This window comes from Longispora sp. NPDC051575 (assembly GCF_040681875.1).
Lineage (GTDB): Bacteria > Actinomycetota > Actinomycetes > Mycobacteriales > Micromonosporaceae > Longispora.
In genome coordinates this window covers 1-46,745 of sequence record NZ_JBFAZP010000021.1, presented here as the reverse complement: position 1 = coordinate 46,745, position 46,745 = coordinate 1, and the positions used below count along the sequence as shown (strand labels likewise).

General features: G+C 70.3%; 52 protein-coding genes and 1 pseudogene. 22 read left to right on the top strand and 31 right to left on the bottom strand.

Annotated elements, in window-relative coordinates:
* Positions 1-136 precede the first annotated feature (136 nt).
* The 6 genes from AB0M43_RS37840 to AB0M43_RS37815 all read left to right on the top strand — a co-directional run bounded on the left by AB0M43_RS37840 (position 137) and on the right by AB0M43_RS37815 (position 3,504).
* Entirely contained in the window at positions 137-628 is a 492-nt protein-coding gene (locus AB0M43_RS37840; RefSeq protein WP_363732318.1) for a hypothetical protein, read from the top strand.
* Between the two features lie 19 nt (positions 629-647).
* Complete coding sequence (locus tag AB0M43_RS37835) at positions 648-1,052, top strand: hypothetical protein (RefSeq protein ID WP_363732317.1); 405 nt, start codon at positions 648-650, stop codon at positions 1,050-1,052.
* A gap of 100 nt (positions 1,053-1,152) precedes the next feature.
* On the top strand, positions 1,153-1,563 hold the full coding sequence (locus tag AB0M43_RS37830) for a hypothetical protein (protein ID WP_363732315.1): 411 nt from the start codon (positions 1,153-1,155) through the stop codon (positions 1,561-1,563).
* Positions 1,564-1,699: 136 nt separating this feature from the next.
* Positions 1,700-2,092: a hypothetical protein gene (locus AB0M43_RS37825; RefSeq protein WP_363732312.1), complete on the top strand. Its 393-nt coding sequence runs from the start codon at positions 1,700-1,702 to the stop codon at positions 2,090-2,092.
* A gap of 90 nt (positions 2,093-2,182) precedes the next feature.
* Positions 2,183-2,509 carry a hypothetical protein gene (locus tag AB0M43_RS37820; RefSeq protein ID WP_363732310.1) on the top strand — a complete coding sequence of 109 codons (327 nt, stop codon included), beginning with the start codon at positions 2,183-2,185 and terminating at the stop codon, positions 2,507-2,509.
* Between the two features lie 95 nt (positions 2,510-2,604).
* A complete protein-coding gene (locus tag AB0M43_RS37815; RefSeq protein ID WP_363732307.1) occupies positions 2,605-3,504 on the top strand; it encodes a DNA-processing protein DprA in 900 nt (299 codons plus the stop codon).
* Positions 3,505-3,866: 362 nt separating this feature from the next.
* Here the strand turns inward: AB0M43_RS37815 and AB0M43_RS37810 are convergent, their stop codons facing one another.
* Complete coding sequence (locus AB0M43_RS37810) at positions 3,867-4,181, bottom strand: hypothetical protein (RefSeq protein ID WP_363732304.1); 315 nt, start codon at positions 4,179-4,181, stop codon at positions 3,867-3,869.
* A gap of 253 nt (positions 4,182-4,434) precedes the next feature.
* On the opposite strand from AB0M43_RS37810, the gene mobF reads away from it, so the two are divergent.
* Positions 4,435-8,304 carry a MobF family relaxase gene (gene mobF / locus AB0M43_RS37805; protein ID WP_363732301.1) on the top strand — a complete coding sequence of 1,290 codons (3,870 nt, stop codon included), beginning with the start codon at positions 4,435-4,437 and terminating at the stop codon, positions 8,302-8,304.
* 53 nt (positions 8,305-8,357) lie between these two features.
* On the top strand, positions 8,358-9,374 hold the full coding sequence (locus tag AB0M43_RS37800; protein WP_363732298.1) for a hypothetical protein: 1,017 nt from the start codon (positions 8,358-8,360) through the stop codon (positions 9,372-9,374).
* A 67-nt stretch (positions 9,375-9,441) separates the two neighbouring features.
* Here AB0M43_RS37800 and AB0M43_RS37795 read toward each other — a convergent pair whose 3' ends face one another.
* The 23 genes from AB0M43_RS37795 to AB0M43_RS37685 all read right to left on the bottom strand — a co-directional run bounded on the left by AB0M43_RS37795 (position 9,442) and on the right by AB0M43_RS37685 (position 30,396).
* On the bottom strand, positions 9,442-10,410 hold the full coding sequence (locus AB0M43_RS37795; RefSeq protein ID WP_363732296.1) for a PIN domain-containing protein: 969 nt from the start codon (positions 10,408-10,410) through the stop codon (positions 9,442-9,444).
* A gap of 88 nt (positions 10,411-10,498) precedes the next feature.
* Entirely contained in the window at positions 10,499-11,299 is an 801-nt protein-coding gene (locus AB0M43_RS37790; protein ID WP_363732293.1) for a hypothetical protein, read from the bottom strand.
* Between the two features lie 149 nt (positions 11,300-11,448).
* Positions 11,449-12,321, bottom strand: a complete 873-nt coding sequence (locus AB0M43_RS37785; protein WP_363732290.1) for an endonuclease domain-containing protein — start codon at positions 12,319-12,321, stop codon at positions 11,449-11,451.
* Between the two features lie 348 nt (positions 12,322-12,669).
* A complete protein-coding gene (locus tag AB0M43_RS37780; protein ID WP_363732287.1) occupies positions 12,670-13,047 on the bottom strand; it encodes a hypothetical protein in 378 nt (125 codons plus the stop codon).
* Entirely contained in the window at positions 13,044-13,499 is a 456-nt protein-coding gene (locus AB0M43_RS37775; protein WP_363732284.1) for a hypothetical protein, read from the bottom strand. Before AB0M43_RS37775 ends, AB0M43_RS37780 begins: the two co-directional genes overlap by 4 nt.
* Before the next feature lie 90 nt (positions 13,500-13,589).
* The gene (locus AB0M43_RS37770) at positions 13,590-14,090 is read right to left on the bottom strand and encodes a hypothetical protein (RefSeq protein ID WP_363732281.1); all 501 of its coding nucleotides are present in this window, start codon (positions 14,088-14,090) and stop codon (positions 13,590-13,592) included.
* Complete coding sequence (locus AB0M43_RS37765) at positions 14,087-14,626, bottom strand: hypothetical protein (protein WP_363732279.1); 540 nt, start codon at positions 14,624-14,626, stop codon at positions 14,087-14,089. The genes AB0M43_RS37770 and AB0M43_RS37765 overlap by 4 nt, the downstream gene beginning before the upstream one ends.
* A complete protein-coding gene (locus AB0M43_RS37760; RefSeq protein WP_363732276.1) occupies positions 14,623-14,886 on the bottom strand; it encodes a hypothetical protein in 264 nt (87 codons plus the stop codon). Before AB0M43_RS37760 ends, AB0M43_RS37765 begins: the two co-directional genes overlap by 4 nt.
* Positions 14,883-16,688 carry an asparagine synthase (glutamine-hydrolyzing) gene (gene asnB / locus AB0M43_RS37755; RefSeq protein ID WP_363732274.1) on the bottom strand — a complete coding sequence of 602 codons (1,806 nt, stop codon included), beginning with the start codon at positions 16,686-16,688 and terminating at the stop codon, positions 14,883-14,885. The genes AB0M43_RS37760 and asnB overlap by 4 nt, the downstream gene beginning before the upstream one ends.
* 65 nt (positions 16,689-16,753) lie before the next feature.
* Complete coding sequence (locus AB0M43_RS37750; protein ID WP_363732272.1) at positions 16,754-17,869, bottom strand: hypothetical protein; 1,116 nt, start codon at positions 17,867-17,869, stop codon at positions 16,754-16,756.
* Positions 17,866-18,303 (bottom strand): hypothetical protein, encoded by a 438-nt coding sequence (locus AB0M43_RS37745; RefSeq protein ID WP_363732270.1) that lies wholly within the window; start codon positions 18,301-18,303, stop codon positions 17,866-17,868. The genes AB0M43_RS37750 and AB0M43_RS37745 overlap by 4 nt, the downstream gene beginning before the upstream one ends.
* Positions 18,300-18,758, bottom strand: coding sequence for a hypothetical protein (locus tag AB0M43_RS37740; RefSeq protein ID WP_363732267.1), 459 nt, complete (start codon positions 18,756-18,758; stop codon positions 18,300-18,302). The genes AB0M43_RS37745 and AB0M43_RS37740 overlap by 4 nt, the downstream gene beginning before the upstream one ends.
* Positions 18,755-19,417 (bottom strand): hypothetical protein, encoded by a 663-nt coding sequence (locus AB0M43_RS37735; RefSeq protein ID WP_363732265.1) that lies wholly within the window; start codon positions 19,415-19,417, stop codon positions 18,755-18,757. Before AB0M43_RS37735 ends, AB0M43_RS37740 begins: the two co-directional genes overlap by 4 nt.
* Positions 19,417-20,757 (bottom strand): TraM recognition domain-containing protein, encoded by a 1,341-nt coding sequence (locus tag AB0M43_RS37730; protein ID WP_363732262.1) that lies wholly within the window; start codon positions 20,755-20,757, stop codon positions 19,417-19,419. Before AB0M43_RS37730 ends, AB0M43_RS37735 begins: the two co-directional genes overlap by 1 nt.
* Positions 20,754-21,269 (bottom strand): hypothetical protein, encoded by a 516-nt coding sequence (locus tag AB0M43_RS37725; protein WP_363732260.1) that lies wholly within the window; start codon positions 21,267-21,269, stop codon positions 20,754-20,756. Before AB0M43_RS37725 ends, AB0M43_RS37730 begins: the two co-directional genes overlap by 4 nt.
* Entirely contained in the window at positions 21,266-22,849 is a 1,584-nt protein-coding gene (locus AB0M43_RS37720) for a hypothetical protein (RefSeq protein WP_363732257.1), read from the bottom strand. Before AB0M43_RS37720 ends, AB0M43_RS37725 begins: the two co-directional genes overlap by 4 nt.
* Positions 22,846-24,345: an SCO6880 family protein gene (locus AB0M43_RS37715; protein WP_363732254.1), complete on the bottom strand. Its 1,500-nt coding sequence runs from the start codon at positions 24,343-24,345 to the stop codon at positions 22,846-22,848. The genes AB0M43_RS37720 and AB0M43_RS37715 overlap by 4 nt, the downstream gene beginning before the upstream one ends.
* A gap of 20 nt (positions 24,346-24,365) precedes the next feature.
* Positions 24,366-26,480 (bottom strand): hypothetical protein, encoded by a 2,115-nt coding sequence (locus AB0M43_RS37710; protein ID WP_363732251.1) that lies wholly within the window; start codon positions 26,478-26,480, stop codon positions 24,366-24,368.
* Positions 26,477-27,163, bottom strand: coding sequence for a hypothetical protein (locus tag AB0M43_RS37705; protein WP_363732248.1), 687 nt, complete (start codon positions 27,161-27,163; stop codon positions 26,477-26,479). Before AB0M43_RS37705 ends, AB0M43_RS37710 begins: the two co-directional genes overlap by 4 nt.
* Positions 27,163-27,510: a hypothetical protein gene (locus AB0M43_RS37700; RefSeq protein WP_363732245.1), complete on the bottom strand. Its 348-nt coding sequence runs from the start codon at positions 27,508-27,510 to the stop codon at positions 27,163-27,165. Before AB0M43_RS37700 ends, AB0M43_RS37705 begins: the two co-directional genes overlap by 1 nt.
* Positions 27,507-28,547 carry a 2-keto-3-deoxygluconate permease gene (locus AB0M43_RS37695; protein WP_363732242.1) on the bottom strand — a complete coding sequence of 347 codons (1,041 nt, stop codon included), beginning with the start codon at positions 28,545-28,547 and terminating at the stop codon, positions 27,507-27,509. Before AB0M43_RS37695 ends, AB0M43_RS37700 begins: the two co-directional genes overlap by 4 nt.
* Complete coding sequence (locus AB0M43_RS37690) at positions 28,544-29,551, bottom strand: hypothetical protein (protein ID WP_363732240.1); 1,008 nt, start codon at positions 29,549-29,551, stop codon at positions 28,544-28,546. Before AB0M43_RS37690 ends, AB0M43_RS37695 begins: the two co-directional genes overlap by 4 nt.
* A 566-nt stretch (positions 29,552-30,117) precedes the next feature.
* Positions 30,118-30,396: a hypothetical protein gene (locus AB0M43_RS37685; RefSeq protein ID WP_363732237.1), complete on the bottom strand. Its 279-nt coding sequence runs from the start codon at positions 30,394-30,396 to the stop codon at positions 30,118-30,120.
* 294 nt (positions 30,397-30,690) lie between these two features.
* On the opposite strand from AB0M43_RS37685, the gene AB0M43_RS37680 reads away from it, so the two are divergent.
* Positions 30,691-31,125, top strand: coding sequence for a hypothetical protein (locus tag AB0M43_RS37680; RefSeq protein ID WP_363732234.1), 435 nt, complete (start codon positions 30,691-30,693; stop codon positions 31,123-31,125).
* Positions 31,126-31,217: 92 nt separating this feature from the next.
* Positions 31,218-32,051: a hypothetical protein gene (locus tag AB0M43_RS37675; RefSeq protein ID WP_363732231.1), complete on the top strand. Its 834-nt coding sequence runs from the start codon at positions 31,218-31,220 to the stop codon at positions 32,049-32,051.
* Between the two features lie 23 nt (positions 32,052-32,074).
* On the opposite strand, the gene AB0M43_RS37670 is transcribed toward AB0M43_RS37675, so the two are convergent.
* Positions 32,075-32,542, bottom strand: coding sequence for a helix-turn-helix transcriptional regulator (locus AB0M43_RS37670; protein ID WP_363732228.1), 468 nt, complete (start codon positions 32,540-32,542; stop codon positions 32,075-32,077).
* Positions 32,543-32,763: 221 nt separating this feature from the next.
* Here AB0M43_RS37670 and AB0M43_RS37665 point away from each other — a divergent pair, with 221 nt between their 5' ends.
* The 7 genes and pseudogenes from AB0M43_RS37665 to AB0M43_RS37635 all read left to right on the top strand — a co-directional run bounded on the left by AB0M43_RS37665 (position 32,764) and on the right by AB0M43_RS37635 (position 36,889).
* The gene (locus AB0M43_RS37665) at positions 32,764-33,129 is read left to right on the top strand and encodes a hypothetical protein (protein WP_363732225.1); all 366 of its coding nucleotides are present in this window, start codon (positions 32,764-32,766) and stop codon (positions 33,127-33,129) included.
* A 502-nt stretch (positions 33,130-33,631) separates the two neighbouring features.
* On the top strand, positions 33,632-33,886 hold the full coding sequence (locus tag AB0M43_RS37660; protein ID WP_363732223.1) for a hypothetical protein: 255 nt from the start codon (positions 33,632-33,634) through the stop codon (positions 33,884-33,886).
* On the top strand, positions 33,883-34,152 hold the full coding sequence (locus AB0M43_RS37655; protein WP_363732221.1) for a hypothetical protein: 270 nt from the start codon (positions 33,883-33,885) through the stop codon (positions 34,150-34,152). The genes AB0M43_RS37660 and AB0M43_RS37655 overlap by 4 nt, the downstream gene beginning before the upstream one ends.
* A 172-nt stretch (positions 34,153-34,324) precedes the next feature.
* Positions 34,325-35,644: a replicative DNA helicase gene (dnaB, locus tag AB0M43_RS37650; RefSeq protein ID WP_363732218.1), complete on the top strand. Its 1,320-nt coding sequence runs from the start codon at positions 34,325-34,327 to the stop codon at positions 35,642-35,644.
* A 43-nt stretch (positions 35,645-35,687) separates the two neighbouring features.
* Positions 35,688-35,894 (top strand): annotated as a pseudogene (locus AB0M43_RS37645) (helix-turn-helix domain-containing protein); the annotation flags it as partial.
* 402 nt (positions 35,895-36,296) lie between these two features.
* Entirely contained in the window at positions 36,297-36,566 is a 270-nt protein-coding gene (locus AB0M43_RS37640; RefSeq protein ID WP_363732320.1) for a hypothetical protein, read from the top strand.
* Between the two features lie 2 nt (positions 36,567-36,568).
* Positions 36,569-36,889, top strand: a complete 321-nt coding sequence (locus tag AB0M43_RS37635; protein WP_363732216.1) for a helix-turn-helix transcriptional regulator — start codon at positions 36,569-36,571, stop codon at positions 36,887-36,889.
* A gap of 311 nt (positions 36,890-37,200) precedes the next feature.
* Here the strand turns inward: AB0M43_RS37635 and AB0M43_RS37630 are convergent, their stop codons facing one another.
* From AB0M43_RS37630 to AB0M43_RS37615, 4 genes are all read right to left on the bottom strand, one after another.
* Complete coding sequence (locus AB0M43_RS37630; RefSeq protein WP_363732214.1) at positions 37,201-37,812, bottom strand: hypothetical protein; 612 nt, start codon at positions 37,810-37,812, stop codon at positions 37,201-37,203.
* A 137-nt stretch (positions 37,813-37,949) separates the two neighbouring features.
* On the bottom strand, positions 37,950-38,270 hold the full coding sequence (locus tag AB0M43_RS37625) for a hypothetical protein (protein ID WP_363732211.1): 321 nt from the start codon (positions 38,268-38,270) through the stop codon (positions 37,950-37,952).
* 174 nt (positions 38,271-38,444) lie between these two features.
* A complete protein-coding gene (locus tag AB0M43_RS37620) occupies positions 38,445-38,570 on the bottom strand; it encodes a hypothetical protein (RefSeq protein ID WP_363732208.1) in 126 nt (41 codons plus the stop codon).
* Complete coding sequence (locus AB0M43_RS37615) at positions 38,567-39,295, bottom strand: hypothetical protein (RefSeq protein WP_363732205.1); 729 nt, start codon at positions 39,293-39,295, stop codon at positions 38,567-38,569. Before AB0M43_RS37615 ends, AB0M43_RS37620 begins: the two co-directional genes overlap by 4 nt.
* Before the next feature lie 471 nt (positions 39,296-39,766).
* Here AB0M43_RS37615 and AB0M43_RS37610 point away from each other — a divergent pair, with 471 nt between their 5' ends.
* The 4 genes from AB0M43_RS37610 (at position 39,767) to AB0M43_RS37595 (ending at position 43,573) form a co-directional block, all read left to right on the top strand.
* On the top strand, positions 39,767-41,599 hold the full coding sequence (locus tag AB0M43_RS37610; protein ID WP_363732203.1) for a S53 family peptidase: 1,833 nt from the start codon (positions 39,767-39,769) through the stop codon (positions 41,597-41,599).
* A 43-nt stretch (positions 41,600-41,642) separates the two neighbouring features.
* Positions 41,643-42,488, top strand: coding sequence for a L,D-transpeptidase family protein (locus AB0M43_RS37605; protein ID WP_363732200.1), 846 nt, complete (start codon positions 41,643-41,645; stop codon positions 42,486-42,488).
* A gap of 19 nt (positions 42,489-42,507) precedes the next feature.
* On the top strand, positions 42,508-43,266 hold the full coding sequence (locus tag AB0M43_RS37600) for a hypothetical protein (protein WP_363732197.1): 759 nt from the start codon (positions 42,508-42,510) through the stop codon (positions 43,264-43,266).
* 94 nt (positions 43,267-43,360) lie between these two features.
* On the top strand, positions 43,361-43,573 hold the full coding sequence (locus AB0M43_RS37595) for a helix-turn-helix domain-containing protein (RefSeq protein ID WP_363732194.1): 213 nt from the start codon (positions 43,361-43,363) through the stop codon (positions 43,571-43,573).
* On the opposite strand, the gene AB0M43_RS37590 is transcribed toward AB0M43_RS37595, so the two are convergent.
* Entirely contained in the window at positions 43,547-43,951 is a 405-nt protein-coding gene (locus tag AB0M43_RS37590) for a hypothetical protein (protein WP_363732191.1), read from the bottom strand. The genes AB0M43_RS37595 and AB0M43_RS37590 overlap by 27 nt on opposite strands.
* 170 nt (positions 43,952-44,121) lie before the next feature.
* Here AB0M43_RS37590 and AB0M43_RS37585 point away from each other — a divergent pair, with 170 nt between their 5' ends.
* Positions 44,122-45,819 (top strand): tyrosine-type recombinase/integrase, encoded by a 1,698-nt coding sequence (locus AB0M43_RS37585; protein ID WP_363732189.1) that lies wholly within the window; start codon positions 44,122-44,124, stop codon positions 45,817-45,819.
* A 187-nt stretch (positions 45,820-46,006) separates the two neighbouring features.
* Here the strand turns inward: AB0M43_RS37585 and AB0M43_RS37580 are convergent, their stop codons facing one another.
* A complete protein-coding gene (locus AB0M43_RS37580) occupies positions 46,007-46,585 on the bottom strand; it encodes a hypothetical protein (protein ID WP_363732186.1) in 579 nt (192 codons plus the stop codon).
* Positions 46,586-46,745: the final 160 nt, after the last annotated feature.

Here is a 46,745-nt window from a genome sequence, read left to right as displayed (position 1 = left end):
GCCGGGCCGCGGGGCCCCCCGCCCCGCCCCATTTATTGCCTTTACAAAAAACCCTATGTATTTTTATAAAAAAAAATCGGGTGGGGGCCCCCCCCCCCCCCCCCCCCCGACCGCCACACCAGTCCAGGAGGCCCCCATGAGCGCACCGACCATCACCGCGGACCTCACCCTCGTCGCCTACGACGACGACGTCTACCTCTACCCCGCCAGCGACGAGCGCGCCACCATCGTCTACACCACCGCGATTGGCGCGAACCTCGACGCCGTGAAGGCGACCGTGACGGCCGCGCGCTGGGAGAGCATCCGCGACCAGCTCGGGCACGAGGTCACCATTCACGACCACCGCGAGCACCAGGCCACCATCGCGGTGCGCTGGCAGCACTGCGCCGCCGGTCTCACCATCGACGGCGACCCCTACGCCGAACAGGACGCCGACGAGGTGCGCGCATGGACCGGCGACATGTGCGCGGTCGCGGCCACCCGGACCAGCGCCGGCCGCTGGGCCATCGACACTAGCGACGTTTTCCAGGTGTCGCTCACCGACCACCGCCGCCGGTTCGCCTCGCCCGCCGAGGCCCTGGAGCACCTGGCCGCCAAGGCCGGCCACGCCGTCACCACCGACAACTAGACCCGAGCGAAGGAACACGATGGACACCACGCCCGATACCGGACAGGCCCTTACGCCGCGCCAGATCGTCGACCTGCTGCCCTACACCGAGACCCCGAGTTGGACGCTCGCGCACCGGCGCGCCCAGGACCTGCTCGGCGCGACCATCGCTCCGCACATCGAATGGGAGGCCGAGTACCGCGAGGACCTCGCGGCCCGATGGCGGTACGGCGCGATCGGCGAGGGCCCCGACCGCATCCAGTTCCGCTACGACATCGCCGAGCCCGGAAACGAGTTCTTCCAGATGCGGGTTCCCTGCCCGGCCGACCCGCAGTGCCGGCAGTGCTGGCAGGACCTGGAGCGCGGCGACGACCTGGGTGCGATCCTCGACAGCGCCGAGCCGAACCTGGAGCGCGAATGCGAGACCCACGAAATCGGATCCTAGGTCTTGACCTCCGAGACTTAGGCATGTAGAATTAAACGAGTACGGCGGGAGGGGTTGGCACCTCTCCCGCCGGCCCGCCACACCAGCCCAGGAGGCCCCCATGAGCGCACCGACCACCACCAGCACGGCCACCCAGGTCAACTCCGACGCTTGGCTTGCCAACCGGACCGGCGACCGCCTGCCACTCCTTGAAGCCCACCTCCGCGACTTCGCCCAGGAACTCGGGCGCGCCCTGCCCGTCGAGCTGGTCGAGCCGTTCGCCACCGCCCGCGCCGGGCGCACCTGGCGCACCCAGCCGCGAAGCGTCGTGAGCACCGGCGACGAGACCAACTCGGCGTTCACCACCGCATTCACGGTCCATCGACTCACCGACCCGCAGGCCGGCCCGATCGCGATCGTCGCGCGCGACACCTACGGCACCGGCGTGCTTGACCAGGTGGCCATCTACGAGGACCGCGCCGACGCGCTCGCCTGGGCGGACACGCGCTACACGGCCAGGCTGGCCGACTGAGCCGGCAAGCCCGGGACGCCATCCCCGTCGTCCCGGGCTTGCCCCTCCCCATTTAGGCATGTAGAATTAAACCAGCAAGGCGGAGGGGTTGGCACTCCTCCGCCAGGCATCCGCCACACCGACCACGGAGGACACCATGCTGTTCGTCATCACCCCCGGCCAGCCTCGCCGCACCTGGGTCGGCTACGCCGTCTTCGGCGTCTTCTACTGCCGGACCTGCGCGCCGTTCCCGCCCACCACCAACTGCCAGGCCATCTGCGCCGAGGACGCCGCTGTCCTGTGGCCGAACGCGTCCGACAACCTCACCGGCCGCTGCTGCGACATGTGCCGCCGGCCGCTGCTGACCGTCGTCGAGCTGCTGCTGATCCGCCCGCTTCAGGACTGGATCACCCTGGCCAACCGCGTCACCCCTCCGCACCGGTGCCGCACGCTCCACTGCGAGAACCTCCCCGACGACTGGGACGGCTACTGCTCGGACTGCTCGGACTGGCGGGAGCAGATGTACGACCTGATCCGCAGCCAGATGTAGGACCGGACCCGCCCGCGCCCCGGACCACCGGGGCGCGGGCCCTGATCCCCGAACACCCGCCGGCAGACCCGACACCCCGCAGGAGCCAGGATGCAACTCCCCCCGCCACTGACAACTGACGAACTCGAACTGCGCTGCCACGCCTACCGGTTCGACGGCAACACCGTCCACCGCGACGACCCCCGCTACGACAGGTCCCTGCACCTGCTGGTCACGCGCGTTGACGGAGACCGGTGGTTCGTCATCGAGCCGTCAGGCGCGGTCTACAACCACAACACCGAGTCTTACGACCGCCGCCCCGCGCGCGATCGGCTCGCGCACCACGCCACCGATCTCACCACCGCCGAGCGGACGGCCCGCGCGCTGCTCGCCGAGATGGTCGCCGAACGTGACGCCTGGGGACTGACCCCCCTGTAGCCACACCAGCCCGCGCCCTGGGCACCCCCTGGGGCGCGGGCCCTGACACCCCGAACACACCCACCAGTCGACCCGACACCCCGCAGGAGCCCGCCATGACCACCGACCGTGAAGCCCGAATCGCACTCGCCGTCCTCGGCGCGCACCCCATGCCGTACCCCGGCACCCTCCCGACCCGGCTCACCCCGGCCGAAGTCCTGGACCGGATCATCACCCACCCCGACACGTTCAGCCTTCCCGCCGGCTGGCCGACGCAGCTCACCGCCGCCCAGGCCCGCCAGAAAGGCAACGACGCCCAGGACTACGCCGACCACCTAGACGCCCTGCTGATCACCCCCGACGACGAGGGATGGCCGCAGGCAGTCGCAGACCTGCCCGACAACGCCCAGCCCTGGTGCCTGTGGACCAAGGGTGCCTACGACCTCAACTCGATCAGCGCCCGCTCCGTCGCCATCACAGGGGCCCGCGCCGCCACCGCCTACGGTCAGCACGTCGCCGAGCAGCTCGCCGCCGACGTCACCGAACAAGGCTGGACCGTCGCCGCCGGGGCCGCCTACGGCATCGACGCCGCAGCGCACCGGGGCGCGCTCGGCGCGAGCACGCAGGCCGTGCCCACCATGGCGGTACTCGCGTTCGGCATCGACCGCCACTATCCTCTGGCCCACGCGCCCCTGTTGGACGCCATCACCGCCCACGGCGTGACGGTCACTCCGTACAAGCCCGGCACCCAGCCGACGCGCGCCCTGTTCCAGGACCGCACCCAGCTACTGGCCGCACTCACCCGGGGAACCGTTCTTGTCGAGGCCGGTCAGCGCAGCACCAGCGCGCTCACCCACCACCATGCCGGCAGCCTGCGCCGGGTGCAGATGGCCGTTCCCGGTCCCGTCTCCTCCGCGCAGTCGCTCGGCACCAACCAGATCCTCAAGTCCCCGGACGTTCGCCTGATCACTGGGTATTACGACATCATCGAGGCCCTCACGCCGGCCCAGCCGTAGCACCGAACGAATCGTGCCCCGGATGCCTCGCTTCCGGGGCACAGCCACGTCCCACCACCCGAACTCCCGCCGCCACTCCCGCGCCGTTCCCGGGGGCTCGCCCCCGGACCCCGACCAGGACCTCCGGCCCTGGACCCGGAGATTGGAAGACCTTTCCTGGGGCAGCCTGCCCCAGACCCCCCAGACCCGGACGACGCAAGCGCCGCCCGGAACGAGGTCGCACCGGTCGCGCTAGTGCCGTGCCCCAGCGGGACACGCTGCGCCGCCGTCACCACCAGGCCGCCGGGCCTCACCGCCACGAACTCCCGCCCAGGTGACAGCGAATCCAAGGAGGAGTTGGCGAGTCAAGGCGCGCGCGTGGCTCAGGCCGCCGTCGGCTGTTCCCTCGGTGGTTGGCGACGAGCGCGCGCCGCGCCCTGCGGACCCGGCACCTCCTCCACCGGCAGCTCGCACAGCTCGGCGACAGTCTCCCGATCCAGGCCCAGCCTCAGCAGCGCGCCGAGACCGGTCACCCGCCGCTCTCGCGCGGCGGACAGTTCGTCGGAGAGGTTCGCGATTTCGTCGGTGGACAGGTTCACCTGTGCCACGGTCTCAGCGACCGCGCCCAGGAGCCCGGACACCTTCTCGCCCGCACGCTTGCGGGCCGCCTGCTGCTGCTCTCGTCTCGGAGTGGCCATGCTCCGACCGTAGCGAGGCGCGCGCCTTCCCTCCACGTTGCGACCCAGCGCCGTCCCCTTCACCCTCGCCCCACGCCCCGTCCCTTCCCGCATCCCCGCCCGCCTCACCTCACCTCCCAGCCCCCGCTCACCTCACCTTCTCCCCGCTCACTGCCCCTCCGCTCACCGTCTCCCCTTCCATCCCGCTCTCTCGGTCCCATTACACCTCTTGCACTCTTGTGGCATCGGCCGTGATCTTGACGCACACTGGATCATGGCCATGACGATCGCGGTGCTGCCGGCCGGCAACGGCTACCGCTATCTCACGGCCCAAGTGGCCAGGGCGGACGAGACCCGCACCACCACCGCGGCCCCTGGCGTGCGCGGCCCGGTGCAGTTGCTGGAGTCCTACTACCAGGTCTCCGGCAACCCGCCCGGCCAGTGGATGGGCGCCGGCGCCGACCACATCGGCCTGTCCGGCGAGGTGACGGAGCCCCAGCTGTTCAATCTGTTCGGGTTGGCACGCCACCCCGAGTACAACGCGCTGTTCAAGCCGACGTTCGACCAGCTGCTGGCAGAAGCCGGCGGACCGAGTGCCTACACCCCCAGGCTCGGGGCCCGCCTGCGCCGCCAGGTCGAGAAGAAGCTGGCCCTGGGCAGGCCCTATCCGGTGTACCGCACCGTCACCGAACGGGTCGCCGACCGGCTCGCCGCGCTCGAGCGGGCCGGTAACCCCGCCACCCCGGAGCAGGCCGAAGCCATCACGGCCGAGGAGAAGGAACGCGGCCAGAAGCAGGCCGCCGCCGGTTATGGCCTGGTCTTCAGCCCCGTCAAGAGCGTCAGTGTCTTGTGGGGTCTCGGGGACGACGCGACCCGGGAGGCGGTGGAGGCCGCGCACCACGAGGCCATCGCCGATGTGGTCGCCTGGATCGAGAAGGATGTCGCCGTCGCCCGGGAAGGCCGGGCCGGGATCGCCTACGTCGACGTCCACGGCGTGCTCGCTGCCAGCTTCACGCACCGCACATCTCGCGCCGGCGAGCCCGACCTGCACACCCACGTCGTGCTGGCCAACCGTGTCCAGACCCGGGAGGGCGACCGGTGGCTGGCGTTGGACGGGGCCACCCTGTACCGGGCGGTGGTCGCCGCCAGCGAACGGTACAACTCACTGCTCGAAGACAAGCTACGCGCCGCGCTAGGCGTGGAATTCGAGGCGCGCCCGAACACCGACGTAGCGCCGATCCGCGAGATCAAGGGCATTCCCCAGCGCCTCCTGGACGTGTTCTCCGCCCGCCGCCGGATCATCCAGGCCCGCTATGACCGGCTGGTGGCCGCCTACCTGGAAAAGCACGGGAGCATGCCGGACAAGGCGACCCAGCTCCAGCTCGGGCAGCAGGCGGCCACCGCGGGCCGCAAGAACAAGGACCCCGGCTCCACCGCGCAGGGAGAACGGGACCTGTGGGCGCGCACGGCCCTGGCCGTCCTGGGGGCCGAGCCTGGTCCCCTGCTGGCCAGCGTGGTCGGGGCGCCGGTCACCGCCGAGCACGCCCTGACCTCGCAGGAGACCGGCGAACTCGGCCAGGCGGTGCTCGCAGCCGTGATCGGCCGGCGTTCAAGCTGGACGATCCGCCACCTGCAAGCAGAAGCCCAGCGCGCCACCCGCGGCCTGCACACCGCCAGCGCCACCGGGCGGGAGTCGATGGTCGACGCGGTGGTCAACGCCGCCGTCGCCGGCAGCGTGCAGCTGACCCCGCCCGAGATCGTCGATCCGCCGGCCGCGCTGCTGCGCGCCGACGGCATGCCGGTGTTCCGGGCCCCGGCGTCGCCGGTGTTCACCGCCCGGGTGGTGCTGGACGCCGAGGCCCGCCTGGTGGCCGCCGCGCGCACGCGGGGTCCGGCCGCGCACCCGGCCGCAGTCGCCGCTGCCCTGGCCGCCGCGCCCCACCTGGCACCCGACCAGGTGGCTTCCGTGCGCCGGTTGGCGTTGGAGGGCACCGCGCTCGGTGGGATGATCGGCCCGGCCGGCACCGGCAAGACCACTACCCTGACCCAGGTCGTGGCCGCTTGGAGGGCCAGCGGCCTGCCGGTCATCGGCCTGGCCCCGCACTCCAACGGCGCGGCGGTGCTCGCGGAGAAGGCCAACGTGGAGGCGGAGAACATCGCCAAGTGGCAGTGGGAGACCACCCAGGGCCGCGACCGCCGTGCGATCCGGTTGGCCGAACTGCAGCAGGTCCTGGGCCGCACCCGCCGGCCGGCGTCGCGGCGCAAACTCATCGCCCGGATGCACGAGCTGGCGGCCGAGAACGCCAAGTGGAGCGTGCGGCCCGGCCAGCTGGTGATCGTGGACGAGGCGGGCACCGCCGGCACTCTGGTACTCGACCAGCTGCGCGCCCAGGTCACCGAGGCCGGTGGCCGGCTGCTGCTCACCGGCGACTGGCGGCAGCTGTCGGCGATCGAGGCCGGCGGCGCGCTGAGGCTGCTGGACTCCGTCGGGGCTCTGGTGCACCTGCGGACGGTGTTCCGGCTCCGCCACGAGTGGGAGCGCGAGGCGAGCCTGCGCATGCGGGTCGGGGACGTCTCCGTCGTCGCCCTGTACCAGGAGAACGACAGGATCGTCACCGGCACCGCACACCAGATCAAGGAACGACTGTTCGCCAACTGGGCGGCCGACGAGCGGGCAGGGCTTGCATCGTTGATGATGACCGTGCACGTCACCGACGTCCGCGACCTCAACGCCCGCGCCCGCCAAGCCCTCATCGACGCCGGGTCCGTGCAGCCCGGCGGGGTCATCCTGGCCTCGGATATGCGCGCCTCGGTCGGCGACCGGATCGTGGCTCGCCACGTCGACCGGCGTTTGAAGTTCGGCCGCCGCGACTGGGTGCGCAACGGCATGCTGTTCACCGTCGAGGCGCTGTTGGCCGGCGGCGGGATGCGGGTTCGCCACCGCGAAACCGGCTGCGCGGTGGTGCTGCCAGCCGCCTACGTGGCCTCGCACGTCGAACTCGGCTACGCGACGACCGTCAACCGGTCCCTGGGCATGGACGTCGACACCAGCCACAGTCTGCTGGTCGACGGCATGACCCGTGAGCAGTTGTACACCGCCGGCACCCGCGGCGCGGACTCCAACCGGTTCTACGCCGAGACCCCGACCGTTTTCGACTTGGACGGGGACTATCCGCCTCCGGACGAGCCGGCTACCGGCATGAGGATCCTCGCTCAGGCGGTCGCCCGCGAGGGTGCCGAACTGTCGGCCGTGCAGACGATGCGCGTCGAGCAGGACAAGGCAGGCCGACTCTCTGGCCTGGTGCCGGCCCTGGACTTCGCGCAGTCCCTGACCCGCGCCGACGCATACGCCGCCCTGCTGCGCCGGCTCTTGCCGGCCGAGCACGCCGAGGCGGCGGTGACCAGCCCCGCCTACGCGACTCTGCGCCACGCCCTCGCCGAGCTGGAGCGCGCCGGCTACCGGGCGGAGGCGATCCTGCCGATCGTCGTCGGCGGGCGCGGCCTCGCCGACGATGTGGACGACCCGGCCCGCACCCTGTACCACCGGGTGGTGCGCTACGCCACCCGCACCCGGGTCGCCGCTCCCGAGCCGGGCCTGCCGGACTGGCTACCGCTGCGCATCCTCGCCGAGTCCGGCGGCGGGCCACTGGTGGACTACGCCCGTGCCTCCGCCGACGCCATCCGGGCCCGCGCCCGGTCGCTGGCCGCCGGTGTCCTGGCCGCCCCTCCCGCCTGGGCAGCCCAACTCGGGGCCGTCCCGACGGGTGACGCCGGCCGCCAGCGTCACCACGAGCTGGCCGGCGCCATAGCCGTATACCGCGACCTGTACGACGTGAACACCGCCGACGCGCTGGGACCACGCCCGAGCCGCAGCCGGCAGGAGACCATCTGGGTCGCGCTCAACGACGCGCTCGCCGGGCGAGCCAGCTCGCCGCCGGCTACGCCGTCGCGCCAAGGGTTGGTGGATCTGGCCGCGCAGTTGTCGGCCACCCGTGCCACCCTCACGGCAACCAGCCCTACCCCGACACCGTCCGTCGTGGCCACAAGCGGACCGGACCTGGAATTCGACGACACCGGCGTCGACGTCGACGCTTTGGAGACCGACGTGGACGGACCGGACGAGGAGCTCGACCTGGAGCTGTGAACCGTCCCGGTCGTCACCTGTCCGGCCGGCCGAAACGTGATCACGATCGAGGGATGGGTTACCGGGCGGCGTTCATCGATGAGAGCTGGGACGACCGGCGGGGCGGGCTCTACCTGATGGCCGGGGTCCTGATGGACTCCGAGACCATTCCCGAGGCCGACGCCGCCGTACGCGCGGCCGTCGGCAACTGGGTACCGCACGCCACCAGCCTGCACCACCAGGGACACGACCATGTCATCGCTTCGATGCTCGACACCGTCGAGGCCCACGCCGGCTGGACCACCGTGGTGGTGCAGGCCCCGCTGCGAGGAGACCTGGAAAGCGCTCGGCAGGCCACCCTTGCCCGGATGCTCACCCACCTGTCCGAACAGCGCGTGCACGACGTACTGCTAGACACCCGAGCCTCAGCCGCGGAATGGCGCCAAGTGCAGGCCGAAGGGCGCAAGGTCCCCGACATCGACCGCCGAGACCTCAAGACCTACCAACGGCTCGTTCGAGCCGGCAACGTCTCACACCGCATGCGTCTCGTCCACGTCAACGATCAGGCGCACCCAGGAGTCTGGCTTGCCGACACCGTCGTCTGGGCCGCGCGCCGCGCGGTGCTCAACAGCGACGTGACCTGGTGGGACCGGGTGTCAGATCTGACCACCGTGCTGGACGCGAGCACCGGTGCGGAGGTGTACATCGAACGGCCCCCGGAACCAGACAGGACCGCTCCACCCGTAGGCGAACGCGGTCCCCACGACCCCGGCCATGACGCCGAAGCCCTGTTGTCACCCCCAGCCTACCGGGCAGAACCAGGCCCTACCACCGACAATCCCCGCACTCAGGTGCTGCGCCACCTGCTCGATCAGATCCGGTCCGCCCGCGCCGGGGAACCGGCCCCGGCCGCCGCCGGCGCGCTCATCGAACACGTCGGCCGGCTCACCGCCGCCATCGACCGGCTCGACAGCACCGTGACCCGGCTCCTGGCCTCCGGCACCGAGCCCACAGACGTGGCCCCCAGCGTCATGGACGCGGACGACGACGGGCCCGATCCGGGCCCCGAGACCGATGTGGAAATCGACTGAGCGCCCCGCACCGCGTTTGGATGCGCCCGGCCTCCGGCCGGCCGAAGTACCTGGCCAGGGTGGCGCGCTACCGGCGGGCCGGCTCGTCGCCGATCTCAATGTCGAGCTTGATGACGGCGAGACCTTCCTTGCGGGCCTTGGTCGACATGTGGGTGTCATATGTGACCAGGGTGATCTTGCGGGCTGCCAGGTCCTGGGCAGCCAACAGCCGGTCGATGATCTCGTCGTCGTTGACCGGCAGCGGTACGTGGCCGATCGGGTCGATCAGGAGTTCCACCGTCACCTCGCTCGGCCGAGGGGCGGTTGCGTCCTCGGGGAGCGGTAGAGCGGCGGGCGCTGTCGGGTCGGTGAACGTCTTGTCGAGCACCGCCAACGTGTATCCGCAACGCCACCGCTGGTGGTCGCGGGATTTTGCCTCTTTCAGCCGGTCGAGCTCCGCCACAACGACAGCGGGGAGAAGCAGGTGGATCCTGCCGCCGCCTTGTGCAAGCTCGTGCTGGGCGCCTGCCTCAGCGATGAGCGCCTCGAAGTCGATCTCGAGGAACTTGACGGGGTGGCGCATGAACACGTTGGTGTCGAAGGCCATGAACATCGCCAGCGAAGACCACCGGCTGATCACCCGCCGCAGCGCTTCCTGGGCTTGCTCGAAGGCCCGGACCTGGGTGTCCATCTCAAGGTTGAGCAGGCCGTTGACCACCCGTCCGACATCACTGCGGCTCCCCGCGACGCCGACCATGTTCAACAACACGTAGTAACGCCGGGTCAGGACTAGGCGCTCGATGTCCTCGGCGCGTACGACATGGCTGAGCTGTCGCGCGGCCTCGTCGGCCCAGTCCAGGTACTGGAACAGGCGTTCTTCCCAGGTGGGGCTGGCCCCGCCGCGCAGGTTCCCCAGCTTCTGAGAGATGTTGGCGAGGGTGTCGCGGAGCTGGACCCGGTTCGTGCCGGGCAGCGGGTGCACAAGCATCAACACATCCTCGCACAATGCGCCTTTTGCCTGGCTCCCTCGCGCGCCCGCGCGGCCTTTGCCGGTCACGTTCGGCTGGCCGACATACCCGTCACCGGTACGGAGTTCAGCAGGTGGAGACGAGGACCAGCCCCGAACTCATTCGTTGCAGGTCCGGTTACACCGGGGCGGGCTGCCCCACAGGTCGGAGCGCCGCCCGGACCGTCGGGCGCGGCTGGAAGGAGTTGCCGAGCTGGGCCCGACGGCCGGCCGCGACGTACAGGTCCGGTGCCGTGGGAACGGCGATCCGCCCGCGGAGAACGGTCAGGTCGAGATCCCACGAGAACGCGCTGCGGTAGTCGAACTCGCGGCGCGCCCGGTCCAGGTCGACGCGGGCCTCAGCGTAGGTCCACCCGTTGACTGCGCGCAGTTGCTCGATCACCTCCGCCACGCGGCCCTGGACCTCCGCGAAGCCGAGGTGCTGAACCAGGTGGCAGACCTTGCACAGGGCGATCAGCCCGGTCAGCGTCTGCACCGCCAGGAGCACCGACCCGGGACGCATGTCGAAGCTCCAGCGCTCGTGGCAGTCAGGTCGGACCTTCCTTCCCTCGTCGTTCACCGACGGCTTCCCGCAAATCTCGCAGACTCCACCCGCAGCCTCTGCCACCGGGATCCGCAGCCCCGCCCACTGATCCCGGCTCAGAATGCCACGCAGGTTGGAGCCCCAGACGCCCGTCGGCAGCATGTCCGCGCGCAGCACGACGCCGGTCAGCGACAGCTGGCCGCGCGCCGCTGGGTCGGCCGTCAGACGCTGCTCGGCGGCGAACCCTGCGAGCCCGGACCTGATCGCCGGGTCCGCGACCGCCGTGACCGGCACGATGAACGCCCGCAGGTGCTGGCTCCAGCGGGCCCTGCCGCCCGACGCTTGCCGCAGCCGCTCGTTGTGCGCCGGGTCGTACGGGAATCGGATGACCAGCAATTCGTCTGCGACTGCGATCGTCCCGCTCATCTGCGCCCCCGCCCCGTCTGCATCGTGACGTTCATTGTCGCCGGCACGGACCCGTTTCTGCCATGTCGATTCCGCCATCGGGAAGCTGGCCAGCCAGCGCCCTGCACCGCTAGCGCCGCCTATGACCAGCTGTACACCGAGTCCTCGTCTTGGGCGTACGTGGAGAGCTCCCGGGCAGCGATTGCAGTCTCGGCCGCGCCCACAAGGCGCCCCAGCCGGCCGGCCCCAGGGTGTTCTGACAGGCGAGAGTGTGGTCCATGATGGTAGGCCACCACTGCACGCGAGAGGTTGTACTCCGCCTGAAGGAGTCGGACCGTCTGATGCCGGTAGATGGGACGCATCCAGTGCGGCATGGCGATCTTCTCCTTGCCGCGGAACTCTCCGGTGAACTCGTCAAGCGCCATCGCCCACCACGTCAGGTCCTTAAACAAGTCGCGGACAACCGAGTCGACGAACACCGCCGGACCGTAGTACCGGTCTCTCTCGGCGCTGGCCTGGGTGGCTTCCTTGATCAGGTTTCGCAGTCGCCAGGGGCTCATCTGGTGGAAGCGCTCCTCGTACCGGTCGAACTGTTCTTGGTATCTGGCCACGTAACCGGTCAGCTTCTTCGGCACCGCCAACAGGTCCTCGGCGTCCTTGCGGGGCTTGGGGGGCTGGGCTTTCCATGGCACCGCGAGCCCGAGCAGTACCGCCGGGGGCAGGAGTCGGTAGAGGGCGTTGTGGTGGCCGTGCTGGCTGCCTTCGGCCGAGTTGCAGCCTCCGCAGAGCAGGCCGCGCAGGAGACCACTCTCGTGGTCATGGTCGCGAACGAGCACGGCTTCGTGTTGGCCGCAGATCGCGCACCGGCCACCCTGCCAGGCCCGCAGCGCGGTCACGGCCGCCGCGCACGGGTCCGAGGCCGCCGCCTGCACCTGGGTGGCAGCCTTGAGTAGGTCGGCCTCGGTGACGGGCCAGTCCATGCAGGCGGGGCGAAGGTCCGGACTCTTGATCATGAGGCGTGACCGTACCGGCGACGGCCGGCATCGGACGGTCGCCTGGAGAAACTGTGTTCTGGCCCCCGCTGGTCAGCGTCAGCGTAGAGCGGCGGAAACCGGGTGAGACGATGCCGGACATGCCCAGAGATCGTGCACACGATCAGATCCGGATCGTGCCGCGCTGATCGCGCAAGTTGACCAGCTGCTCGCCGGATGGAATCCCGGGGTGGGTGCGCGCACAGCGCCAGCTACGACTGGAGGCCGCCCCAGCCATCCGGCACCCGTGCGCGCACACACCAACCGATCGGGGCCAGCTCATCTCCGGCGGGACGCCGTCGCGAGGGGGCGGGTCCGGTCGCATCCCCATCAAGCACCGGCTTCCGGGCCAGTTGCGCGTCGTCGGAACGCGCGAACGTCGGCGACTGCCGCAACGACGAAGGCAGCCAGCAACAAGGGCGGCATCCACGGGCCGACCAGTGACCACCAGCCCCAGCCGTCGCTGGCGGTGACGACGACCGCGAACATCACGGCCGCGCCGCCGGCTCCGACCGCCGATCCGCGCCACACCTGCCGTACGCGCCGCTCCAGCTGGCTCACCTCCGCAGGCACGCCGGTGCTGCGGCAGGCGGCCTGCGCCCTGCCGAGCCCGACGGCGGCGGTCAGCAATAGGTACACGACCAGGTTGAGCATGAAGCCCAGCAGGACCAGCAGGACCAGCGCGGTCGGCCAGTTGTATCCGGTCATCGTGGCCCGCCGGTGTCGCTGGGGGCGACAGAGTTGGTCCGGGTCGGACTGATTCTCAGGGCGCGTCGGGCGTTCAGCTGCCGTTGCACCCGTGCGAGGGCTGCACGGGCGGCGAGCAGGATCAGCGTCGCGGCCCCGCAGCCCAGGACGATGCCCCAGCGGTAGTCGGGGTCGGCCCGCCAGGGGGCGGCGATCGTGGCCGTGGCCATCAGGCCGAGCGGCAGGCTCAGGCCAGCGCGGGCGAGCCGGGCGCCGTCCGGGTCGCCCCGGCCCATCTGTCGGGCGCCGAGCAGCATCAGCAGACCGGGCATGCCGACCAGGAGCGCGAGCCCGGCGAAGAAGATCGCGCCGATGGGTCCGGCGACCGACCAGCCGTAGGGCAGCATCGCCGCGTTGAACAGGACGCACGCGCCGCCGACGAGGGTGGACACCGTGATGGTGATGGTGGTCAAGGTGGTGCGGGATGAGGGAGAGGTTCTCATGACGAGCCTTTCGCGGGTGGACGGCCAGGGCACGGTGGGGTGGGGTGGTTGCCCGGGTGGTCAGAGCGGGGTCTGGCCGGCGGTGTCCCGCGCGCGGGCTCTGGCCACGAGGAGGAAGGCGGCGAGGGACCCGACGACCAGGAGTACTACGGTGCCCAGCAGCCGCCAAGCGAGCAGCGGACGGTGCCAGGAGATCGTCACGGCCAGCCCGCAGTCGCTGGGGTTTGGGGGCGTGCACGCCTTCCGTTCGATCATCAGTTGGTAGATCCCCTTGCCCAGGCACACCTGGTCCCCGCAGTTCGTGGTCCTCCAGCCCTGCCCATGGGCGCGTGCGAGGACTTCGGGGAGCCCGGCGAGGTCGGCGGCGGGGATGGTGCGGGTGATCTCGGTGGGTCGGTCGTCGGCCGGGGTGGTGCCGGGTGGCAGTCCAAGGGTGACGAGTTCGGTGGCGGCCTGGTTGTGCAGGTCGGAGTCTGTGCGCGGCACTATGTAGGCCGCGACCAGGCCGAGCAGCAGCGGGATCGCGGCGCAGACGACGGCGCGGCGGGTGGTGGTGTTCATGATGTTCTCCTAATCCAGATGTCGCCGGCCGGGGCGGTGGTGCTCGGGCGGCCAGCGGGCGGATGGTTGAACCGGCGCCGGTGGTGAAGCCAGCCGGTGCCTGCGGCCAGCAGGAGGACCGCCGTCACGACCGGAAACGCCAGGGCGTCGCGGACGATCGGGTCCGTCCAGGTGATGGCCGCGCGCAGCCGGCACGGGTGGGTGCCCGGCCGGCACGGTTCCTCGATGGTCAGTTGGTAGCCGTCGCGGCCGAAGCACGCGGCGATCTGCGGGCCGCACGGCTCGGATGTCCATCCCTGCTCGCGTGCCCGGGTTCCCAGTTCGGCGGCGCTGGCGGCCGGTGCGTCGAGACGCCGGCCGGTCATCGTGTCCAGGCCATCACGCGAGGACGGGCCCCAGGCTGCGGGGACGAGATTGCGCATGTGCCGCTCGGCGAGGTGCTGGGTGACCCTGCGGTCGATGGCAGGTAGCGCGATGGTGGCCGCCACGATCAGCATCGCGACGACCGCCATCGCGGCGACAGCAGCACGTTTCACTGGCTGCTGCCCGACCGGAGACGCACTTCCAGATCCAGCCGTGGCCCCAGCAGGCTGACACCGGAGACCAGACGCGCGGCGAACTCGCGGGCGGGCAGATCGGGAACGCGGTCGTGGCAGATCGCGGAGTGCAGCCCCGGGACATGCTGGTCGGCTCGCACCCGGACCCACCGTCCGTCAGCGGCGCGGGCCCGGTCGGCCAGCGCGAGTGTGTCCGGCACCCGGGTTGTCCAGGCTGGGCGTGTTGTCGGCGCGGTCACGTCAGGCGCACCTTGTGCTGATCGGCGAACGACGCCCACTCAAGGACGTGTCCGAGATGGAGGCTGGCAGACCAGTCCTCTAGCCGGCCCTCGGCGTGCTGGAGGAGCCAGTCCACGGCTGCGGGGTCCACGATCTGCCAGACCGGAGCTCCGGTGTCGGCGAGCAGGGCGCGGGCCGTGGCCCACAACTGGGTCTGGCTGGCCAGCGACTGCGCGACCGGGAAGCCCGACTTGGGCCGCCAGGCGATCCGCTCGGGCAGCACGTCCTCCACCGCGCGGCGCAGCAGGCCCTTCTCGAGGCCGCCTTGGCGCCGCCACTGCCACGGGATGGACCGGGCGTACTCCACCAGCGGCAGGTGCAAGAAGGGAACCCGGACTTCCACGCCCGTGCTCATGCTCATCCTGTCGACGCGGCGCAGCAGGAACTGCAGGTAGTACTCATCGGTGAGGTGGTGCAGCTCGCGCATCCGGCGGGCCTGGCCGCGCTCGCCCGGCAGGTGCGGCACCTCCGCGAGCGCGTCCTGGTAGCGGGCTTGGCGGTAGGCGGCCGGCTGCACGATGCGGGCCACGTCCGGCCGGAGCAGGTAGTCCATCGATTTGTACGACCGCGCCCACGGGAAGGTGTCCGGCTCGGCGTCGTCGGGCTGGTGCCAGTGGTAGCCGCCGAACGACTCGTCGGCCCCTTCGCCGCTCAGAACGACCCGCACGTCCTGGGAGATCCGCTCGCACAGCAGCACCAGCGGGGCGTTGATCGCGGGGTAGCTGGGCACGTCCATCGCCCGCAAGGTGCGCTCGCCAGCGGCGGCGAGATCGGCAACCGACACCAGGTGGGTAACGTGCCGGGATCCCAGGTGCCGTGCCATCGCCTCCGCGTACGGAGTGTCGGAACTGCGGTGCAGTCCGGAGCTGCCGTACTCGCCGCCCTCGGCGTAGTCGACGGCGTAGGTCCGCAGCCCGTCGACGCCTGCGAGCGCGGCGACCGCGCTGGAGTCCAGCCCCCCGGACAGCAGGGCACCCACCTCGCGGTCAGCGCGCAGCTGGACGTCGACGGCCTCGGCGAGCAGTCCCCGAACGGTGTCGATCGTGGCGGCCAGGTCGTCGGGGTGCTCGCGGGGTGTCCATCGCCAGTACCGGCGCACCGACAGGCCACGGCCAACTGCGACGGCCATGTGGCCGGGCCGCAGTTCCTCGATGCCGGCCAAGATGGCGTGGCCGGGACTGGAGTTCGGGGCCAGCGCGAACAGTTCGGCGACCCCGTGGGCGTCGACGGCCGCCTCGACCCGGGGGTGCTGGAGGATGGCCTTGAGTTCTGAGCCGAACACCACCCCGCCGTCGCCGGTTCGGGCGTAGTACAGCGGCTTGATACCGATCTGGTCCCGCACGAGCCACAGGGTGCGCAGCGCGTCGTCCCACACCCCGAACGCGAACATGCCGACGAACTTCTCCGGCGCCTTCGGGCCCCATTCGATCCACGCTCGCAGCACGACTTCGGTGTCCGAGGAGGTGTGGAAGTGGTGCCCGAGCTGGCGCAGCTGCTCGCGCAGATCGCGGAAGTTATAGATCTCGCCGCTGAAGACCAACATGATCAGGCCGCCATGCCGTCCGATCGCGGTCATCGGCTGCCTGCCGCCGTCGATGTCGATCACCGACAGGCGCGCGTGGCCGAAGGCGACGTCCTGCCCGACGATCACGGCGTGATCATCGGGTCCACGGCGCAACAGGGTGTCGGTCATGGCCGCGATCACCTGCGGCTCGCGCAGGGGACTGACGGCCCAGCTGGTGTATCCGGTGATTCCACACACGGGAACTACTCCTTATATATGGGGGCTGTTGCGCTCCGGACGGTGAGCCGCCCGGAGCAACTAGGTCAGCGGGGGCGGTAGGGACTCATCGGGTAGCCGCCGCCGTAGGGATAGGGGATGACCCGGTGCTTGGTGCCGCCGTCGCCGGCCTGCTCGAACCCGTAGTAGGTGGTGTGCGCGTCGTTGGCCCACCGCTCGAACAGCACGACATGCCCGGCCGGACCGGAACCTGCGTTGATGAGCAGGTCGCCCGGCTGCAAGGCGGTCGCAGGGATCGGAGTGGAGGCTGCGGCCAGCCCCGCGGTGTCGAGCCCAGGGCCGGTCCGGCCCAGCGCCATCGACACGTAGCCGGAGCAGTCCCGGCGGAATCCCTGGAACCAAGTGGCCGGGTCGCCGCTAGACATGTAGGGGACGGGCCCGCCGGACCAGGCCGTGAGCCAGGTCGCGGCGCGCGCCAACACGGCAGTGGCCCCCGGGCAGGCACCGGTGGCGGCGGACGTTCCCACCTGCGTCGGCAGCGGCGTGGGGCTGCCGACGGCCGGCGGGCAGTCGGCTTGGCAGTGTTCGACGCCGACGGGCACCGGCTGCCCGTCGACCGTGGCCATGGTGGCGACGAGCCTGGCGGCCTCCGGTTCGTGGCGGGCGTAGGCGTCCGGCAGAGCCGAGCGCTGCACCGCCTGCGCGGCCTCGGCCAGCGGCAACGTCTCCCAGCCCGGCACCCTCAGCAAGGCGGTGTAGAACTTCTTCGCCGACACCGGAGGGTTCATGATGTCGGCGACCGTCCCCCACGAGCCCTGTCCGGCGGGCGGGGATGGGCGTTGCTGGAACAGGCCCACGGAATCGTGGTCGTGGCCCTGGCCGTCGTTCGGCAAGGCCAAGGACTCCGGCACGCCGGTGTTGGCGAGGTTGCGCAGCCCGCTCTCGGTGATCGCGGTGGCGATCGCGATCACCTGCCCCCGCCCCGAAACGCCCATGGACCGGCCGGTGCTGACGATCGCGGCGGCGCGCTGCATCTGCACCGCGTTCCACTGCCCGGACGGGCCCGGATCCGCGCCGCCGCCAGTTCCTCCGCAAGAGGGGGCGATCGGCGGCGCCGAGATGACGGCCAACAGCGGCAGCCCACACACCAGCAGCGCCAGCGCGCCTACGGCTGCCAGTCCCACGGCGATCCGCCGGTTCACGCGACACCGTCACGCTGCACGGTGGCCACCAGCCAGGTCCCGCTGGCCCGGGTCACCACGACCAGCACCGGGCCGGCGTCAGTGGGCACGCGAACAGCCGTTGATACCGAGTCGGAGGAGACCACGGTCGGCGAGCCGGTGATCCGACTGGCCGGCACCCGGGCCGGATCGACGGTGCCCAGCAGCGCCGCGTACCCGGGTGTTGCCAGCTTCTGCACGCCAGCGCGCCACTGCTCGGCCGGCACGGCGGTGTTCACCCAAGCGTCGGCGAAGGCCAGCGCCACCTGCGTCGCCGCCGGGTCGACGGAGATCACCGGTCCCACCGACCGGGTCGGGGCGGCGGTGCCCGAATGGGTCGGGGCGGGCGACGGCCCGATACGTGCGCAGCCGGTCAGCGCCAGCAGGGCCAGGAACACCGCGAGCAGCCGCCTCATTCGCCCATCTCCTGCTCTTGCTCGGGCCCGTAGTCGTCTTCGTCGAGGGCCTGGTCGTCGAGAGCCTGGGCCTCCAACACGTCGTTGACCTGCTGCTCCTCTTCGGCGTCTGCATCCAGTCCGGCTGCTGTCGCCGGGTCTGGGGTGGTGTCGGTGAGGCTTTCGGTGTCGAGCTGGGCAGCCAACTCCTCAGCGGTGAGCCCACCGGCTTCCGGGGTGGCGGCCACCTGCTCGGCGCGGGCCAGCGTCTCCTCCAGGTCGTCGAGGTGGCGCCGGGTGTCGATGGCGACCTGTCGCAGCTGGTCACGCAGCGCGGTTGGATCGACCGGCGGCGTGTTTTCCAGTCCTCGGCTGACGTGGTCGTGTAGCGAACGCATGTCTCGGGCGATGGCACGGATCTCGCTGATCACCGCCGCCCAGGACAGTTCGGAGGTGATCTGGGCCAGCTCGGTCACGATGGCTCCTTCCCTTCCAGGTTCTTGCCGCCAGCGGCTTTGACCCGGCGGCGCACGTCGGCACGGGCGACCGCCGTGGCGGTGCGACGCCAGGTACCGGGCCAGGCCAGGACGGCGGCGGTGTCGGTGTGGCGGCCGTGCAGGCACTGGGTGTCGCGGTCCCAGACCTCGATGCGGGTTCGGGCCTTCGCCAGGGCCTCGTGCCAGCGCAGCGGCTGGTGGCTGTCGGACTTCGGGTCGTAGGCCACCCGCCGCGACAGGCACAGCGCCGACAGCTCCTCCACCAGAGCGCCGTGCCGGTACCAGCAGGCCGGGATCGCCTCTTGCAGGCCGTAGCGGTCGACGAGCGCGCCGACTTCCTTGATCAGCCATAGCCAGGCACGGTGCGCGGCGTCCGGCTCGAGAGACCGCCAGTCGATGCGGCTCGGTGCCGGCCCGGGGTGCTTACGGCCGCCCGCGCCGCCCTTTTCGACGGCGGCGATCCGGGCGTCCAGGTCGGCGAACCCGGCCACCCGGGCGTCGGTCGCCTCCACCCGCGAAGTCAGCGCTGTGACCACCGCGCCGATGTCCCCCAAGATCTCGGTAGTGACCTGGGCGACCAGGAGCGCGTCTTCGACTTCCACCTGGACGGCCTGCTCGGGCTGTTGGGGCTCGGTCATCACGCCGCCCGGGCGATCATGGCGCGGAACTGCGCGTCCGAGGTCTGAAGGTCAGCGGCGTCAGCGCGTTCCCACCAGGCCGCCAGGTTCACCTCGAACGGCGGCAGGTTGGATGCCAGGACCAGACCACGGCCCAACGGCAGGGTGCGCAGCTCGGCGAGGTCGAGGAGGTCTTCGCGGCGGATCTGCTCGCTGTACTGCACTGCCCGCCCGGCACCCCACGAGTGGGAGTGCGAGACCTCGGTGACCTTCCCTGCCAGGGCCTGCATGTCGCGGAGCTGCTTGGGGTCGTTGCCGCCGCCCAGCAGGATCGTCACCGAGGCGGCGTTGGAGATCGCCTCTCCTGCCTTGTCCCCGAACCGCTCTGCCAACTGGGCGTTGTTCTGCGTGAGGATGGTTGTCGGGATGCCCGAGCCGCCGCCCTCACTCATCAGCGACGGTGTGGACGGCAGTGGGGCGATGTTGCACAGCTCGTCCAGCAGAAGCCACAGCGGCGGGTCCGCTTTGCCTCCGATCGCGGCGAACGCCCGGCGGCGTGCCCGCCACACGAGGTCTTCGATCAGCGCGGTGACCAGCGGCGCGACGGACGCTTGGCTGCCGGAGTCGCCAACCAGGTAGATCGTGCCGGACTCGGTCAGCCACTCCTCCGGGTCCAGCTCGGTGCCCGGCGGGGGCGAGCAGGCGTGCAGCACCCGCGGGTCCGCAAGGCAGTCGAACGCCCGGCGGACCACCGAAGAGATGTTGTCGGCCGTACGCGACGCCGACATCCGGTAGGCGATCAGGTCGTCGGCCCAGTCACCGGCACTGTGCGCTTGCAGGATCCGTTCGGGCCGGCGCTGGCGGCGGTCGCGCGCCCAGGCTGCGACATCGGTGATGGTGGCCTGTCCGTCCAGCGCCGCCGCGTGCAACAAAGCCCGGATGATCGCGGCGGCCTCGCCCTCGAAGTACTGGCCGTTCTCGACGTTCTTGCCACCGACGCCGGAGCCGGCCGCAAACGCCCGGCCGCGCAGGATCGCAACCAGGCGGTCGTCGCAGCCGGTGATCGGGGACCAGCGCAACCGGGGTACTCCGGCGACGGTGGCCTGCGGCTCGAAAACGTAGGTGGGGCCGAGCCCGCAGCGCGCGTTCCAGGTCGGGGGGATCACGTCCAGGCGGGTGCTGGTGGCCAGCACCGCGCCCGAAGCATCGACCAGACGCGGGATCATGATCCGGGTCGTCTTGCCGGTCTGCGGTGACGCTTTGACGGATTCGCTGTAGTTCAGCGGACTGTAGAGCTTCTGACCGCTCTGGGAGTCCGACCCGAGGAACCGGGAGACCACCAACGGATCGTTCTGGATCATGGATCTGTCTCCTGTTCGGGTTCGGGGTTCTCGGCGGGGGCGAGAGCGGGGCGCAGGGTCGGGATGAGCGCGACCATCGCCTCGGCGGACAGCCGCTCAGCGAGTTGCTTGCGGGTGGCGAAGCCGCGCCGTCGGCCCCATCGGGCGGTCGCGCGGGCGGCGGTGCCGACGATCGCGAACAGGATCAGCGCCATCTGGACGACCCACAGCGGATACAGCAGCCAGGCCGGCGCGACATCACCGCGGGCTGCCTCGGGCCAGGCCCGGCCCGGATCGCCGGGATGGGCGAGGAACCTTGCAGCGATCAAGGGCGCGTCGGCGGGTTCGCCTGCTGGCCAGGCCAGGTGCGTCAGGAGACCGCCGACCTGGCCGGCCAGCCACAAGGTCCAGATCAGGCTCGGGACCAGGACGATCAGCGCGCCGAGCACGACGGCGCGCACGATCAGGTCCATCCGGCCCAGGCCACGCCGTGGCGTCGGGGTCCGGGTGGACGACATCAGCGACCCGGTCACGACCGGCCTCCCACCGTGCCGGTGGCGGCGGCCTCCAGGCGCTCGTCGTACTCGGCGTCGGACAGGTCCTCTAGATCGGTTGTCTCCATCCTCGAGTCGGTGTGCACCATCTCGCGCTCTTCCGGGCTGAGCTGGTGTTTAACCACATAGGACGTCGAACCGATGCGCCACAGGCCGATGCCCTGCCGTAGCTGGGTGAGCAGCCTGGTCTCCACGTCGGTGGTGCCCAAGAACTCCTGCGCGGACTCCAGGCTGCCGGGGGCCTGGCGGTAGGAGACGCGGACCCCGGAGTCCTCGATCAGGCCGCGGGCGATGCGCACGGCTTCGCTGCCCGCGTCGCCGGAGGCCATCAAATCGGAGAACCTATGGAAGGCCAGGATGTTGGCGATTCCGAGCGCGCGGGCGAGCTTCATCTGCTCACGCATTCGGCGAACGAGTGCCAGGTGTCGGGTGATCAGCGCGAACTCGTCGTACAAGCAGACCCGGGGTGGGGCGTCGGGGCGGGCCAGTTCTGATTCCAGCCAGCTCTGCGCGCACGACAGCGCCATCGCGGTCATCTGGTCCGACGCCCGCACGGCCTGGAGATTCAGGACGGCGCCGGGCTGGTCGAAGTCGAGGCTTGCGCCGATGGTCTCCCCGTCGAAGATGCCGCCGATCGAGCCGCTGATCAGCCTTTCCAGGGCGAGCCGGACCCTTCTCGAGTCACTGGCGAAGGTCGCCGGGTCGTAGTTGACCCGCGTGAGGCGGTGCAGCCACAGCCGCTCGTCGCCCATCGCAGCCAACACGGCCGACAAGGTCGGTTCGGCCAGGCGGTCATCGCTGGTGCCGTCGTCTTCGCGGACCACCGCGTCCAGTGCGTACTCGAGCAGGGACCTCTCGGCCTCTTCGAGCGGCCCGCCGAGCTGGATTTCCAGCAGGCCCTCCAGGAGCAGTAACCGCCGCGAGCGCTGGAGCTGACGCCACTGCTCGCCGTCGAGGCCGGTATCTCGGCGGAGGCTGGCGAGGGGGTTCATGACGACGCCCAAGCCGGGTCCGATACGCAGGGGTCGAATGCCGGACAGCTGGGCCAGCGCGCCGTACTCGCCCTTCACGTCGACCACGAAGTACCGCGTCCCGAACGGGATTCCCCGGAAGGCGAGGGTCTTCAACAGGCTCGACTTCGCGCTGCCGATCTCGCCGGTGATGACAGCGTTCGGCGAGGTCAGCAGCTTGGCGCGGTACAGCTCGTGGATGCTGAACGTGAACGCGGCCCGGCTGTAGACCTCCATCCCGACGAGGGCACCGTCCACCGGCAGCGGCGGGTCGTGCACGAACGGGAACACCGAGCACAGCTGGGCGCTGGTGGTAACCAGGGGCGGGACTTTCAGCAGGTGCGAGGCCCGGCCTGCCGCGACACCGAACCCTCCGCGTCGGTCGACGGAGCTGGGGCCGAGGAGCCGCTGCCCGTCGCGCAGCACCCGGTGGGTGTCGCGGTCCAAGCGGGCGCGGTCGGCCTGCTCGTCGCGGGCGCGGGCGCGCTGGCCGATCTGGTCGGCCAGGCTGCCCTCCATCCGGGGCCGGGGGCTGGGAATCTTGGTCACAGCAACGGCCCCCGCAACGGCTTGAGACCGCGCGCCAGCGGCAACCCGGCGGCGAAGAAGCTTTGGTCCTGCTCGCCGGCGAGCACGACGGCTTCGCAGCGCGCACGGGCCAGCCGCCGCTTGATGGACAGCACGTCGCGGTCCAGCCGAGCCCGGGTCGGCGAGGTGACGGTGATCAGGAGCGCGTAGTTGAGGCGGGCGTGCCCGGCGGCCTGCTCCCGGTCGAGGGCGTCGACGCTCTTGCCTTCCGCGATCTCCCGGGCGGTCCGCAGCAGTCTGAGCTTGCGTTTGGTGGTCTCGTCGCCAGCTCGTGCGACCCGCTCGCGTCGACTCTGGAACGCGGCCATCGCTGCGGGCACCGGCTGGCAGGTCAGCGAGATCGAGCGGCGCACGTTGCTCGCGGTGAACAGCGGCGTAAGCCAGGTCATGGACACGTCCTGGCGGGGCATCTCGTACACCCAGAGGGTCTGGGAGTAGGCGGAGTCGTGTCGGTAGGCCAGCCATCCGTCGGCCTCGGCGGCGGCCGGGCCCGCGGCGGTCGGGCTGATGCCTTCGGCGATGCCTCCGCCGCCCCGGATGTCGATCGCGGCAGCGTCGGCCGGGTCGAACTGCGAGCGGATCACCGCCGCGAGTTGCCGTGGCGGCAGCCATCCGCCGACCCCAACGCCGGCCTCGGCGACGGTGGACTCGATGCCTTCCAGGCTCTCGGTGACCAGCACGGCGGTCGCCTCGTCGCCGCCGCCGAGGTTCTTGATCTCCCTGCTCATCCGGGCGACGTCGAAGACGGCGACCAGGTAAGTCTCCTGCCGTTGGGCCCCAGGGGCGGCGGCGGCCGTCAGCGCGGCGAGACTGCGGTAGGCCGCTGAGGTGGTGTCGACGGCTTTGTCCACGAGGTGGCGCTGCGCGCGGTTGCCGACGTCGGGCACCGCCCGGGTCCACAGCGCCCACCGAACGAGGTGGCGCTCGCCGTACTCCACGGCGAGGGTGTTCAGTGCGGCCGACCAGTCGACCAGCCGGCGCTCCTGCTCGCTGCTGTCGGCGAGGAGGAAGTTGCGTCCGGCGCAGGCCAGCACCGCTGTCACGGTGCGCTCGGCGCGATGGTGCAGCAGGCCGACCGGCGTCAGGCCGTCCGAGCGGACCGCCGGCAGCCACTCGTAGCCCGCGAGGGGGCCGGGGAGGTCCAGCTGTTCGGCTCCGAAGGGCGCGAAGATGGCGCCCCGGTATCGGTCCTGGCGGCGGGCCTGCTGTGCGAGCGCGCCGATGACGATCGGCAGCCACTCCGTAAGCCGGCGGCCCTTGATGCGGGCCAGTCCGACGATGAACACCACACCGGCGGCCAGTGCGACGCCGGTGGCCGCGAGCTTGTCGCCGGCGACCGCCAGGTTGAGCGCGCCCACCAGGAGCAGCAGGCCGGAGGTGGACATCACCAGCTGCCCGGCGGTGAATCCGAGGATCGCGCCCCGGCTGGCCCTGGGCGGGAAAGAGAATCGTGCCATTGCCTTGCCTCCTTCGGGCGCTAGACGATCGGGGGGATTTCGGACGCGGCGGCTTCCGCCTTGCCTGCCTGCTGGCCACCGGAGCCGGAGCCGCCCTTGCCGGACTCACCGCCTCCGCCGTCGGGCGCAGGCCCGGATGAGGCGGATCCGCCGTCTGGCTCGCCGCCCGCGCCGCCATCGGCGCCGGAAGCTCCCGGTGCCGGCCCCGGGCCGGCGGCATCCGGCGCGCCCGGTGGGCTGCTGGCGGAGTCCCCACCGGGGGACGTGCCTGCGCTGTCGGGGCTGGAGTCACCGCCGCCGGAGCCGGTGACCTCACTGCTGGCCGCCTCGGGGGTTATCGGGGCGGAGCCCGCGGACCCGTCGCTCTCGCCGGGCGGCGTGACCTCGCCGGAGGCGAGGTTGTCCTGCGCGGTGCGCTGGCCCTCCTCGAGCCCACCGGCTTCCTGGGCTCCGGGCCCTTCCTGGCCGCCCTGCTCTGTGTCCTGCTCGCCGGGGGTCGGAGCTGCCTCGCCGACTTTCTGGCCGTCGCCGCCCTGGTCGAGGCTCCGTGCCGCCTGCGCGGACGGATCGTCCTGGTTTCCCTGGCCTTGCGCGTCGGGGTCCTCGCCCGAGTCATCGCCTGCGCTCTCGCCCGCTGCGGTGACCGGATCGGTCGGGATCTCTGCGTCGGCGCTGGCGAGCGGGTCGCTGCTCTCCGACGGCCCGGAGCTGTTGTTGCCCGACCCGAGGTTGGACAGCGCCCTGGCTCCGTGCTCCAGGAGGTTGCCGATCCCGGCGGCGCTGGCCGCCGCCGACAACAACCCCCGGGCGTTGACGTCGGCCAGGTGTGCGTCCCACATGGACATCACCCGCAGGAAGATCCACGGGCACAGCGCCATGCACCACAACAGGGCGACGCCCTTGAGGCAGGTGATGAGGTTGTCGGAGTTCACCGCCGAGCAAGCGCCGTACATCCACAATTCCGCGATGACCCATTGGCTCATCGCCAATGCGTTCACCGTCCAAAGCCACTTTCGGGCCCAGTTTCTGGTCTCCGGCATGACCTGTCCGGCCATGACGACCGCACCGAATAGCGCGGAGACTTCCACCAGCATCGACCGGAAAAACAGGACGATGAAAAGGAGAAACAGCGCGACGATGGCGAGCAACGCCAAGAGAAACGCGATGAATGCCGTCGGCCCGGAAGCCAAGGTGGAAAAGCTCTTCATCCAAATGCCGGCGTCGCATTTGGTCATGTCCCGGCTCTTGATCGTGTTGATCGTGACGTCAGTCCATGCGGCCTCGATCAGCCAAGCGATCCCGCCGGCGCAGAAGACGCCCAGGACCGCCCGGACCACGCCTCCGAGCGTCGCCAGCGGGCCGGGCCCGTTGGTGCGCAGCGCGGAGATCACTGTCGAGATGACGAAGAAGATGAAGATCATGTAGATGACGGGTCCGGTGATGGAGTTGTAGCTGATGAAGAAGCTGTCGCCGGGCGGTGACATCGAGGTGGAGGCGAACACCGTGATCGCCATGCGCCCCAGCAGGAACTGGGCCGCCTGCACGGCCATCACGACCAGGCCCTGCATGCCCCAGGCGACCGCGGAGCCCAACGTCTCGCCGAGTGCCTTCTTCACCTGACAGACCGGAATGTCGCGCGGGTCCGACGACAGACATTCGGCGGGCAGGGTGCTACCACTCTTGTCCGCGCGCGCCTCCAGGTACCCGCGAGCGCCCTGGCAGGCCGAGCGGCGCTGAGTGGCTTGGGCTTTTAGGAGCGGCGCGGTGTCCGGCGCGTTGATGAGCACGTCCCAGTGCTCACAATGGACCTTGCCGTCCCTACCGCCCAGGACGCTTTTCTCTTTCGCCTTGGGGTCGGGCTGCAGGCTCTGCGTCACGGCGGTGCAGATCGCGCGGTCGGCGGCGTCACGGGCCCTATCGCAGGTCACCGTCACGTCTTCGTCGTTATTGGCCCAGGTCACGCACCAGATGAACTCGTTGTGCAGCGCGGCGATCGGCACTCCGGTGCAGTCGGGTTTGTCTGAGGTCGGCGAGGGCGACGGCGTGGGGGTGGGATCGGCTGAGGCGCTGCTGGAGCACAGCAGGACGGCCAGGCCGAGCAGGGTCACGGCGATCAGCCGCGCGAGGCGGCTCATGACCACTCCGGCGCCCAGGTGTCAGGCCCTACCAGGATCGGCGGCATCGCCTTGCCCGCGCCTGCGGGGTCGATGGCCACGGGGGCGGCGGTCTCCAGTGCGTACGCGCTGAGGCGCCACGACCCGCCGGTCCAGCGCAGGTCGATGGTGGCGATGGTGAAGCCGCCGGCCAGCCCGGCCTGGGGTGCCGACGTTCCATCGCCGCGCGCTCCGAGCAGGCCCAGCTCATAGACCTTCACCGTGACCGTGGCCCCCTCGGGCACGGCTCCGTCACCGCGACCGGTCGAGGTCCACACGAGTAGCGGCACGGTCGCGTCGATATTGGGGTTGCCCGCGTGGATCGGCGAGGGCATCAGCGTGTCGACCAGGCTCGGCGTGGCAGGGTCGACCAGTCGCTGGAGGCGGGCCCGGATCGCGTCGCGGCTTCCGGAGTTCCAGGAGGTGCGAGCGGCCTCGAACGCGGCGGCGGCTTCCCCTGCCCCTCGCGGGCTGCCCGGGAATCCCGTGGGCAGCCCGTCAACGGTCCGCAGTCCGGCCGGCGGTGGCGTCGCCGTCCGCAGCTCGGGTACGGGCATGGTGGCGCGGCCGATGGCCACCCCGATGGCTAGGAGAACCCCGACCGACAGGACCAGGCGAATGGCCCGCGCCAACGGAGTCGTGGCATTGGCTGCCTTGTAGGCCATTACTGGTTCACCAGGAACTTCAGGAAAGCCGCTCCACTACCAACCACGAGCGCGATCATCATGGCTTTCCACATCATTGCTTTGCCGCGATCACTCAGCGTGTGGGCACCAAAAATGGGACCTGCGCCGAAAGCAATCGCCCCGCCCGCGAGGGCCACAATGGATGCGATGATGGCCAGCCACAGCACGCCGTTGGCGATGTTGTAGAACAGATCCGTCTTCGGCACGCCGCCCGGATCCGGCTTCACTTTCTCCCAGTCGAATTTGCCGCTGCCTCCGCCGGTCGGAGTGGGATCCGGCAATGCGAGGACGGTGGCCTTGGCTGCGAGCCAGGTCGCGGCGCTCATCGCACACCGCCCGTCAGGCCGGCGGTGATCCGCTCACGGCTACCGGACGCCGGGCGTCCGCCTGGCACGACGAGGTCGGGCAACTGCTCTGGGTCGTGGGTGGATCCGCGGCGCGCGGTCAGGGCCGTGACGGCGGTGGCCAGGATCGTGCCGGCCAAAACCGCGACGGCGGCTTGGGCGGAGGCGACGACCACGTAGGGCCGCCAAGTCGCGTCGCCCTCGGCGAGCAGCAGTGGCATCGCCGCGCTGTTGGCGGCGGCGGCGCCTGCCGCCCAGCCGAGCCCAGCCGGCCGACGCAGCACGAGCCGGAAGGCGAGCGCAACCAGGCCACCGGACAGCAGACCACCGGCCACGGCCAGCGCGATGCCGGCCGGTGCCTGCGTCAGCAGGGCGCGCAGCGGGATCGCCCACCCCAGCGACAGAGCCAGCAGCGGCAACAGCGGCGCGATGACCCCCTTGAGTGGCTGGCGGGCGGCAGGCAGCAGGTGCCCGAGGGCGATGCCTGCCACAACCGGGGCGACGGCGTCGATCAGCAGCCGCCACGGCACCGCCGCGGAGCCGCCACGCCAGGCCATCACCAGAATCAGTGGCAGGACCGGCCCGCTGCTGATCACCGCCGCCATGCAACCGGCCGCGAGATCACGGGTGGTGCCGTAGCGGGATGCCAGAGCGGCCCACAGCCCATAGCTGGAACTCAGGCCCACCGCCAGCAGGGTCAGCAGCGGCACGCCTCCGATCCCCTCCGGGCCTGCCATCCAGGCGTAGACCAGGATCAGAGCGCCCGGAACGAGGCTGGTGCCGGCGAGGATCAGCACGGTCCGCCCCGCGACCGGGGCCAGGGAACGCACCGACACCTGCGCACCGACGGCGAACATCAGCACCGCGATGCACGGCAGGGAAAACCCGCTCAGTAGTGCGCGGGTGACCGGGCCCAGGGAATCCGTGCCGCCTGTGACGGTGCCCAGTGATGCCCCGATGAGTAGCGGGACCAGGATCGGCGCGCCCGGCAGGCCGGCGATCCGGGAGATGGCGGTCATGACCGCACCTCCGGGGGCTCCCAGATGGGGCGGTCGGCGTCGGCCGGGCAGTGCGCCAGCACCGCTCCGGCCGCGCCCACCAGGGCCGCGCGGGTGGTGCGGCGCAGCTGGCCCAGCGCCACGGGGGCAACGCGGGCCAGCTGCGAGTCAAAGGGGACGTGCACGACGTCGCTGACCACGGCGCGCAGCTGGCGGGCTGCCGCGCGCGCGTTCTTCGACGCCGCCGGGGCTGTGCTCACCAGCACCACGACCGTGCGGGCGACGGCCGGGGCCAGGTTGGACGAGGACAGCCGGCCGAGGAGGCGCAGCGTGTGCTGCACCGAGTCTTGCGTCGGTCGGGCGACCAGCACGGTCACGTTGGACACCCACATCGCCGAACGCGTCTCCGGCAGGTCCCCTCCCGCCAGGTCCAGCAGGGTCAGGGCATAGTGCTCGCGGGCGCGGCTGATGACGGGGCCGAGTTCGTAGAGTCCGGCGGGCTTGTTGCCACCCAATCCGCATTCGGCCGCCAGCACCCACAGGCCGTCGGGTGCCGGACGGGCCAGCGGTTCCAGGTCGGCCCCGGGCGCCCAGTCGGGGCTGTGGTCGATGGCGTCCCGCACGCTGTGTTCGCCGGCGGCGGCCCGGTGTTCCAGTCCGCCCCACGCCTGGCCTGTCGCGTCAACGGCCAGGACCTTGCCGACGCTGGCGGCGGCCAGCAGCCCGCCGAGAGCGGCGGTCAGGGTTGAGCGGCCCACTCCGCCGTCGGCGCTGCCGATGGCGACGAGCGCGCCGGTCTGCGGGCGTAGTGCGGCGGCGCGCTGCCAGACCTCGACCACGCCGGCGACGTTGCGCAGTTCCCGGGGAACGGTGCGCGGCCGGCCGGACGGCAGCGGGTCAAAGGGTGCGATACGCGCAGGAGCCAACCCGTCGGTCTCCGGCGGGCTCTGCGGCCACGGCAGATTCGGCCCCGGACGCTCGGCCACCACGGCGGCCACCCCGCGCATGGGGCTCGGCCGGGTCATCGAGCACCGCCGACGATCCGGCGGCCTGCGGCGATGACCGGCTGGGGCCAGCCCCGCTCGGTCGGCAGGCCACGGCGGCTGAGAGCTCGAACGGTCTGGTCACGGAGGCGTCGGGTTCGGTTGATCACCTAGCCGACACTGGTCACATCGATGACCAACCGACACGTTGCGACCCGTTACGGCCCGCAACGGTGTGAGCCCTTGACCTGGCAAAACAGGCTAGCCGCCCGCGCGGAGCGTGACGTTGGACGGGCAGGGCGCGCTGTCATGCTCGGCGCGTGCTCACCGCCGATGAGGATCGACCTCGAGAGGCGGGACACCGCAGGGGCGCGTTCGACCGAGTGCGGAACCTGACGGTGGATCGGGTTCACGGGCGTACAGCCTCGGCCGTCATCCCGGAGCTTTTTCGCCTGCCCGAACCACAGGTCCGCGTTCAACGGCCTCTTCACCTGCCGGCAGGCGCGGACATGCGAAGCGGGAGGTCGTTTCGGATGATGACATGGCGAAGCCCGGAGTGTGAGACTCCGGGCTTCAGTGCGGTCGCGGGGGTCGAAGGGGTACCGGCTCTACATATCGGGAATGTGTTGGGCGGGGATGGCGAGGGGAACGGCTGGGTTCTTTCGCACGGCGGCCAGGAGTCGGTGCAGGTACTCCTCCCGCTCCGCTTCGCACTCCTGAAGCAGGCGTTCGTGGCGGTCAAGCGCGTCTTCGACGCGGCGGGCGTGCCTGTCTATCCGGTTACCGAGCCCGCGTCCCGTCAGCCACATGCATCCCGCAGCCACCGCGCCGATCGCGGCACCGGCGACCACGGCCTGCACTTGCGGGCGTCTACTCACCATCACCATCTTTGCTACTCCCCGTTGTCCATACAGCCCGAAACGCTGCCGGGCGATCGTGCGCCTGCCCTGGGCGGCCTGAGCACGCAATAGGTGGGCCTGCGCGAAGCGCTGGAAACTTCGGTACCTTCGGGCGGGGCAAGCCACATGCCCACTGCTCACGGGACCGAAAATTTCCACCCCCTGCGTTGGACTCTAGGTCGCGATTCGCTAACGTGCAACGATGAAGTTGGACTTGAGGTCCATCTCCAGTCCACTTCCAGTCACTGGAGTCCGGTACGCCCGAAAAGTCGAGGAGGCCAGATGGGCGCCAACGAAGCGCTTACGGACCTCGGCATGTTCCTCAAGCTCCAACGCACCGGACAGCACCTCCTCCAGGAGGATGTGGCCCGCCGCGGCGGCTGCGACCGCAAGACCGTGATGCGCGCGGAGGAGGGCAAACCGCTACGCCTGCCCAGCTACGAGGCCATCGAGCGGGGCTTGGGCCTGGACCGGGGCACGATAGCCGAAGCCCTGCGCACCGGCGTGATGCCACAGGTCGCCGTCAACCAGTCGGACGAAATAGATCACCCGTCAGGCCCTTTCACAGGTGACGTTCTGGTGGATAACCCGGACCTGCGGGATCGTCTAAACAGGCTCCCCGAAGGCAGTCCCATCAGAAGACATTTGCTGCGCGACCTGCAGCAATGGTGGGATGCCTACCTGGAGGAGATCCGGATCGACGAACACGGTGAGTGAGCACAGCAGAAGGGCCTGATGTGAACCGACGGCGGGGGACGTTCATAACGCGAGGTGTTGAGTTCCTTCAACGCCGCACCCGAGCCACCGAGGTGACAACCGCACTTATCGGTGCGGCATCCACTCTCGCCCTGTGCATCTCCGACAGGGTCTGGCCAACCGGCATCAGCCACTGGTTGCACCAGTTTCTTGTCCTCGGCGTCTCGTGGTTCCTGATCCTCGCCATCGTTGTGCAGGTCCTGGCCCGCGACGCCACCGCACGCTTCGCGAAAGTCTGCGCCTTACTCGGCGTCGGCACCTACATGGCGATCATCGGGGTCCAGCTCGCGTTCACACCGCTTGCGATCCGGTGGCAGGAAATAGCCCTGGGCCACGCGAACTCCGTCTTCATCGGGTTCGGGGCGGTGGCCGCCGCGCTCGGCCGCTGGCACCTGGTGCGACACACCGCCCGCAGCGGCTACGCGACCTCCGAACCCGCCGCCCGCCGCCGCCTCGTGGTACGCACCATTTGTTGGACTATCGCGGCGATCCTGGGAGCCGCGTTAGTCATCTACCTCGGGACCGCCGCCGACGCGGGTTCGCACCTCGAGCGCGACCAGCTCGCCCTGGGATGGGCCGTCATCCCCATCATCTTCGCGCTCATCAGCTTGGAGCAACTGCTCAACCCGAATCGTTGGCGCGCGGACTGCTACGTCATCGCGGGGCTCGCCGGCGTCGTCGCCATCTTCGGGTGGCAGGTCTTCACCGGTGGCGGGCTGTCGATGCTGCTTCAGCAGCCGATCATCTGCTACGCGAACGGGTTGATCGTCGCCGGCTTGCTGATCAGCATCTTGATCGTCGACAGCGAAAGCGCTCTAGACACCGAGGTCACCTTGGTCACCCGCATCGAGGCGCTGCGCGCCGCCCGGGCCAAGCGCCAAAAGTGATCCCGTCGGGCAGCCTGCTGACGTCAGGCACCCGGGCGAGGCACGCCCACGGTTTCACTCCACTCCTCCAGGGCCTGCTCTAGACGCTCCTCGAGCAGCTTTCTCGCCGCGTTGGACATACCCGGTTTAACGAGTAGTTGACCGATTTCCATGACCAGGCCGTGGGGACCGGGAGTCGGCTCCGGCGCGCTGTCGCCGTAAGCCTCCTCAGAGGTCAAGAAGCCGACCTGGACCAGTGCCTTACGCACGGGATACCCCAGCACTCTGCAGCTGTCGCGGACGTTGGCGACCGAGGCGCGGTGCTTGCGCCTGAGCCAGTGGGTGACGGCGTGCCGATGCAGGCCCAACGCGTCCGCCAGCTGGCGGGGCGTGACGCCGCGCTCGACCACCATCCCCATCAGCAGGTCGGCCCAGGCGTCCATGTCGATGTCGACCGGCCTGTCGTCGGCGACGGCCTCAGCCGCCGGGTCCACCCCATCTTGCTGGGCCACCCCACACCGCCTCTCGCACTCCTGGTCGCACCGCGAAACGGTGACAAACCCCTGTTTCCACACGTCAGAACAGCTGGGTGAGGCACCAACACCTCACCCACTTCATACTTTCACCCGATGTGGTGGGTGCACAGTCCATTCTAGGGTTGTCGCATGCACATGACACCTAGTCCGTACGGAGGATATGGCGTGCGCACACTCCTCGGGAAGAGGGGTTCCCCGTGAAGCCCGCCAAGGCGCACCTCGCGCTCCAGACCCACCTGTTTGTCCTGATGACAGAGCTGTGCGGATACCGCACTGACACCGCCCGGGCCACCCTAGTCGGCGTCGACCGCACGACGATCCGCCGGGCCCGCGACGGCAAACCCGTCTCCGCCGAGTTCGTATGTGGCGCGGTCCTCGGACTCCAACGCCACATTCCCCGCCTCGCCGCCTTCGGCCTCACGGTCAGCATCGACGCACTGTTCGTCGTCCGCACCCCCGGCGCGGGCGTACGCCGCTTGCCGGAGCCCGAGCGCCGCGGCGAAGTCGCCGACCTGCTGGCCGAGATCGCCGCCCGCCCGAGACGCACCCGCCGAGCGGCTTGACCGCACCGGAAGCGCTCCCACCTGCGGCGTATGCCCGTCCGGGACTCCACCTGTTCCCCGTTCCTTGCTTCTCCGCCGACGGCGCGTGCCCCGGCGGACCTTCACCGACCCCTGGGACATCCGCCATGACCGCTACATCACGCATGTCGCACCAAGCGTCGCGTCGTCGCCGCTGGTGCATGGCCGCCAGAGTGCTGACACACGGCACACCCTGCATTGCTCGCACCGAGGTCCTGGTAGCGCGGTGCGCGCACGAGCATATCTCCTATATGGATCTTTGCGTGGGCCATTCCGAAGACGTCCGTCAGGCGAAAGTGGCCTGCGCGGAGTGCGCGGAATCCGGTCACGACTTCCTAGTGGTGGCCCTGTCCGAGGCCGAGCAGGCAGAGCTGTTGGCCTGCGAGGACGCCAACGACACGGGGCTACAGACCTGCCACGACCGCGCACCAGACCCGTCTCGCCGACCGGTGAGCCGTCGCGCCCAACTTCTGCGAGGTGCACCATGACCTACCCCCGCCATGTGCTCTGCGAGGGAGCCGACCTGATCCCCGCCAGCGAACACCACGCCTGCGCCGGCAGGGCCACCGCCACGCTGCGCGGCGTCTGCCCCACCGGACACCCTCTCGAAGTCGAGGTCTGCGAGGCGCACAAGTTGGTGCTGGCCGGAGGACAGGTGGCCTGCCCAACCTGTGCCGACAGCGGCCGGCCCGCCGTCTCAATCCTCCTGTCCAGCGCCATCGCGGACGGGGCGGCGTGATGGCCCTGTATCCGCCCGGCTATTGCCGGACCTGCCGGGCGCCGGTGATATGGGCCGACGACGCCTTCGATGACCTGCTCGCCTTGGACGCCGAGGCGCGCCACGACGGCACCCACACCCTGCGGCCACGTCCCGGCCGGACCCCGCTGGCTGAGCGACTCGAGGGGGCCGATCTCAGCGCGGCCTGGGCGCAGGGCGCGCAGCTCTACCTCCCGCACGAATTCCACTGCCCCAGTTCCGCCACACAGATCGCCGATGCCGCATGACGCCGACCGCCTCCCTGTCCCGCCGCTGCGTGTGGACGGCCACCGAGCCCTCGCGCCCGTGGCTGGTGGCCTGCCATCAGCCGAGGCCCACCACCGGCTGCGCGCTGGCATGCCCGCAGCCGCCGTCGAAACCGCCGCCGGAGGACACTCCGCTCCAGCACCGGACCGCCGTATGACCGACTTCCGCGAACCACCCAACGACAAAGCCGCCGAGCAAATCGTCCTCGGAGCCATGATGATGAGCAAGACGGCGATCATGGATGTCTCCGACATCGTGACCGCCGAGGACTTCTACCAGCCCAAGCACGCAACCATCTTCTCGACCCTCGTGGACATGGACCGCAGACGCGAGCCCACCACCGAGGTCGCGGTAACGGCCCGACTGCTGGAACGCGGTGAGCTGCCCCGCGTCGGTGGCGCCAGCTACCTGCACACGCTCCTCGACGCGGTGCCCACCGTCGCCAACGCGGCCTGGCACGCCCGCCTGGTCGCCGAACGCGCAGTTCGCCAGCGCATCATCGCCGCCTCCGCGCGCATCGCGCAGTTGGCGTACAACGTCGATGACGACGCCGAGTCGCTGGAGGACCGGGCAACCGCAGCGCTGTACGCGGCCACCTCCCACCGCCGTGTCCACGATGTCCAGCACATCGGCGATCTGCTGCCGGCGGCCCTGGAGGTCATCGAGAAGGCCGGGGAGCGCCAGGGCCTGCGCGGGATCCCGACCGGGTTCACCCGCCTCGACCAGCTCACCCACGGGATGCTGCCGGGGACTCTCTGGGTGATCGCCGGCAGGCCGTCGATGGGCAAGTCCGTCAGTGCGGTCGACCTGGTGCGCTCCGCCCTGCGCCACGGCCGGGCGGCCCTGTTCGTCTCGCTGGAGATGAGCGAGGAGGAGCTCGTGCAGCGCCTCATCTCCGCCGAGTCCGGGGTGCCGTTGCGCCGGCTGGAGCGCGGGCAGATGAGCGACGCGGATTGGACGGCCGTGCACCGCGCGAGCGGGCATCTGGCCGAGGCTCCGCTGCACATCGTCGACGCCCCGCACGTCAGCGTGCTCGACGTGCGCACCCGGGCCCGCCGGCTGGCGATGCGCCAGCCGCTGGGCGTTGTGGTCGTTGACTACATCCAGCTGATGGTCACCCCCTCCGGTCACCGCCGCGACACCCGCGAGCGGGAGGTGGCCGATATCAGCCGCGCGCTCAAACTACTGGCCAAAGAGCTGAACTGTTGCGTGATCGCTCTCGCCCAGCTCAACCGGGGGCCCGAGCAGCGCCCGGACCGGGTGCCGATGCTGTCGGACCTGCGTGAGAGCGGCAGCCTCGAGCAGGACCCCGACATCGTCGTGCTGCTGCACCGGCCGTCCTACTACGACCGCAACGCACGGCCCGGCGAGTCCGACTGGATCCTGGCCAAGCACCGCGGCGGAGAGACCGCCACGGTGACCACCGCCGCCCAGTTGCACCTGGCCCGTCACGCCGACTGCCACGCGGCCTGAACTACGCGAGCCGATCGAGATTCCACGGGGACGGAGGGTTGCGGTGAAGGCGCGAGAGCAGGTCGAGCGGGCACTGCGCGACGGCAATCTGCCCTCGCCCGCCCGGTGGACCGCCTTCGCGCTCCTGTCGTTCGGCACCGACGGCGCCGCGGTGATCCCGGCCGAGGACAGCCCGTCCCTAAACGAACTGGCGCGCGCCACGGCCCTGGGCAAGTCCACTGTCCAGCGCGCTCTCAGCACGCTGGAAGACAGCGGATGGGTCATCCGCTCGCGCCCCGACGCCGCCAAGGCCCGCCGGGGAGAGCGCACCAGCTACGAGTTCACGGTCCCCGGGATCGGCATCCACTACGAGCCGGACCCCGATTGTCCCGATTCGGGTGGGCCCGCAGCGGACCTACCCCCCAGTTCAGGTAGTCCCACAGCGGGCTCACCCAAGTCGGACATGACGGGTTCGGGTGGACCCACTGCGGGCCTACCCCGCAACCAACGGAGCAAGGCTGGACCCACAGGGGGCCCAGCCAAATCGCGCCAGAACGGGACACACACGGGCAGTGGGAGGCCCGAGGGTAGGCCCACAACGGGACCACATGATCAAGAGGAAGGAAGATCTACTTCAAAGTCCTCTCCTCCGGCCATCGCTCTGCTGCGGGCCATGCTCGGCGTCGACGCCGACGAGGCTGGCGAGATCGTGGCAGCTGTGCTCGCCGAGCGCGCCCCCCGCGACGTAGTCGGCTACCTGCGCCACCTAGTCCGCAACGGCGACATCGCCAAGTGGCGGCTAAGCCCGGTGTCCCCGGTCGCCGCCGCAGGGCCGACGCACGGCTACCTCGACCCGGCCGACGACGGCTACTGCCACCACCCCGGCTGCGGCTTGCCACCCCAGAGCCCGCGCCACGCACCCACCGATCACGGGAGGAACTGACAATGTCCGGCACCATCCGACCAATCCGGCCCGCCCCCGCCGGGGGACCGCGTACCCCGGGCCAGGTACTGCGCCAAGCACGCGCCGACCGGTGCTGGTCGCAGTCACGGCTGATCGCCGAGATGGCGCGTCTGGCCCGCGAACACGGCCACGGCGTGCCCACCCGGGCCTCGATGCGCACGATGATCAGCCTTTGGGAGAACGACCACCGCAACCCCGACGACTACAACCAGGTCTGGGTCTGCCGCGCGCTGAGAATCCCTGTCGAGTCGCTGGGGCTCCCACCGATCCTCTACCCGCACCGGCACTGGGATGCGGCGTGACCCGCGAGAGCTCGCCGGGTGGCAAAGCCACCACCGTGCCGGAGGAGGACTGGAGCTTCATTTCCATCGCATCGACACCAGCGAGGACGTACGAATGTTGGCCATCACTGATGCTGGCGCGAGCAGGGGCCTCGTGCCTGCCGTCGTCTTCTACGGCAGCTGGGCTCTTCTGCTGATCCTTGCGGTCATGCTCGGACTGCGCTGGCGCAGGGTGCGGGCGAAGGACGCTTCACCGCCCGCCCCTCCGAGCGAGGAAGGAGATGGCGGAGCCTGACGCATCACTGCGTGGCAGGTTAGCCTTGCCCCGACAATCAGCGTCGGAAGCCGCGCCGGAGGTCACGTTCCTCGATGCCGGCGAACGGATCGAACCACCGAACCGGACGCAGGTCCCCGATGCCGTGGTCACGGTTCACCTTGTCCAGCGGGTCCTCGAACCCGTCAAGACCCGGGTCGAAGAACATCATGACGTCGCTGTCCTCGAACAGGACCTCGGAACACTTCGCCCAGTCGTAGTCGCCACGGCGCGCGGGCAGCGCTTCGTGACCGTCGGTGCCGTCGATCATGTCGGCGAACAGATCTGGAGCGTCGGCGAGGGCCAGGTGCAGCATCAGCTCTTCGCCGCTGCATCGCGGACGTGGCCACGTTCCCGACTCAAGGTCTGCGGCCAGATCGTCGGCGGCCCGGGCGAACCTCCGCCGCCAGCCGGAATCCATGTTCCACGCCAGGCGGGGGAGCCTTCCCAACACCTCCCAGTCGTCGGCCTCGACCACCGGTGCTCCGCCGAACGCTTCGATGTCGTTGTAGGCACCGTCGGCCAGCGTGCACAACGCGGTGTGCAGGACATCCGCCGTTCGGAGTGTCAACTGCCAGCCACTCTTCCCGGGCACGTCGGGGAACTGGAGGGCGAAGTTCGGCTCAGCCACCAATCCAGTATCCCGGGCACGCCGGACGGCGCGCCACCTGGGCCGCCCCGTGCTGCGGACTTCATGAGCGGCCCTTCGGCTGGCCAATCGGCGGGAAGTCTTCCCTGCCGTGGGCAGACGCCGGTCAGACCGATGCGCTACTCGGCTGCCGATGGCGGTGGCGGGAAGTCGGCGATGCTGCTGATGACCGCGTCGATCGAGTCGACGGGCGCAAGCGCCCGCGTGCCGGGAGCCGGTGCGATCCCTCTCACCCGCACGGCCGCCGGGTCCGCAGCTGGCCACGCCCAGATGCCGCGCACGGTCGTACCCGGGTCTGGCCCGTATCCGTCGACGATCACGGTGACGTGGTCCTTGACCGTCGACTCGCTGGACTCCACACGCCACCCAGCCGCATTCAGCGCCTCGCGCAGCGCGCCGGCGCCCGTCAACGCCGACCACCGCTCCGTTCCTATCGCCATGTTCCCCCCTAGTCTGTCCGCCAGACTCTAGCGACCACATTCTCGCCTGATCATCCAGCTCGGCGGGTGCGCTTGGACCTTCGGCCAGGCATTTTGTCCGCCCCCGCAGTGCGCTTTCCTCTTTTTGAGCATCGCGGAGGAAGGCTTGCGTGGCCACTTCCCTGAGGCATGCGGTCAGCCGGGTGCCACTCCGAGGCAAATCAGCACCATGCCGATCACGGCGATGAGCGCAGAGACGCCGCCAAGAAGAACCTGATCGGCGAGCAGATGGACTTCGTCGACTAACGCGCCGATGATCAACGTCGCCCGATCGAAGTCACCGCTGACCAGGGGGTGAGGTTGTCGGGGAAGCCGCGTATGACGACGAGGCCGGCTTCCCGTAGAAGCCAACGACCCGAGGGCTCCCAGTGGTCCCAGATCTGGCGCCACGCGCCCCGCGCGGCCTCCGCCACGGCGTCGGCGGTGATCTCCGGGCCTTCATCCAGGCGCAGAAACGGCTCCAGCAGCCGCCGCCCGAAGGCGGTCGCCGTCCTTCCCGTGGACTGGCCGGTGAAGCCGATGAACGTGGTGGGCGCCGGGTCCATCTTCACCGCCAACGTCTCCACGAAACCGGGGCTACCGGCGTAGCAGGCGTCGAGGACCATCGCGGCCGTCGCCTGGATGGACTGGTCGGGAAGCTCGGCGATCGTCAGCCGCTGTCCGTGCCCGTCGCCCAGCACGGCCGGCTCGCCGGGCCGGTTGCCGTGAGCGGAGATGAACTGCATCCGCCAGACCCGCCGAAGCATCTGCTCCGCCAGCTCCGATCCCGTGCCGCAAAACGCTGGCACGAAGTCGATCAGCGCGAGGTCCAGATTCTCGCGGAAGTCCTCGCTGGTGACATCCACGTCGCTTTCCATGCCCTGAATCCAGCGTGTGGCCGCCGGGTGGTCGCGGAAGGCCGCACCGAGAATCGGCGGGCCGAGTCGGCGGCGCCTCCAGTCGGGTGTCTCACCGTTCGCCGCCGCAGGACCCTCAAATGCCGCCATACGTCCATTATGGAACACCCGTGTTGCGGTGGTGAGCCGAGACCTCGCAGGGCCTCGCCACGGCCAGCACAGCCCTGCCAATCCGGTTCGTCGCGTGCCGGATCACACCATCGCGTCCACCCGGGGCGAGAAGAACGTGCAGGTCAGCCGGGGTGATCGTTGCGAGTCGCAACGGCCCGTAACGTTCCGGCCCGCTGATCGGGTCGGCAGTGTCGGTGTCGTGATCAACGACGACGACGTTCCCGCCCGACCCCGTCGCGGTGCCCGCACCGCCTGGGCGGAGGCGTTGTCCGCTCGGATCGCTGGGGGGCCGGGTCCGCGCGCACGAGGCGCGGACCCGGGCAGGGCCGCCAGGCAGCGCACGGCGCTGATCCTGGCCTGCCGCCGCGCCGAGGCCGGCCGGTAGCCGAAGCCCCCACCCAATTCCCGCACCCCTACCGGGCACTGCTGTGCCCGATCAAGGAGAAGACGATGCGTTCTCGACTTCCACTGCTCGCCGGCGGCCTGGCCGCCGCGGCAGTGCTGGCCACGGGGAGCTCAGCCCTGGCCGCCCCACCTGGCGGCGGTGGGCTGATGCCGCAGCAACAGCTCACCGTCACCCTCACTCTCGCCGGCGCGGACGAGGGCGGACTGGCCGCCTACGCCACCGCCGTGTCCACACCCGGGTCGCCCGCATTCGGCAAGCACCTCACGCGCGCCGAGCTGCGTCAGCGTTTCGGCGCGCCGCAATCGCGTGTGGACGGCATCGTGTCCTGGGCGAAGCGGTCCGGATTCAGCGTCGACAAGCTCGACGCGACCGGCACCCGGCTAACGGTCACCGGCTCGGCCCGCGCTCTGGGCGCGCAGTTCGCCACCGGCTTCACCACCCGCGACACCCCGTCCGGCAAGGGTCTGCGCACCGCGACGGCCACCCCGGCGGTGCCGCGCGCCATCGCCGCCGACGTCGTGGCGGTCACGGGTCTGACCGAGCGGGCCGCCCAGCCCATGTCGGTGCGGGCGACCGCGTCCCCGAAGGCCTCGAAGGCGGCGGCGGGCCCGAACGCTCCGGGCAACTATTGCTCCACGTACTGGGGCGAGTGGGTCCTGCCAGGCGTGCCGGCCAAGTACCCCGCCGCCCAGACGTCCAACGCCGGGTGCGGCATCAACGGCGCGCAGCTGCGCGGGATCTACGGCCTCGCCCCCGCCGACACCGGCGCGGGGCAGACCGTGGTGATCACCGGTGCGTTCGATGGTGGCAACGCCGTGGCGGACGCGAACAAGGCGTTCGCCCGCAACGGGGTCGCGCCGCTGGCGGCCGGGCAGCTGACGATCAAGAAGTACATCCCGGGTGACGGCAGCGACCACGGCTGCAACGTGGGCAACTGGCTGGCCGAGCAGGCCCTGGACATCCAGTCCGTGCACACCATCGCTCCGGCCGCCAAGATCGTGTACGCGGCGGCCCCGGACTGCACGAAGCTCGAGGAGACCATCGCCGCGGTGCTGGCCGACGAGTCCATCAACGCCTCGATCATCACCAACTCCTGGAGCTACGCCCACGAGAAGCTCGGCGCCGAGCACCTGGCGTCGACGAACTCGCTGCTGGCCCGCGCCACCATCCTCGGCTCGGGAACCTACTTCTCCAGCGGTGACTACGGCGACCAGACCGCCGTCGGACAGCCCGCCCCGACGCCGGTGTTCCCCGCGTCCTCACCGTGGACGACGGCCGTCGGCGGCACCACAACCGGCGTCAGCAAGACCAACTCCGTCGTGTTCTCCACCGGCTGGGAGTCCTCGGCCAACACAGTGCAGAACGGGCAGTGGGTCAAGCGCAACCCGTACTTCGTGTGGGGCGCCGGCGGCGGCACCAGCACCCAGTTCGACCAGCCGACCTGGCAGCAGGGCGTAGCCCCGGCCGGTGGGCGCAGCGTCCCGGACGTCGCCGGATTAGCCGACCCGAACACGGGGCTGTACATCGGCTACTCCGTCAACGGCCAGTACCGGGAGGAGTCCACCGGAGGCACGAGCCTGGCCGCGCCGATCATCGCGAGCCTGGTCGCCATCGCCCAGGCGCGCGCCGGTGGCGAGCCGGTGGGCCTACTCGCCCCGGTGCTCTACGCCAAGCTCGCCGCTGGCACGCCGGTGACGAACGACCTGACGCACCAGGCTGCGGGGATCCTCACCCCGGGCCTGCCCAGCGGCGAGCGGGGCGTGTTCCTGCTCGACGTCGACACCACCCCGCAGGCCCTGCACACCACGGCCGGATACGACCAGGTCACCGGCCTGGGCTCGCCGAACGCGGCGTTCCTGTCCGAGATCACGAAGTAGCGCGGCCATGACCGGCGGCACGCGCGAGGGGGAGGTGAGTGAGGTGCGCTCAGGCATCGGCATGGCGGCCATCGGGATCGCGCTGCTCGTTCCGACAGCGGCGCTGTACATGGCCACGGCGCCGGACCCGGCGACCCGGCCGGTCGTCGTGCACGCCGTCGAGGCCACGCCGCCGGTCGTCGCGGAACAGGCTCCGGCACCCGTCGCCGTGCCGGAGGTCTCCGCCGAACGGCTGGCCTCCCTGGTGGAGGCCACCACCTGGACGACGGTGTCAGCGGCTCCCGTCGACACCGACCGCCAGGCCAGCGGCACCGGCCTGGTCGTGCACAACGACCAGGCGGTGCCGGTGTTCGACGCGCCCGGCGGCACGCCGATCGCCCGGTTGCCGCAGCGCCAGGGGGCGAGCGCGACCTGGCTGCCCGTGATCGGCGGGCAGACCGGCTGGTTCCTGGTGCTGTTGCCGGCCAGGCCCAACGGGGCCTCCGGCTGGATCTCCGCCAGCGGCGTGCAGGTCGCACACTCACCGTTTGAGATCCACACATCGCTGTCGTCGATGCGGCTGGACCTGCTGCGCGACGGGGCGGTGATCGGCTCCTGGGCCACCAGCCCCGGCAAGGCCGACACCCCTTCGCCGGTCGGCCGCACGTTCATCCTCGCCGCGATCAAGGACAGCGCACAGCCGTACAGCCCGATCATCCTGCCGCTCGGCGCGCACTCCGAAGTGTTGAGCACGTTCGGCGGCGGGCCCGGAGTCGTGGCCCTGCACTCCTGGCCCAGCGACAGCGTGATGGGCACCGCGGCCTCGCACGGATGCATCCGCATCCCGCAGGCCGCCATCGCCCAACTGCTCCAGGTCCCAGCAGGGACCCTCGTCAAGATCATCCCTTAGACCACAAAGGACTAATGTCGTGAACACCTCTCCATTCAAGGTCGCCGGTCTGACCGGCGTGTCCATGCTCGCCCTCGTCGGGGCCGGCGCGCTCCTGCTCGCCGGCCCAGCGCAGGCGGCCAGTCCCGCCAGTACCGCGCGCAGCATCACCGCCTCCGGCGCGGCCCCGCTGTCCGGCCCGGCGGTGACTTCCACCGACGGCTCGGCGAAGTCCGGCGGCGGTGGCGCTGCATCCTCCGACGGCACCATCAAGATCTCGGGGTCAACCGTGACCGCCGGCGCGAACAAGGCCAACGCGCAGATCAGCGGGCTCAACGCGTTCGCGGGCCTTGTCAACGTGGCCAGCGTGACCGCGTCGTGCGACAACGGCAAGGTCGCCTCCGCAGTCAGTGGCACCCCGTCGCTGGGCTCCAAGGGCTCGGTGGCCGTGGGCGTGGTTGGCACCACCCCCGACGGCGGAAAGTCGATCACGGCCCTGCGCATCACCATCAACGCGGGCAAGGGAGTCCCCGCCTCCACCATCGACGTCGGCTACGTCGCCTGCGGCACCGGCGGCGGCACCCCGACGCCGAGCGGCAGCCCGACCGGCAAGCCCACGAGTTCACCGACGGTCAGCCCGACGAGTTCGCCGACGTCGAGCCCGACGGGCAAGCCCACTAGTTCGCCCACGACCGCTCCGACGGGCAAGCCGACGCAGCCGCCGGTCCAGCAGCCGCCCGTCGTGCCGCCGGCGCCGCCCGTGCCGCCGGTCGATGACCACCTGCCGGTCACCGGCTAGCAATCCACGGCGGGCCGACATCGACGATTGGCCCGCCCACCGGACCGGCGCGCCGCGCGCGGGCCGGTCGTGATCTGAGAAGGGAGGTGACCTCGTGCCGGACACTGAGCGGATCTGGACCAAGGAAGAGATCATGGGGTTGGGTGCCACGACCGACCTGGTCACCGCCGGGCAGATCCTCGGCAAGGGCCGCACGACCAGCTACAAGCTGGCCAAGCGCGGCGAGTTCCCCGTAGAGGCCGAGCGCCTGGGTGGGGAGTGGTTCGTGCGGGTCTATGACCTACTGCGCTACCTGCGCATGCTCTGACCCAGGCTCAGATCCGGGCGGCAGCGTCCACGCCGGCTGGTAGGACCCGGAGGCGAACAGCTCCGCCAGGCGCGCCAGGACCGCAGGCACAGTCTCGCCGGGAAAGTGCTCTTGCAGCCATTTCCGCTCGGCGGCCGGCAGCCGCACCCGCACGACATTTGGGGGTTCGGCCGCCGGGAGGTGGGCGGCGCCGGACATGAGGTCGCGCACCAGCCCCAGCATCACCACCGACGTGCCGACGTCGGGACGGGCGGCGTCGAGCCGGGCGGCCGTGCCGGAGGCGACCTGGACCCGCACGGACTGCACCCCCGGGTCGGGGCGAGGCTCACGACCCGGCACGGGCGGCAGGCCCTCGGGGGCGCGCTCCGGCTCGGACATGTCCGACACCCTACCGCCGGCAGGGCCGCTGAGCTGCCACAGCGCACAGCGACCCCACAAGCCCTCACCACGGAGGCAAATGCTGCCTCGTATTTGAGAGGCATTATTTGCCTCACTGCTGGTAGCGTGCACCCCATGCAGCCACCCTTCACCCTCGATCAGGAGCACCCGTGAAACTCGCCTCGATCGGCACGACGAGCAAACGTTGTTCCTGCCTGGACGAGCACGGCAAGGAGCTCGGCGCCAAGTGCCCCAAGCTCACCCGGGCCGGCGGCGGCTACAACAGCCGTCACGGCAACTGGGGCGTGCGGTTTGAGACGCAGCCGGACACCACCGGCAACGCCATCCGCCTGCGGTTCGGAGGCTTCGGCAGCCAGGACACCGCCGAAGACCTCCTGCACGACATTCGCGAACTCCTCGCCGTCCCCGACAACGGGCCGCGAGGCGACCAGGCTCGCCACGACATCGCCGAGCTGATCCGCACCTGCGTGCGCAACGGCCGCGACCTGCCGAGTGCCAAGACGGTGTCGCAGCGCTACCGCTCCGGGGCGACGCTGGAGGCCGGCGCGCTCATCGGCCCTTTGCTCTGGGAGTGGCATAAGGGGCTCGGACACCTGTCGTCCAACACCCGCAAGGCGTATGGGACCCACATCCGGTTGTACCTGGAGCCCAATCTCGGCTGCATCGAATACGACCGGCTGCGCCGTGCCGACCTGGTCGCAATGTTCGACACCATCGACGCCTTCAACGTCGACCTCGCCGCCGCCCGGACCGTGCCGTTCGCCGAGTGGACACCGGAGATGCGCGAGCGGTTCCACTACCGCAAACGCGTCCGGCTCCCCACCAAGCACCGGATCAAGGCATGCCTGTCTTCGTTCCTGACCCACCTGATGGCCGACGGCGACCTGACCATCAACGTCGCGCAGCTGTACAAGCTGCCGACCGCCAAGGTGACCCCGATGGTGTGGACCGACGCGCGCACCGAGCGGTGGAAGGTCAAACGCGACAAGATCGAGAAGTTGACCCGGGCTCGCACCAAGGCACTGCGCGGCGGCGACCACGGCCTGGCCCGCACCCTCGCGGTCAAGATCGACGTCCTGTGGGAGAAGGAGAAGCCGTCCAAGGTCATGGTGTGGACACTCCAGCAGACCGGCGCGTTCCTCGACCACGTCAGCGGCCACTGGCTGTACCCGCTGTTTCATCTGGTCGCGTTCGCCGGTCTGCGTCGTGGTGAGGCCGCCGGGCTGCGCTGGGAGGACGTCGACCTGGACCGCGGCGTCATCACCGTGTCCCAGCAGCTCGTCCAGATCGGCTGGGACGTCGAGGTCGCCGACCCCAAGACCGACGAGAGCCAGGGCCGTGAGATCGCGCTCAACGACGCCTCGGTGAAGGTGCTGCGCTTGCAGAAGCAGTGGCAGGAGACCGCCGCAGCCGCCCTCGGAGCCGAGTGGGAGGACAACGACCTGGTGTTCACCCGGCTCAACGGCTCGCCGCTGCGCCCCAGCTGGATCAGCGACGAGTTCGTGCGCCTGGTCAACGGCTCCGGTCTCCCGCCGATCCACTTCCACGGCCTGCGTCACGGCGCGGCCTCCATCGCGTACGCGGCCGGAGCCACCGAGTTCGCGATCATGGAACTGCTCGGCCACACCGACGTGCGGACCACCCGCGGGTACACCCGGGTCTTCAAGGAGATCACCCGCACCATCGCCGAGAAGTCCGAGGCGATGATCCCCCGCGAGCAGGAGTTCACCCTGGCCAACATCCACCAGTGGCTGCAAACGGCCGACGGTGCGATCCCCGGCCCCGAGATCTCCGTGGAGGGCCTGTCGTCCCAGCCCCGCGAGGTCTACGAACTCCTCGACGCCTGATCAGGTGGGCGGGCCAGGACGATGCTGGCCCGCCGGCCTGCCGGTAGAACAGCGTGCCCAGCAGCGTGGTGACCAAGGACGACGAAGCGGTGAGGGAGATCCATCCGCCAGTTGTGCCGTGAGCACCGTCCACGATCGTCACGGTCTCGACGTAGATCGAAGAATGGTGAGGTTGGCCAGTGGCAGGCTACGGGCGGGCTTGGAGGAGTTGAAGGTCGAATTCGGACTCGCCTTCCGGGTCGATCAAGTTGGCGGCCCGAATGTCGCGGTGCAGGATCGACGCCATGTTCCGCTCGTGGGCGGCCCTGCGCGCCGGGTCGTTGTTCATCGACCGGTTCATCATCGCCGTGAACTCGGGTGGGTCCTGCCGGGTGGCCCGGTCGATGATGTTTTGTCTCAGCCGGTGGGCGACCCCGGCCGACCCGAGGGCGTTGGCGTGGTCGAAGGCCCGGCGGGTGTGGGCGAGGATCCCGTCCCAGACTGTCGGATCGGCCCCCGGATGGTCATCCTGCTGGTAGGCGGCCAGGACCGCGAACAGGCGCAGCTCGTCGGCGGTGGCATGCTCCGCCCCCGCCCTCGGACCGATGTTCTGCATCACGAAACCGGCCCCGTAGAAGTACCGGTCCTTCCGGACGGGGTCGTGCAGCGCGAGGTCGAGGAGCCCTGTGGACTCGGCCGGCAACTGGTCGAGGCCGGCGAGCCAGTCCTGAGTGAAGCCGGTCATGTCTGCGCCGGCGAACACGAACTCGTTGTGCGGATCGGTCATACCGATAGAACCTACCCAGTCGTGGTCGACCTAATCGGTGCGCACCCCGGCGGCACGCAGCGACTGGGACTGCCCCCGGTTTGGTTGACTCGCGGGGTTAGCGGTGTTCAGGCCGGTTGAGTGGCCTTGTGTAGTGTCTCAAACTCGATCGGGGTGAGTC

Excerpts from the sequence above, each read along its gene's own strand:
- AB0M43_RS37840 (WP_363732318.1), top strand. The coding sequence starts at position 137 with ATGAGCGCACCGACCATCACCGCGGACCTCACCCTCGTCGCCTACGAC.
- AB0M43_RS37780 (WP_363732287.1), bottom strand. The coding sequence starts at position 13,047 with ATGACCGGATACAACTGGCCGACCGCGCTGGTCCTGCTGGTCCTGCTG.
- AB0M43_RS37830 (WP_363732315.1), top strand. The coding sequence starts at position 1,153 with ATGAGCGCACCGACCACCACCAGCACGGCCACCCAGGTCAACTCCGAC.
- AB0M43_RS37785 (WP_363732290.1), bottom strand. The coding sequence starts at position 12,321 with ATGATCAAGAGTCCGGACCTTCGCCCCGCCTGCATGGACTGGCCCGTC.
- dnaB (WP_363732218.1), top strand. The coding sequence starts at position 34,325 with ATGACCGACTTCCGCGAACCACCCAACGACAAAGCCGCCGAGCAAATC.
- mobF (WP_363732301.1), top strand. The coding sequence starts at position 4,435 with ATGGCCATGACGATCGCGGTGCTGCCGGCCGGCAACGGCTACCGCTAT.
- AB0M43_RS37730 (WP_363732262.1), bottom strand. The coding sequence starts at position 20,757 with ATGATCCAGAACGATCCGTTGGTGGTCTCCCGGTTCCTCGGGTCGGAC.
- AB0M43_RS37735 (WP_363732265.1), bottom strand. The coding sequence starts at position 19,417 with ATGACCGAGCCCCAACAGCCCGAGCAGGCCGTCCAGGTGGAAGTCGAA.
- AB0M43_RS37685 (WP_363732237.1), bottom strand. The coding sequence starts at position 30,396 with ATGGTGATGGTGAGTAGACGCCCGCAAGTGCAGGCCGTGGTCGCCGGT.
- AB0M43_RS37710 (WP_363732251.1), bottom strand. The coding sequence starts at position 26,480 with ATGAGCCGCCTCGCGCGGCTGATCGCCGTGACCCTGCTCGGCCTGGCC.
- AB0M43_RS37695 (WP_363732242.1), bottom strand. The coding sequence starts at position 28,547 with ATGACCGCCATCTCCCGGATCGCCGGCCTGCCGGGCGCGCCGATCCTG.
- AB0M43_RS37590 (WP_363732191.1), bottom strand. The coding sequence starts at position 43,951 with ATGTCCGAGCCGGAGCGCGCCCCCGAGGGCCTGCCGCCCGTGCCGGGT.
- AB0M43_RS37705 (WP_363732248.1), bottom strand. The coding sequence starts at position 27,163 with ATGGCCTACAAGGCAGCCAATGCCACGACTCCGTTGGCGCGGGCCATT.
- AB0M43_RS37820 (WP_363732310.1), top strand. The coding sequence starts at position 2,183 with ATGCAACTCCCCCCGCCACTGACAACTGACGAACTCGAACTGCGCTGC.
- AB0M43_RS37690 (WP_363732240.1), bottom strand. The coding sequence starts at position 29,551 with ATGACCCGGCCGAGCCCCATGCGCGGGGTGGCCGCCGTGGTGGCCGAG.
- AB0M43_RS37660 (WP_363732223.1), top strand. The coding sequence starts at position 33,632 with ATGACCTACCCCCGCCATGTGCTCTGCGAGGGAGCCGACCTGATCCCC.
- AB0M43_RS37640 (WP_363732320.1), top strand. The coding sequence starts at position 36,297 with ATGCTCGGCGTCGACGCCGACGAGGCTGGCGAGATCGTGGCAGCTGTG.
- AB0M43_RS37815 (WP_363732307.1), top strand. The coding sequence starts at position 2,605 with ATGACCACCGACCGTGAAGCCCGAATCGCACTCGCCGTCCTCGGCGCG.
- AB0M43_RS37700 (WP_363732245.1), bottom strand. The coding sequence starts at position 27,510 with ATGAGCGCCGCGACCTGGCTCGCAGCCAAGGCCACCGTCCTCGCATTG.
- AB0M43_RS37810 (WP_363732304.1), bottom strand. The coding sequence starts at position 4,181 with ATGGCCACTCCGAGACGAGAGCAGCAGCAGGCGGCCCGCAAGCGTGCG.
- AB0M43_RS37580 (WP_363732186.1), bottom strand. The coding sequence starts at position 46,585 with ATGACCGATCCGCACAACGAGTTCGTGTTCGCCGGCGCAGACATGACC.
- AB0M43_RS37625 (WP_363732211.1), bottom strand. The coding sequence starts at position 38,270 with ATGGCGATAGGAACGGAGCGGTGGTCGGCGTTGACGGGCGCCGGCGCG.
- AB0M43_RS37770 (WP_363732281.1), bottom strand. The coding sequence starts at position 14,090 with ATGAACACCACCACCCGCCGCGCCGTCGTCTGCGCCGCGATCCCGCTG.
- AB0M43_RS37800 (WP_363732298.1), top strand. The coding sequence starts at position 8,358 with ATGGGTTACCGGGCGGCGTTCATCGATGAGAGCTGGGACGACCGGCGG.
- AB0M43_RS37635 (WP_363732216.1), top strand. The coding sequence starts at position 36,569 with ATGTCCGGCACCATCCGACCAATCCGGCCCGCCCCCGCCGGGGGACCG.
- AB0M43_RS37825 (WP_363732312.1), top strand. The coding sequence starts at position 1,700 with ATGCTGTTCGTCATCACCCCCGGCCAGCCTCGCCGCACCTGGGTCGGC.
- AB0M43_RS37835 (WP_363732317.1), top strand. The coding sequence starts at position 648 with ATGGACACCACGCCCGATACCGGACAGGCCCTTACGCCGCGCCAGATC.
- AB0M43_RS37615 (WP_363732205.1), bottom strand. The coding sequence starts at position 39,295 with ATGGCGGCATTTGAGGGTCCTGCGGCGGCGAACGGTGAGACACCCGAC.
- AB0M43_RS37745 (WP_363732270.1), bottom strand. The coding sequence starts at position 18,303 with ATGAGGCGGCTGCTCGCGGTGTTCCTGGCCCTGCTGGCGCTGACCGGC.
- AB0M43_RS37715 (WP_363732254.1), bottom strand. The coding sequence starts at position 24,345 with ATGGCACGATTCTCTTTCCCGCCCAGGGCCAGCCGGGGCGCGATCCTC.
- AB0M43_RS37610 (WP_363732203.1), top strand. The coding sequence starts at position 39,767 with ATGCGTTCTCGACTTCCACTGCTCGCCGGCGGCCTGGCCGCCGCGGCA.
- AB0M43_RS37680 (WP_363732234.1), top strand. The coding sequence starts at position 30,691 with ATGGGCGCCAACGAAGCGCTTACGGACCTCGGCATGTTCCTCAAGCTC.